General features: G+C 63.6%; 55 protein-coding genes and 1 tRNA gene (2 of these 56 cut by a window edge). 28 read left to right on the top strand and 28 right to left on the bottom strand.

Features of this window, described 5'->3' with window-relative positions:
- Both NKH02_RS09625 and NKH02_RS09620 read left to right on the top strand, forming a co-directional pair.
- On the top strand, positions 1–60 hold the end of the coding sequence (locus NKH02_RS09625) for an efflux RND transporter periplasmic adaptor subunit (RefSeq protein ID WP_352878270.1). 1,047 nt of this gene lie to the left of the window's left edge; the window shows 60 of its 1,107 coding nt (coding positions 1,048–1,107); its start codon lies beyond the left edge, outside the window; it ends in the stop codon at positions 58–60.
- A complete protein-coding gene (locus NKH02_RS09620; protein WP_352878198.1) occupies positions 57–3,260 on the top strand; it encodes an efflux RND transporter permease subunit in 3,204 nt (1,067 codons plus the stop codon). Before NKH02_RS09625 ends, NKH02_RS09620 begins: the two co-directional genes overlap by 4 nt.
- A gap of 351 nt (positions 3,261–3,611) precedes the next feature.
- Here the strand turns inward: NKH02_RS09620 and NKH02_RS09615 are convergent.
- Together NKH02_RS09615 and NKH02_RS09610 are read right to left on the bottom strand one after the other, a co-directional pair.
- Positions 3,612–3,688: transfer RNA gene (locus NKH02_RS09615), tRNA-Arg, on the bottom strand.
- 284 nt (positions 3,689–3,972) lie between these two features.
- Complete coding sequence (locus NKH02_RS09610; RefSeq protein WP_352878195.1) at positions 3,973–5,466, bottom strand: ATP-binding protein; 1,494 nt, start codon at positions 5,464–5,466, stop codon at positions 3,973–3,975.
- 279 nt (positions 5,467–5,745) lie between these two features.
- Here NKH02_RS09610 and rpmH point away from each other — a divergent pair, with 279 nt between their 5' ends.
- The 5 genes from rpmH to yihA all read left to right on the top strand — a co-directional run bounded on the left by rpmH (position 5,746) and on the right by yihA (position 9,677).
- Positions 5,746–5,880 (top strand): 50S ribosomal protein L34, encoded by a 135-nt coding sequence (rpmH, locus tag NKH02_RS09605; protein WP_008833937.1) that lies wholly within the window; start codon positions 5,746–5,748, stop codon positions 5,878–5,880.
- A 16-nt stretch (positions 5,881–5,896) separates the two neighbouring features.
- Positions 5,897–6,250 (top strand): ribonuclease P protein component, encoded by a 354-nt coding sequence (rnpA, locus tag NKH02_RS09600; RefSeq protein ID WP_352870129.1) that lies wholly within the window; start codon positions 5,897–5,899, stop codon positions 6,248–6,250.
- Positions 6,251–6,264: 14 nt separating this feature from the next.
- Complete coding sequence (yidC, locus tag NKH02_RS09595; protein ID WP_352870128.1) at positions 6,265–8,079, top strand: membrane protein insertase YidC; 1,815 nt, start codon at positions 6,265–6,267, stop codon at positions 8,077–8,079.
- A gap of 303 nt (positions 8,080–8,382) precedes the next feature.
- On the top strand, positions 8,383–9,021 hold the full coding sequence (locus NKH02_RS09590) for a CatB-related O-acetyltransferase (protein ID WP_352878193.1): 639 nt from the start codon (positions 8,383–8,385) through the stop codon (positions 9,019–9,021).
- On the top strand, positions 9,018–9,677 hold the full coding sequence (yihA, locus tag NKH02_RS09585; protein ID WP_352870126.1) for a ribosome biogenesis GTP-binding protein YihA/YsxC: 660 nt from the start codon (positions 9,018–9,020) through the stop codon (positions 9,675–9,677). Before NKH02_RS09590 ends, yihA begins: the two co-directional genes overlap by 4 nt.
- Before the next feature lie 26 nt (positions 9,678–9,703).
- Here yihA and NKH02_RS09580 read toward each other — a convergent pair whose 3' ends face one another.
- Positions 9,704–10,438: a TetR/AcrR family transcriptional regulator gene (locus tag NKH02_RS09580; RefSeq protein ID WP_352870125.1), complete on the bottom strand. Its 735-nt coding sequence runs from the start codon at positions 10,436–10,438 to the stop codon at positions 9,704–9,706.
- A gap of 127 nt (positions 10,439–10,565) precedes the next feature.
- On the opposite strand from NKH02_RS09580, the gene NKH02_RS09575 reads away from it, so the two are divergent.
- Together NKH02_RS09575 and NKH02_RS09570 are read left to right on the top strand one after the other, a co-directional pair.
- Positions 10,566–11,774 carry an HlyD family secretion protein gene (locus NKH02_RS09575; protein WP_352878190.1) on the top strand — a complete coding sequence of 403 codons (1,209 nt, stop codon included), beginning with the start codon at positions 10,566–10,568 and terminating at the stop codon, positions 11,772–11,774.
- A 22-nt stretch (positions 11,775–11,796) separates the two neighbouring features.
- Positions 11,797–13,389 (top strand): DHA2 family efflux MFS transporter permease subunit, encoded by a 1,593-nt coding sequence (locus NKH02_RS09570; protein ID WP_352870123.1) that lies wholly within the window; start codon positions 11,797–11,799, stop codon positions 13,387–13,389.
- 114 nt (positions 13,390–13,503) lie between these two features.
- Here NKH02_RS09570 and msrB read toward each other — a convergent pair whose 3' ends face one another.
- From msrB to NKH02_RS09550, 4 genes are all read right to left on the bottom strand, one after another.
- Positions 13,504–14,007: a peptide-methionine (R)-S-oxide reductase MsrB gene (msrB, locus tag NKH02_RS09565; RefSeq protein ID WP_352870122.1), complete on the bottom strand. Its 504-nt coding sequence runs from the start codon at positions 14,005–14,007 to the stop codon at positions 13,504–13,506.
- Positions 14,008–14,215: 208 nt separating this feature from the next.
- Positions 14,216–14,773, bottom strand: a complete 558-nt coding sequence (locus NKH02_RS09560) for a fasciclin domain-containing protein (protein ID WP_352870121.1) — start codon at positions 14,771–14,773, stop codon at positions 14,216–14,218.
- 224 nt (positions 14,774–14,997) lie between these two features.
- Positions 14,998–15,714 carry an anti-sigma factor gene (locus tag NKH02_RS09555; RefSeq protein WP_352878187.1) on the bottom strand — a complete coding sequence of 239 codons (717 nt, stop codon included), beginning with the start codon at positions 15,712–15,714 and terminating at the stop codon, positions 14,998–15,000.
- The gene (locus NKH02_RS09550) at positions 15,711–16,250 is read right to left on the bottom strand and encodes a sigma-70 family RNA polymerase sigma factor (RefSeq protein WP_352878267.1); all 540 of its coding nucleotides are present in this window, start codon (positions 16,248–16,250) and stop codon (positions 15,711–15,713) included. Before NKH02_RS09550 ends, NKH02_RS09555 begins: the two co-directional genes overlap by 4 nt.
- Before the next feature lie 148 nt (positions 16,251–16,398).
- Here NKH02_RS09550 and NKH02_RS09545 point away from each other — a divergent pair, with 148 nt between their 5' ends.
- Together NKH02_RS09545 and argB are read left to right on the top strand one after the other, a co-directional pair.
- Positions 16,399–17,895: an amidase gene (locus tag NKH02_RS09545; protein WP_352878185.1), complete on the top strand. Its 1,497-nt coding sequence runs from the start codon at positions 16,399–16,401 to the stop codon at positions 17,893–17,895.
- A gap of 106 nt (positions 17,896–18,001) precedes the next feature.
- The gene (gene argB / locus NKH02_RS09540) at positions 18,002–18,895 is read left to right on the top strand and encodes an acetylglutamate kinase (protein ID WP_352878183.1); all 894 of its coding nucleotides are present in this window, start codon (positions 18,002–18,004) and stop codon (positions 18,893–18,895) included.
- A gap of 18 nt (positions 18,896–18,913) precedes the next feature.
- Here the strand turns inward: argB and bchE are convergent, their stop codons facing one another.
- Both bchE and NKH02_RS09530 read right to left on the bottom strand, forming a co-directional pair.
- Positions 18,914–20,476: a magnesium-protoporphyrin IX monomethyl ester anaerobic oxidative cyclase gene (gene bchE / locus NKH02_RS09535; protein WP_352878181.1), complete on the bottom strand. Its 1,563-nt coding sequence runs from the start codon at positions 20,474–20,476 to the stop codon at positions 18,914–18,916.
- Between the two features lie 116 nt (positions 20,477–20,592).
- The gene (locus NKH02_RS09530; RefSeq protein WP_352878179.1) at positions 20,593–21,069 is read right to left on the bottom strand and encodes an Lrp/AsnC family transcriptional regulator; all 477 of its coding nucleotides are present in this window, start codon (positions 21,067–21,069) and stop codon (positions 20,593–20,595) included.
- Between the two features lie 138 nt (positions 21,070–21,207).
- On the opposite strand from NKH02_RS09530, the gene phhA reads away from it, so the two are divergent.
- Entirely contained in the window at positions 21,208–22,044 is an 837-nt protein-coding gene (phhA, locus tag NKH02_RS09525) for a phenylalanine 4-monooxygenase (protein ID WP_352870117.1), read from the top strand.
- Between the two features lie 145 nt (positions 22,045–22,189).
- On the opposite strand, the gene NKH02_RS09520 is transcribed toward phhA, so the two are convergent.
- The 3 genes from NKH02_RS09520 to NKH02_RS09510 all read right to left on the bottom strand — a co-directional run bounded on the left by NKH02_RS09520 (position 22,190) and on the right by NKH02_RS09510 (position 24,790).
- Positions 22,190–23,629, bottom strand: coding sequence for a GMC oxidoreductase (locus tag NKH02_RS09520; protein ID WP_352870116.1), 1,440 nt, complete (start codon positions 23,627–23,629; stop codon positions 22,190–22,192).
- Positions 23,626–23,829 carry a hypothetical protein gene (locus NKH02_RS09515; RefSeq protein ID WP_352870115.1) on the bottom strand — a complete coding sequence of 68 codons (204 nt, stop codon included), beginning with the start codon at positions 23,827–23,829 and terminating at the stop codon, positions 23,626–23,628. The genes NKH02_RS09520 and NKH02_RS09515 overlap by 4 nt, the downstream gene beginning before the upstream one ends.
- 199 nt (positions 23,830–24,028) lie before the next feature.
- The gene (locus tag NKH02_RS09510) at positions 24,029–24,790 is read right to left on the bottom strand and encodes a GGDEF domain-containing protein (RefSeq protein ID WP_352870114.1); all 762 of its coding nucleotides are present in this window, start codon (positions 24,788–24,790) and stop codon (positions 24,029–24,031) included.
- Between the two features lie 160 nt (positions 24,791–24,950).
- Here NKH02_RS09510 and NKH02_RS09505 point away from each other — a divergent pair, with 160 nt between their 5' ends.
- Complete coding sequence (locus NKH02_RS09505; protein ID WP_352870113.1) at positions 24,951–25,664, top strand: pyrimidine 5'-nucleotidase; 714 nt, start codon at positions 24,951–24,953, stop codon at positions 25,662–25,664.
- 95 nt (positions 25,665–25,759) lie between these two features.
- Here the strand turns inward: NKH02_RS09505 and NKH02_RS09500 are convergent, their stop codons facing one another.
- Positions 25,760–26,605 (bottom strand): LOG family protein, encoded by an 846-nt coding sequence (locus NKH02_RS09500; RefSeq protein WP_352870112.1) that lies wholly within the window; start codon positions 26,603–26,605, stop codon positions 25,760–25,762.
- A 226-nt stretch (positions 26,606–26,831) separates the two neighbouring features.
- Between NKH02_RS09500 and dapD the strand changes: the two genes are divergently transcribed.
- The 4 genes from dapD (at position 26,832) to NKH02_RS09480 (ending at position 29,278) form a co-directional block, all read left to right on the top strand.
- Positions 26,832–27,686, top strand: a complete 855-nt coding sequence (dapD, locus tag NKH02_RS09495; protein WP_352870111.1) for a 2,3,4,5-tetrahydropyridine-2,6-dicarboxylate N-succinyltransferase — start codon at positions 26,832–26,834, stop codon at positions 27,684–27,686.
- 72 nt (positions 27,687–27,758) lie between these two features.
- The gene (locus tag NKH02_RS09490; protein ID WP_352870110.1) at positions 27,759–28,121 is read left to right on the top strand and encodes a DUF805 domain-containing protein; all 363 of its coding nucleotides are present in this window, start codon (positions 27,759–27,761) and stop codon (positions 28,119–28,121) included.
- Positions 28,114–28,488, top strand: a complete 375-nt coding sequence (locus NKH02_RS09485; protein WP_352870109.1) for a DUF805 domain-containing protein — start codon at positions 28,114–28,116, stop codon at positions 28,486–28,488. Before NKH02_RS09490 ends, NKH02_RS09485 begins: the two co-directional genes overlap by 8 nt.
- Positions 28,489–28,501: 13 nt before the next feature.
- Positions 28,502–29,278, top strand: a complete 777-nt coding sequence (locus tag NKH02_RS09480; protein WP_352870108.1) for a hypothetical protein — start codon at positions 28,502–28,504, stop codon at positions 29,276–29,278.
- Here NKH02_RS09480 and NKH02_RS09475 read toward each other — a convergent pair.
- Positions 29,178–30,221: a 2-dehydropantoate 2-reductase gene (locus NKH02_RS09475; RefSeq protein ID WP_352878177.1), complete on the bottom strand. Its 1,044-nt coding sequence runs from the start codon at positions 30,219–30,221 to the stop codon at positions 29,178–29,180. The two genes, NKH02_RS09480 and NKH02_RS09475, sit on opposite strands and share 101 nt — an antisense overlap.
- Before the next feature lie 127 nt (positions 30,222–30,348).
- Between NKH02_RS09475 and dapE the strand changes: the two genes are divergently transcribed.
- Together dapE and NKH02_RS09465 are read left to right on the top strand one after the other, a co-directional pair.
- Positions 30,349–31,542 carry a succinyl-diaminopimelate desuccinylase gene (gene dapE, locus NKH02_RS09470; RefSeq protein WP_352870106.1) on the top strand — a complete coding sequence of 398 codons (1,194 nt, stop codon included), beginning with the start codon at positions 30,349–30,351 and terminating at the stop codon, positions 31,540–31,542.
- Between the two features lie 5 nt (positions 31,543–31,547).
- Positions 31,548–32,180 (top strand): transporter, encoded by a 633-nt coding sequence (locus NKH02_RS09465; RefSeq protein WP_352870105.1) that lies wholly within the window; start codon positions 31,548–31,550, stop codon positions 32,178–32,180.
- Here NKH02_RS09465 and truA read toward each other — a convergent pair.
- The 4 genes from truA to def all read right to left on the bottom strand — a co-directional run bounded on the left by truA (position 32,150) and on the right by def (position 35,269).
- Positions 32,150–32,947: a tRNA pseudouridine(38-40) synthase TruA gene (gene truA, locus NKH02_RS09460; protein ID WP_352878176.1), complete on the bottom strand. Its 798-nt coding sequence runs from the start codon at positions 32,945–32,947 to the stop codon at positions 32,150–32,152. The genes NKH02_RS09465 and truA overlap by 31 nt on opposite strands.
- A gap of 11 nt (positions 32,948–32,958) precedes the next feature.
- Complete coding sequence (locus tag NKH02_RS09455; RefSeq protein ID WP_352878174.1) at positions 32,959–33,468, bottom strand: GNAT family N-acetyltransferase; 510 nt, start codon at positions 33,466–33,468, stop codon at positions 32,959–32,961.
- A complete protein-coding gene (fmt, locus tag NKH02_RS09450; RefSeq protein WP_352870102.1) occupies positions 33,465–34,418 on the bottom strand; it encodes a methionyl-tRNA formyltransferase in 954 nt (317 codons plus the stop codon). Before fmt ends, NKH02_RS09455 begins: the two co-directional genes overlap by 4 nt.
- 320 nt (positions 34,419–34,738) lie before the next feature.
- Positions 34,739–35,269, bottom strand: coding sequence for a peptide deformylase (gene def, locus NKH02_RS09445; RefSeq protein ID WP_352870101.1), 531 nt, complete (start codon positions 35,267–35,269; stop codon positions 34,739–34,741).
- Positions 35,270–35,372: 103 nt separating this feature from the next.
- Here def and NKH02_RS09440 point away from each other — a divergent pair, with 103 nt between their 5' ends.
- Positions 35,373–36,644, top strand: coding sequence for a DNA recombination protein RmuC (locus tag NKH02_RS09440; protein WP_352878172.1), 1,272 nt, complete (start codon positions 35,373–35,375; stop codon positions 36,642–36,644).
- 21 nt (positions 36,645–36,665) lie between these two features.
- On the opposite strand, the gene NKH02_RS09435 is transcribed toward NKH02_RS09440, so the two are convergent.
- The 3 genes from NKH02_RS09435 to NKH02_RS09425 form a co-directional block, all read right to left on the bottom strand.
- Complete coding sequence (locus NKH02_RS09435; protein WP_352878169.1) at positions 36,666–37,070, bottom strand: GFA family protein; 405 nt, start codon at positions 37,068–37,070, stop codon at positions 36,666–36,668.
- Positions 37,071–37,132: 62 nt separating this feature from the next.
- Complete coding sequence (locus NKH02_RS09430) at positions 37,133–38,098, bottom strand: cation diffusion facilitator family transporter (protein WP_352870098.1); 966 nt, start codon at positions 38,096–38,098, stop codon at positions 37,133–37,135.
- Between the two features lie 147 nt (positions 38,099–38,245).
- A complete protein-coding gene (locus NKH02_RS09425; RefSeq protein WP_352878166.1) occupies positions 38,246–39,055 on the bottom strand; it encodes a transglutaminase-like domain-containing protein in 810 nt (269 codons plus the stop codon).
- A 336-nt stretch (positions 39,056–39,391) separates the two neighbouring features.
- Between NKH02_RS09425 and NKH02_RS09420 the strand changes: the two genes are divergently transcribed.
- Together NKH02_RS09420 and sugE are read left to right on the top strand one after the other, a co-directional pair.
- A complete protein-coding gene (locus tag NKH02_RS09420) occupies positions 39,392–39,517 on the top strand; it encodes a hypothetical protein (protein ID WP_013528464.1) in 126 nt (41 codons plus the stop codon).
- A 207-nt stretch (positions 39,518–39,724) separates the two neighbouring features.
- Positions 39,725–40,039 carry a quaternary ammonium compound efflux SMR transporter SugE gene (gene sugE, locus NKH02_RS09415; RefSeq protein WP_352878163.1) on the top strand — a complete coding sequence of 105 codons (315 nt, stop codon included), beginning with the start codon at positions 39,725–39,727 and terminating at the stop codon, positions 40,037–40,039.
- Between the two features lie 83 nt (positions 40,040–40,122).
- Here sugE and NKH02_RS09410 read toward each other — a convergent pair whose 3' ends face one another.
- A complete protein-coding gene (locus NKH02_RS09410; RefSeq protein WP_109667244.1) occupies positions 40,123–40,551 on the bottom strand; it encodes a DUF6481 family protein in 429 nt (142 codons plus the stop codon).
- 220 nt (positions 40,552–40,771) lie between these two features.
- On the opposite strand from NKH02_RS09410, the gene NKH02_RS09405 reads away from it, so the two are divergent.
- From NKH02_RS09405 to NKH02_RS09395, 3 genes are all read left to right on the top strand, one after another.
- Positions 40,772–41,833, top strand: coding sequence for an LLM class flavin-dependent oxidoreductase (locus NKH02_RS09405; RefSeq protein ID WP_352878160.1), 1,062 nt, complete (start codon positions 40,772–40,774; stop codon positions 41,831–41,833).
- Positions 41,834–41,954: 121 nt separating this feature from the next.
- Complete coding sequence (locus tag NKH02_RS09400; RefSeq protein ID WP_352878157.1) at positions 41,955–43,124, top strand: AI-2E family transporter; 1,170 nt, start codon at positions 41,955–41,957, stop codon at positions 43,122–43,124.
- A 67-nt stretch (positions 43,125–43,191) separates the two neighbouring features.
- The gene (locus NKH02_RS09395) at positions 43,192–44,193 is read left to right on the top strand and encodes an LLM class flavin-dependent oxidoreductase (protein ID WP_352878154.1); all 1,002 of its coding nucleotides are present in this window, start codon (positions 43,192–43,194) and stop codon (positions 44,191–44,193) included.
- Between the two features lie 94 nt (positions 44,194–44,287).
- Here the strand turns inward: NKH02_RS09395 and NKH02_RS09390 are convergent, their stop codons facing one another.
- Positions 44,288–45,307: a LacI family DNA-binding transcriptional regulator gene (locus NKH02_RS09390; protein ID WP_352878152.1), complete on the bottom strand. Its 1,020-nt coding sequence runs from the start codon at positions 45,305–45,307 to the stop codon at positions 44,288–44,290.
- Positions 45,308–45,528: 221 nt separating this feature from the next.
- Here NKH02_RS09390 and NKH02_RS09385 point away from each other — a divergent pair, with 221 nt between their 5' ends.
- The 3 genes from NKH02_RS09385 to NKH02_RS09375 are packed head-to-tail and all read left to right on the top strand — an operon-like array spanning position 45,529 to position 49,390.
- Complete coding sequence (locus NKH02_RS09385) at positions 45,529–47,112, top strand: sugar ABC transporter ATP-binding protein (RefSeq protein WP_352878149.1); 1,584 nt, start codon at positions 45,529–45,531, stop codon at positions 47,110–47,112.
- On the top strand, positions 47,109–48,425 hold the full coding sequence (locus tag NKH02_RS09380) for an ABC transporter permease (RefSeq protein WP_352878147.1): 1,317 nt from the start codon (positions 47,109–47,111) through the stop codon (positions 48,423–48,425). The genes NKH02_RS09385 and NKH02_RS09380 overlap by 4 nt, the downstream gene beginning before the upstream one ends.
- The gene (locus NKH02_RS09375; RefSeq protein ID WP_352878144.1) at positions 48,422–49,390 is read left to right on the top strand and encodes a substrate-binding domain-containing protein; all 969 of its coding nucleotides are present in this window, start codon (positions 48,422–48,424) and stop codon (positions 49,388–49,390) included. Before NKH02_RS09380 ends, NKH02_RS09375 begins: the two co-directional genes overlap by 4 nt.
- A gap of 276 nt (positions 49,391–49,666) precedes the next feature.
- Here NKH02_RS09375 and NKH02_RS09370 read toward each other — a convergent pair whose 3' ends face one another.
- The 5 genes in view from NKH02_RS09370 to NKH02_RS09350 are tightly spaced (each overlapping or abutting the next) and all read right to left on the bottom strand, a layout consistent with a single transcriptional unit that may run on beyond the window.
- Complete coding sequence (locus NKH02_RS09370; RefSeq protein ID WP_352878141.1) at positions 49,667–50,128, bottom strand: MarR family winged helix-turn-helix transcriptional regulator; 462 nt, start codon at positions 50,126–50,128, stop codon at positions 49,667–49,669.
- Positions 50,125–50,709 carry an amino acid synthesis family protein gene (locus tag NKH02_RS09365; RefSeq protein ID WP_352878138.1) on the bottom strand — a complete coding sequence of 195 codons (585 nt, stop codon included), beginning with the start codon at positions 50,707–50,709 and terminating at the stop codon, positions 50,125–50,127. The genes NKH02_RS09370 and NKH02_RS09365 overlap by 4 nt, the downstream gene beginning before the upstream one ends.
- Positions 50,702–51,583 carry a UPF0280 family protein gene (locus NKH02_RS09360; protein WP_352870086.1) on the bottom strand — a complete coding sequence of 294 codons (882 nt, stop codon included), beginning with the start codon at positions 51,581–51,583 and terminating at the stop codon, positions 50,702–50,704. Before NKH02_RS09360 ends, NKH02_RS09365 begins: the two co-directional genes overlap by 8 nt.
- Positions 51,583–53,124 (bottom strand): 6-hydroxynicotinate reductase, encoded by a 1,542-nt coding sequence (locus tag NKH02_RS09355; RefSeq protein ID WP_352878135.1) that lies wholly within the window; start codon positions 53,122–53,124, stop codon positions 51,583–51,585. Before NKH02_RS09355 ends, NKH02_RS09360 begins: the two co-directional genes overlap by 1 nt.
- A protein-coding gene (locus NKH02_RS09350; protein WP_502913798.1) for a molybdopterin-dependent oxidoreductase crosses the window boundary here: on the bottom strand, positions 53,121–54,884 show its 3' portion. It continues 1,032 nt past the right edge of the window; only the last 1,764 of its 2,796 coding nucleotides appear in the window; its start codon lies beyond the right edge, outside the window; the stop codon is at positions 53,121–53,123. Before NKH02_RS09350 ends, NKH02_RS09355 begins: the two co-directional genes overlap by 4 nt.

Raw genomic sequence — 54,884 nt, 5'->3', positions numbered from 1 at the left:
GTGAAGGCCGAGATGGTGACGTTGCCGCCCAAGGTCGAGACCGCCGGGTTGCAGCAATGAGGTTCGCACATTTCTTCGTCGACCGTCCGATCTTCGCATCGGTCGTTTCGATCGTCCTGCTGATCCTCGGCGGGATTGCTTATACCCAGCTGCCGGTCGCGCAATATCCCGAGATCGCGCCGCCGACCATCGTCGTTCGCGCGCAGTATCCGGGCGCCGACGCCGAGACGGTCGCAGCGACGGTGGCAACGCCGATCGAGCAGGAGATCAACGGCGTCGAGGGCATGCTCTACATGTCGTCCTATTCGTCGGGCGACGGGGCGATGGCGCTGACCATCACCTTCAAGCTGGGCACCGATCTCGACCAGGCGCAGGTGCTGGTGCAGAACCGCGTGTCGGTCGCCGAGCCGCGCCTGCCCGAAGAAGTCCGCCGCCTCGGCATCACCACCACCAAGAGCTCGCCCGACCTGATGATGGTCGTGCACATGCTGTCGCCCGACAATACCTACGACCAGCTCTACGTCTCGAACTACGCCCGCTCGCGGGTGCGCGACATACTGCTCAGACTAGATGGCGTCGGCGACCTCATCATCTTCGGCGAACGCGAATATTCGCTGCGCATCTGGCTCGATCCGGAAAAACTGTCCGCCCTGGGGATGACCTCGGGCGATGTGGTGCAGGCGCTGCGCGACCAGAACGTCCAGGTGTCGGGCGGCTCGATCGGTGCGCCACCGACCAACACCGGCACGGCGTTCCAATACACGGTCACCACGCAAGGCCGCTTCAACGACGCACGCGACTTCCGATACGTGATCGTCAAATCGACCGACGACGGCCGCCTGATCTCGCTGCAGGACGTGGCGCGCATCGAGCTCGGCGCCAAGGATTACGTCACCAACTCCTATCTCAACGGCAAACCGGCGGTGGCGCTCGCCATCTTCCAGCGGCCGGGCACCAATGCGCTCGCCGCAGCCGCGGAGATCCAGGACAAGATGAAGGAGCTTTCCCAAGACTTCCCGAAGGGATTGAGCTACGACATCGTCTACAATCCGACCGAGTTCGTCGCCGAGTCGATCCAGGAGGTCTACAAGACGATCCTCGAGGCGATGTTGCTGGTCATCATCGTCATCATCGTCTTCCTGCAATCGTGGCGCATGGCGATCGTGCCGATCGTGGCAATCCCGGTGTCGCTGATCGGCACGCTGGCGGTGCTTTACGCCGCCGGCTTCTCGCTCAACATGCTGACTCTGTTCGGCCTCGTTCTGGCGATCGGCATCGTCGTCGACGATGCGATCGTCGTGGTCGAGAACGTCGAGCGCAATATCGCCAGTGGGCTGGCGCCCAATCCGGCGTCGCACCTGACCATGGACGAAGTCGGAACGGCCGTCATCGCGATCTCGCTGGTGCTGATAGCCGTGTTCGTACCGACAGCCTTCATCCCCGGCATTTCCGGGCAGTTCTATCTGCAGTTTGCGATCACCATCGCGGTGTCGACGGCGATCTCGGCATTCAATTCGCTGACGCTTTCGCCGGCGCTGGCCGCACTGCTGTTCAAGCCGCATCACGCCGCTGCGGCGCCGCCGCGCTTTTTCCTGGCGCGGTTCGGACGGGCGCTCGCCGACGGCTTCAATCGCGGCTTCGACAGGGTCGCCCACTGGTATTCGAGCATCGTCCGCGTGCTGGTCGGCTCGTGGATAACGATCGCCGCCATGCTGGCCGTTTTCGCGGCCCTCATCTACGCCACGGTCTACATGGTGCAGGCTGTGCCGCGCGGTTTCATTCCGTCGCTCGACCAGGGCTATGCGATCGTCGTCGTCCAGTTGCCGGATGGCGCCTCGCTGTCGAGGACCGACGCGGTCATCCAGCAGGCATCGCAGATCATCCAGAAAACGCCAGGCGTCGACTACGCAGTCGCCTTCGCCGGTTTCTCCGGCGCGACCTTCACCAACGCCAGCAACGCGGGTGTGATCTTCGCCAGGTTCAAGCCGTTTGACGAGCGACTGAAAGCCGGCCAGTCGGCGACCCAGGTCATCGGCAATCTGTTCGGCAGCCTGCAAAGCATCAAGGAAGCCTTCATTATCGCACTGCCGCCGCCGCCGATCCGCGGCGTCGGCAATGCCGGCGGCTTCAAGCTGCAGATCCAGGAGCGCAACAGCGCCGACATGCGGCAGATCCTGGCGCTTGCCTACGAAATCGCCGGCAAGGCCAACAAGACGCCGGGGCTGACGGGCGTGTTCACCACCTTCTCAGCGTCGAGCCCGCAATTCTTCCTGGCGATCGATCGCGACAAGGCGCGCATCCTGAATGTGCCGATCCCCAACATCTTCGAGACGCTGTCGATCAATTTGGGCACCGCCTACGTCAACGACTTCAACGCTTTCGGGCGCGTCTACCAGGTGCGGGCGCAGGCCGACCAGGCATTCCGCCTCGATCGCGCCGACATCTTGAAACTGAAGGTGCGCTCGGCGACCGGCGCGCTGGTTCCGCTCGGCACATTGATCGAGATCCGCGACGTCACCGGCCCGGCGCTGGTCCAGCGCTACAACATGTACGTCTCGGTGCCGCTGCAGGGCAACGCCGCGCCCGGCGTTTCCACGGGTGACGCCCTGGCATTGATGGAAGGGATCACGGCAAAGACGCTGCCGGCCGGTACCTCCTATGAATGGACCGAGCTCGCCTATCAGGAGCGCAACACCGGCAATGCCGCTGTCTATATCTTTGGACTGTCGGTGCTGTTCGTGTTCCTGGCGCTGGCGGCGCAGTATGAAAGCTGGGTGCTGCCGTTCGCCATTGTGCTGGTGGTGCCGCTCGGCGTGCTCGCGGCGCTGCTCGGCGTGTCGTTGCGAGGACTGGACAACAACATCCTCGTGCAGATCGGCCTCATCGTGCTGATCGGGCTTGCCGCCAAGAACGCGATCCTGATCGTCGAATTCGCGCGGCAGGCGCAGGAACGCGGGCTGTCGGCCGCCGAGGCTGCCGTCGAAGCCTGCCGGCTCAGGCTGCGGCCGATCCTGATGACCGCCTTCTCGTTCATCCTCGGCGTCGTGCCGCTGATGATCGCAACGGGCCCGGGCGCAGAAATGCGCCAGTCGCTCGGCACCGCGGTGTTCTCCGGCATGCTCGGCGTCACCTTCGTCGGCCTGTTCCTGACGCCGGTGTTCTACGTCACGCTCAGGTCGCTGTTTTCACGGCGCATGCCCCGTGCCGAGGCCGAGCCTTCGGGGCCGGCAGAGGCGCCAACGGAGACGGCCGCCGAGTAGGGTTACGAATTCGCCGCGTCGGGCGCGGCTTATCACTCCAGAAAATCGGCGCGGCGCGGCAACGGCCACGATCTGCGGGACCTCGGCGTCGAGGTGCGGCGGAGACCCTGCTCGGTCTGATCCAGCCCAACAGCCGCATCCAGTTCAGCGAGACGATGCCGGGCGGCGAGGCCAATGCGATCTTTTATCTGGTCGACCAGGCGGGGCTTGAGGGCGCAACCGCGACCTCCGGAGTCCTCGCTTGCGATGTCTGCTTTCAGGACGCGGAGAAGCTGATCTCTACGGCCGAGATGGGGCGCAAAGCTGCCGCCATCTCTGCGGTGCCCACTTTTGTTCTGCAATGGCGGAAATTGGCGCGCCCGAAGAGATTCGAACTCCTGACCCCCAGATTCGTAGTCTGGTGCTCTATCCAGCTGAGCTACGGGCGCGCAACAGGCCATGCTTTCCATGACCCCGCGATCCGATCGTGAACGACCGGTCGCGACGAGACGTGTTCCCTAGCGACTGAATTTCGGAAAAGCAAGCCGATCCGGCAAAAGTTTTGCACAACTGCTTTCGCGAGTGCAGATTGAGGTGTGTTGAGATTCAGCTCAGGCCGAGTCGAAAACGGTGGGGTCCGAGAACCGGAGCGGAGCGTACTTTTGGTACGTGAGCACCGGAAGCGCAGGAAACCGCCGTTTGCAGGCCGGCCTCAGCTGAATATCAATATATCTCATGCCGGGCGGCGCAGGCCGTTGCTGCGCGCCTGGTCGAGCCGGACCGGCTGGTCGGGAATGGTGACCGCGAATGTGGTGCGCCCGCCAATGCTCTCGACCAGCTCCACCGTGCCGCCATGCGCCCGGATCAGTTCGTGCGCGATCGCCAGCCCAAGGCCGGTGCCGCCGCTGCGGGCCGAGCCGCGGAACGCCGCGAACAGGTTCTCCCGCGCCTTGGGCGGTAGGCCCGGTCCGGTGTCGCTGACGGCGATGCGGCTGACACTGCCCAGGCGCACGGCCGACACCGCCAGGCGGCGCACCAGGGCGCTCTCACTGTCTGCCGCCATCGCCTGCACTGAATTCCGGCACAGATTGGTGAGCACGCGGAACAGCTGATCGGAATCGGCATCCACCTCGAAGGTCGGCTCGACGGAATTGACGAACTCGATGCCCTGCCCGATGTCGAGCAGGCCGTGCACGTCCTCGACCAGCTGGCGCAGCCTCAAGCGCCGGCGCGCCGGTGGCGGCTCCTGCGTGCGGCCATAGGCGAGCACGCCTTCTGAATAGGAGACCGCTCGGTCGAGCGCGCGCAGCAGCTTCGGCGCAAAGGCCTGCACGGTCGGGTCCTTGACCTGGCGCAGGCGGTCCGACATCAGCTGCGCCGAAGCCAGGATGTTGCGCATGTCATGGTTGATCTTGGAGACGGCAAGGCCGAGGTCGGCAAGGTGCTTTTGCTCGGAGAGCATTTTTTGCAGCCGCTCCTGCATCTGCGACAGTTCGCGCTCGGCAACGCCGATCTCGTCGGCGCGGGCAGCCGGGTGGATGATGCGACCGGGATCGTCGGGGGCTTCCGAGAAGGACAGCATCGAGCGCGTCATCGTCCTGATCGGCCCGATCATGATCAGGTCGATCGCGGCATAGACCAGCATTGCGGTGAACAGTGAGATCAGCAGCGAGACGAAGGCGACATTGCGCGAATATCGCAGCATCGCATTGCGCAGGCTGTTGTCCGGCATGATCAGCTCGAACTCCTTGTCCGAGTCGCCGACAGGCCCGAAAACGCGCAGCATCCGATCGCCGCCGAAAAACAGCGTGTCGAGCGCGCCGGTCATGCCTTTGATCATGCCGATGCCGGCGATATCGATGTGTTCGTCGACCTTCGGCGGCATTTCGGCAACCACCAGCAGCCGCGAAACGCCGCCGTCGCGCACCGCGATCGCCTTGGCGCCGATCGCCATCAGCACGTCGTTCTGGGCGGCGCGTGACAAAGAGGTGGATTCGCCCTGCACCAGCACGATCGACACAGCCGCCGCCGTGCTCAGCCGCTCCTTCAGCCAGTTCAGCCGGTAGCTGGCGATCCAGGGCAGGAAGATCAGCACTTCCGCCAGCAGCACGAAGATGATGGTGAGCAGCAGCAGCTTGGTCGACAGGCCGCGCGACAGCGGCACCGTGCGCACGATGGTTGGCGCCGCCGTGCCGATCCCTTCCTGCGCTTGTGTGGTTTCGCTCATGCGGTCCATGTCTTCACAATCACTTGATCAACGCAGATTAGGCGATTACGGCTTTTTTGCCAATTTCATCCTTGCCGGAAACATAAACCGACTTGGACGACGCCGGGGTTTCGGTCCGACGACGCCGGATTGACTTCCAAAAGCCTTCTTTCTATAAGCCCGCACACGCTCGGGCCATTCGTCCCGGCGCGGTTTCGATCGCGCCAAAAACGGCCCGGCAAAGCTCCTGTTACACAGTGACAGAATCAAGAAGGGCCGCACCCCGCGGTATTAAAACAAATGAAGCGTACCTACCAACCGTCCAAACTCGTCCGCAAACGTCGGCACGGCTTTCGTGCCCGCATGGCCACCAAGGGTGGTCGCGGCGTCGTCGCAGCTCGCCGCAATCGCGGCCGCAAGCGGCTCAGCGCCTGAACGGAAGACGAGATCGTTGCCCGCAACCGGCAAGCCAGTGGGACCAAATCCCAAGCGGCTTCTGAAGCGCGCGGAATTCCTGGCCGTCCGTCGTGGCGAAAAGCGACGTGGGCGGCTTTTTCTCGTTGAGGTTCTCGACCGCGGTGACGGCCAGTCGCCGCGCGTCGGCTACACCGTCACCAAGAAGGTCGGCAATGCGGTTGTCCGCAACCGCGTCCGCCGGCGGCTGCGAGAAGCCGTGCGTACGCACGCGGTATGTGACATGGCGCCTGGCAATGACTATGTCATCGTCGGGCGCGAAGACGTGCTTACCATTCCGTTCGGCCAGTTGAAGGCCGAACTCTCCCGCCGACTGCGCGGAACACGATAGGCCAAAGGCTTTCGATGGAAAACAACCGGAACTTCTTCATCACCATCGCGCTGTCGGTGCTGATCCTGGCCGTATGGCAATATTTTTATGTGTTGCCGCGCGGCGAAGCCCAGCGCGAGGCGGCCCGCGTCGAACAGCAGCGCGTCGAGGAGCAGAAGAAGGCGGCCCAGGGCACCAATCCCGGCACTGACACCGGAACCCCCGCTGCTCCTGGCGCCATTCCGAACGCACCCGGCACAGATGCCGTGACGCCGGCCGGCCGCGAACAGGCGCTGGCCACGACGACCCGCGCCAAGATCGATACGCCGAGCCTCGAGGGTTCGATCAACCTGACCGGCGCCCGTCTCGACGATCTCAAGCTCAAGCACTACACCGAGACGGTCGACAAGAGCTCGCCCGAGATCAGCCTGCTCAACCCGGCGGCACTCCCCAATGGCTATTACGCCGAGATCGGCTTCGTCGGCAACGACAAGACCGGCGCGGTGCCTGGTCCCGAGACTGTATGGGCCGTCGACGGCAATGCGACGCTGACGCCGACGACGCCGGTCACGCTGACCTATTCGAACGACAAGGGCCTGACCTTCAAGCGCACCTTTTCCGTCGATACCAACTACATGTTCACGGTTTCCGACACGGTGCAGAATTCGGGCACGGCCGCGGTCTCGCTGTCCAACTATGGCCGCGTCACCCGTTTCGACAAGCCGCTCGTCGCCAGCACCTATGTGCTGCACGAGGGCTTGATAGGCTTCACCGGCACCGAAGGCCTGCAGGAACACAAATACGCGTCCATCGAGAAGGACAAGCAGGCCACGCCGGGCAAGTCGACCGACGGCTGGCTCGGCATCACCGACAAATACTGGGCGGTGACGCTGGTGCCGACGGAGAAGCAGCCGTTCCAGCCGCGCTACGCCTATTTCGAGGACGGCCGCCACCGGTACCAGTCCGACTTCCTGACCGACCCGATCAACGTCGATGCCGGTCAGTCGGCGACCGTGGAGAGCGAAATCTTCGCCGGCGCCAAGGAAGTCGGCAAGATCAATGCCTATGCGGAAGACCGCCACATCAAGCGGTTCGACCTGTTGATCGATTGGGGCTGGTTCCACTTCATCACCAAGCCGATGTTCTGGCTGATCGACACCCTCTACAAATTCTTCGGCAATTTCGGCCTGGCGATCCTCGCCACCACCGTCATCGTCAAGGCCATCTTCTTCCCGCTCGCCAACAAGTCCTATGCGTCGATGGCGAACATGAAGAAGGTGCAGCCCAAGATGCTCGAGATCCGCGAGAAATACGCGGACGACAAGATGAAGCAGCAGCAAGCGATGATGGAGCTGTACAAGACCGAGAAGATCAACCCGCTGGCCGGCTGCTGGCCGGTGGCGCTGCAGATCCCGGTCTTCTTCTCGCTCTACAAGGTGCTCTACATCACCATCGAGATGCGGCACGCGCCGTTCTTCGGCTGGATCCAGGATCTGGCGGCACCCGATCCGACCTCGATCTTCAACCTGTTCGGCCTCGTTCCGCTCACGCTGCCGCACATGCTGATGATCGGCGTCTGGCCGCTGATCATGGGCGTCACCATGTTCCTGCAGATGCGCATGAACCCGACGCCGCCGGACCCGACGCAGGCGGCGATCTTCACCTGGATGCCGGTCATCTTCACCTTCATGATGGCGGGTTTCCCGGCCGGCCTCGTCATCTACTGGGCCTGGAACAACACGCTGTCGATCCTCCAGCAAGGCGTGATCATGAAACGCCAGGGCGCCAAGATCGAGCTATGGGACAATCTGGTCGCGCTGTTCCGGAAGAAACCGTCACCGGCGGAATAGCAGGCGCACTTTTTGCGGACTCAAGAAGCCTCGGGTTCACGGCCCCGGGGCTTTTTCGTTGGGGGGACATCCCATTCCGGCCGATTTCCAATATCCGGGGCACGCGCCGACTGCTTGAGGAGATCGCTCCATGACGGCGCTGTCATCGACCTTGGCCTGCGTGCCGCAGCAAATGAGCAGAGCCGCCATGGAAAGCTCGCTCGTCAGCCGATTGGTGCTATAGGGCGGATCACGCTATTTTGAATAGGCGCGTGCGAACTTCGCTCGGCGCCATAGGCGGCCAATTCTTTGACGGACTTCGACATGGACGGACCCAACCCAGACATCAAGCACCCGATCCCGATGCATACCCGCGTCGGCTTCCTCAAGGCACTGGTGAACGCGCCGAACATCGAGATCGGCGATTACACCTATTATGACGACCCCGACGGGCCGGACAAATTCGCTGACAAATGCGTCCTGCATCATTACCCGTTCATTGGCGACAAGCTCATCATCGGCAGGTTCTGCGCCATCGCCGAGGGTGCGCGCTTCATCATGAATGGCGCCAACCACGCAATGTCCGGCTTTTCGACCTACCCGTTCAACATTTTCGGCCATGGCTGGGAAAAGGGTTTTGACCCGGCGACCTGGTCGAAGGAGGTCCGTGGCGACACGATCGTCGGCAACGACGTCTGGATCGGCATGGAGGCGGTGATCCTGCCCGGGGTGGACCTCGGTCATGGCGCCATCATTGCCGCGAAATCGGTGGTCACGCACGACGCCCCGCCCTATGCAATCGTCGCCGGCAACCCGGCCAAGGTGGTGAAGATGCGTTTCGACGACCGCACGATCAGGCGGCTGCTGGCGGTGGCCTGGTGGGACTGGCCGGTGGACAAGATCAGCCGCAACCTCGACGCTATTCGGGGTGCCAATATTTCTCTTCTGGAGGCAGCAGCTTGAAAGCTCTGAACAGCAGCACGATCGGCACCGAACTGTTTACACGGGGATGGATATTCATTCGCGGCGTGCCGGCAATGAAATTCCTGCCGCCGGAAGGACCGCCGGAAATCGCTTTTGCCGGTCGCTCGAATGTCGGCAAGTCGTCGCTGATCAACGCGCTGGTCAACCAGAAGGGGCTGGCCCGGACCTCCAACACGCCGGGGCGCACGCAGGAGCTCAACTATTTCGTGCCGGATGGTTTTTCGGGCGAGGGTGCCGACCTGCCGCCCTTGGCGCTGGTCGACATGCCGGGCTACGGTTACGCAACCGCGCCGAAGGAGAAGGTCGACGAGTGGACCAAGCTGGTCTTCGACTATCTCAAGGGCCGCGTCACGCTGAAGCGGGTCTATGTGCTGATCGACGCCCGCCACGGCATCAAGGCCAAGGACGACGAAGTGCTGTCGCTGCTCGACAAGGCGGCGGTGTCCTATCAGATCGTGCTGACCAAGACCGACAAGATCAAGGCTGCCGGCGTGCCGCGGCTGATCGAGGAGACGCTGGCAAAAATCAAGAAGCGGCCGGCGGCGTTTCCGTTCGTTCTGGCGACATCTTCGGAAAAGGCCGAGGGCCTCGAGGAATTGCAGGCCGCCATCGTGCTTGCCGCCAATGGCGGCTAAGCTATGTCGACACCCTTGAGCCTGGGCTAAGGCTTGGCCTCGATGGCAATCGTCTGATGGCCTTCTTCCGCCACGAGCCTTTCGGTGCCGTAAGCTTTCAGGAACATGCCGACGCCTGACCTGACGATGTGGTCGATTTCATCCTGGGTCGGGGCTTTGGTGCGGTAGGCGAAGATGCACTGGCGGAACAGACCGGCCAGGCACAATTCAGTGAACTGATAGGCGGCGAGATCGACATCGTCGATCCGCAGCAGGTCGCGCTCGATGGCGGCATTGAGAAAGGCCGCGACCTTGTCGTGACCGCGCTTGGGACCGCGTTCGTAAAAACGCGCGCCCATGTCGGGTATCCGGTCTGATGCGCCGATCACCGTGCGCTGTGCCTGGATGACCTTGGCCGAGGTGATCTTGAGGGCCAGCACCTTGCCGAACTTCACCAGCGTCTCGCGCAGGTCGTCGGATTTGTCCAGCACGTCGTACATGTTCTTGAAGATGGTGCCGCGCTCTTCCTCGATCAGCGCTTCGAACAGCTCTTCCTTGTTGGCGAAGTAGACATAAATCGTGCCCTTGGAGACTCCGGCCTCGCGGGTGATGTCGTTCATCGACGCCGCTTCGAAGCCCTTGTCGATGAAGACGCGCCGGGCGCCATCGATGATCTGACTACGCTTGACCGGGTCCTGCCCCGCCGCCGGGCGACCACGGCGCAGGCTGTCCAGCAGATCGCCACACTGGTCGGTTTCGACGTTGGGCGGAGTCTCGGCCATTAAGGTCACACCTCGAAAATAATTCGAACCGTCCGGTTCGATTGCACTTGATATGGTCTTCTTTACGCGCTATGTCAACGTCCTGATCGAACCGAACGGTTCAGTCCTATTACATTAGAGAGATGTCATGTCCTCGAACGCGTCAACATCAGCCGAAGTCCGTCCCTTCCCCAACGCCAAGGTCGCGCCGGCGACGGAGGCACCTGAAATACCTGTCCAGCCCGCGGTATCGCCGCCACCGGTAGAGGTTCCGGCCAAGAAGAAGCGCTCGGTGCGTTCCTTCCTGCTGCCCATCATCGGCGTCGCCTTGCTGGGCGCCGGCGCCTGGTACGGTTACGACTACTGGACCACGGGTCGCTTCATGATCTCGACGGACGACGCCTATGTCCAGGCCGACATGGCGTTCATCTCGCCCAAGATTTCCGGCTATGTCGATCAGGTCAAGGTCAGCGAGAACCAGCTGGTCAAGGCCGGCGAACCGCTGCTCGTCGTCGACGACGGCGACTACAAGATCGCCGTCGCCCAGGCCGAGGCGCAGATCGCCACATTGAGCAAGACGCTCGACCGTATCGACGCCCAGACCGACGCGGCGCGCGCCTCGCTGCAGCAGGCGCAGGCGCAGAAGGTCGCCGACCAGGCCTCCGCCGACAATGCGGCCAAGGTCGCGGCGCGCGCCTCGCAGCTGCTCAAGACGCATGTCGGCACGCAGGCGCAGCTGGACGACGCCCAGACGGCGGTTCAGCAGGCCGACGCAGCCCTTGTCGGCGCCGACGCGCAGATCGCCGCGGCGCAGGCCAATATTGGCGTGCTGCAGGCACAGCGCGCCGAATCGGCAAGCACGCTCGCATCCTTGCAGCTCAGCCACGACAAGGCCTTGCGGGATCTCTCCTTCACCGTGCTCAAGGCGCCTTATGACGGCGTCGTCGGCAACCGTTCCGTGGAGCAGGGCGATCTCGTCAGCCCCGGCCAGAAGCTTGCCGTCATCGTGCCGATGGACAAGCTCTACATCGTCGCCAACTTCAAGGAGACGCAGCTCGCCCGGCTGGTGCCGGGTGAGAAGGTCAAGATCTCGGTCGATGCGACCGACGGCGAGGATTTCGAGGGAACCGTCTCGTCGCTGGCGCCGGCTTCCGGTGCCGTGTTCTCGCTGCTGCCGCCCGAAAACGCCACCGGCAACTTCACCAAGGTCGTGCAGCGCGTTCCGGTCCGCATCGACGTACCCGCCGACGCACTGAAGAGTGGCAAGCTGCGCGCCGGCCTCAGCGTCGTCGTCGCCGTCGACAGCCGCACCGCCCCATCCGTGTCGGCGTCGGCGTCGGCGGCCGCGTCGAACTGAGCGGCTGCCGGGGAGCAATGCCATGGCAACCGCAACCCTGACAGCAGGAGCACCGCCGGCAAGGCCGGCTGTGCCCGACACCATCTCGACACGGCGCGTCATCGCCTTCCTGGCGATGGTGTTCGGCATGTTCATGGCCATCCTGGACATCCAGATCGTCTCCGCCTCGCTGGCCGAGATCCAGGCCGGCCTGAGCGCCAGTTCCGACGAAATCCCGTGGGTGCAGACCGCCTATCTGATCGCCGAGGTTGTGATGATCCCGCTGTCGGGCTTCCTCAGCCGGATGCTGTCGACGCGCGTGCTGTTCACGATTTCGGCGGCGGGTTTTACCGCTGCCAGCGCCCTTGCCGCGACCGCCACCAACATCGACCAGATGATCGTCTACCGCGCCGTCCAGGGCTTCATCGGCGGCGGCATGATCCCGAGCGTCTTCGCTGCCGCCTTCACCATCTTCCCGCCGTCGCGCCGCGCCGTCGTGTCGCCGATGATCGGCCTGGTGGCGACGCTGGCACCGACCATCGGCCCGACCGTCGGCGGCTATATCAGCCATGCCATGTCCTGGCATTGGCTCTTCCTGGTCAATGTCGTGCCCGGCATCCTGGTGACCACGGCGGCCTGGACGCTGATCGACTTCGACAAGCCCAATCTCAAGCTGTTCAGCAAGTTCGACTGGTGGGGCCTCGCCGGCATGGCGGCCTTCCTCGGCTGCATGGAATATGTGCTCGAGGAAGGCCCGAACAACGACTGGCTGCAGGACCAGGGCGTCTTCATCTGCGCCATCGTCATGACCATTGGCGGGGTGCTGTTCTTCTGGCGCGTGTTCACCGCCGAGGAGCCGATCGTCGATCTGAAGGCCTTCACCAATATCAACTTCGCCTTCGGCTCGCTGTTTTCCTTCGTCATCGGCATCGGCCTCTACGGCCTGACCTATTTGTACCCGGTGTTCCTCGGGCGCATCCGCGGCTACGATTCGATGATGATCGGCGAGGCGCTGTTCGTCAGCGGACTGGCCATGTTCTTCACTGCGCCGATCTCGGGCATCCTGTCGAACAAGATCGACCCGCGGCTGATGATGATGATCGGCTTCTTCGGCTTCGCCACCGGCACCTGGTGGATGACCCACCTGACCGCCGACTGGGATTTCTACGAGCTGCTCATCCCGCAGATCCTGCGTGGTTGTTCGATGATGCTGTGCATGGTGCCGATAAACAACATCGCGCTCGGCACGCTGCCGCCGGAGCGGTTGAAGAATGCGTCCGGCCTGTTCAACCTCACCCGCAACCTTGGTGGCGCCGTCGGCCTCGCCCTGATCAACACGGTGCTGATCGACCGCAATGCCTTCCACTACGCAAGGCTCTCCGAGCATGTGCAATGGGGCAGTGACGCCGCGCAGTCCAAGTTGCGGAACATGACGCTCAATTTCGAGCAGACCCCCGGCCTGAACGCGACAAATGCCGCGATCTCCAAGCTGTCGGGCATGGTCCATCAGCAGGCGGCGCTGCTGTCCTTCATGGACGTGTTCTTCATGCTGACAATGCTGTTTGCGACGCTCGGGCTGTTCACCATGCTGATCCGCAAGCCGGTCGCGGCTGGCGGCGGTGGAGGCGGCCACTGATACCAAACGTGGACATCGTTTCGGGAAGCTCCTCCAGTCCACGCCCGAAATGTCTGACCGCGCAAAAAACTCCGGGCCGCAAGCCCGGAGTTTTTTGTATTCCAGCGGATGGTCTCAGGCCGTGGCCGGCTTGAAGGTCAGCGCCACGCCGTTGATGCAGTGGCGCAGGCCGGTCGGCGCCGGGCCGTCGTCGAAGACGTGGCCGAGATGGCCGCCGCAGCGGCGGCAATGCACTTCGGTGCGGGTCATTCCAAGCGACCTGTCCACGGTCTTGCCGATGCCATTGGCGATCTCCTGCCAGAAGCTCGGCCAGCCGGTGCCGGAATCGAACTTCGTTTCCGATGGATAGACCGGCAGGTCGCAGCCGGCGCAGGCAAAGATGCCCTTGCGGTGTTCGTTGAGCAACGGGCTGGTGCCGGGATATTCCGTGCCTCCCTTGCGCAGCACGTCGAATGCGGCCGGCGACAGGATGGCTTTCCACTCGGCTTCGGTCTTGGTGACCTCGAACTTTTCGGCGGCCTGCGCGGCCTGCGGATTGCTCATGCGCAGCACCGTTGCCGCGGCCCCGACGACGCCGATGGCGGCGACACCGCTCAAAAGAAAGTCGCGACGGTTCATGACCAATTCCTCCTGTTGTCTCTTTGCCAAACTATACCGCCGTGCGGAAATCAAAAGCCGGTGACGGTGGCCCTCGAACGAACACCCCGCGCCGTTCCACATCTGGATGTGGACGGCGCGGAGCGCGCGGGTCGATTGCGGATCCCGGGAGCGGGATCATGCAATCGACGGAGGCCTTGCAGCCAGTTCGTCGGCTGCAAGTCCGTTGTTACATCTTGGGCAAAAGAACCTTGTCGATGACGTGGATGACGCCGTTGGACTGTTCGACATCGGCGATCGTCACATTGGCGACATTGCCGTTCTCGTCGGTGACGGTGACCTTGCCGCCGTCGACCTTGAGCGACAGCTCGCAGCCGCCAACAGTCTTGACCTTGTGGGTGCCGCCATCAGCCTTGGCCATCGAGGCGACGTCGGCTCCCATCGCCTTGGCGCCGATGACATGGCAGGTCAGGATTTTGGTGAGCTTGTCCTTGTTCTCGGGCTTGAGCAGCGTCTCGACCGTGCCGGCCGGAAGTGCCGCGAAGGCTTCGTTGGTCGGCGCGAACACCGTGAACGGACCGGCGCCCTGCAGCGTCTCGACCAGGCCGGCGGCCTTCACGGCGGCGACGAGCGTCGTGTGGTCCTTCGAGTTCACGGCGTTTTCGACGATGTTCTTGTTGGCATACATTGCGGCGCCGCCGACCGTCGGATTTTTGGCATAGGCGACGGTTGCAAGGGTGGAGACGGCGATCGTACCAGCGACCAAAAGGGTGGCGAATCTGCGCATGATGTAATACTCCTCGGGTTTTTCTCTTCCCATCTTTGGGACGAGAGGAGATACGGAACAGGAATGCGCAAGTTTCAGGAATATTGTGATTTTTTAAATTATCCAGGCTACCAAAGAGATGTTCCAGCGGAGCCGCCTGCCGGTCATCATGCTGTCTAGGGGCAAGTGCAGCGAAGGATAGACTTCAGATAATCTGTGTCGATCTTGCTGGTGCGACGAGCCGGTCAGATGCTCTTCAGATCGCCCGCGGCGACCACCGGTCCGGTCGGCTGACCGGTCGGCGAACCGCCAGACGGCTCGACGCTGACGGCAAGCACCGCGCCCTGGGCGAGCTTCTGCTGGCTTGCCGCCGGGACGATGATGCGCGCCGTAGCACCTGCCGGAATGACGCCCATCGACACCGGCGGGTTCTTGCCTTCGATCATCCACAGTTCGAAGTCCTTGCCGGCGGCGCGCTCACCGGAGACGTGCGACAGGCCGACCTCGCGATGCGCGGCGTCGTAGACGGCGAGATATCTGACATCGCTGCCTTCGGCGGCCAGTGAGGCGACGAGGCGCGGTTGCTCGAGCGGCGGGTTCAGGATGGGCACGGCAATGTAGATCGCGAGCGCTGCGACCGCCGCCGCGGCGAGGCCGCGCCAGAAGGCCAGGCTGGACCACAATCCGCTGCGCGGCTCGACGGATGTCGCAGCGCTGGACGCAAACAGCCTGCGGTCGATCGCCAGCTTGATCGAAGCCGGCGGCTCGATGTCCTGATAGGCGGCAGCAAGCGGCGAAAAATTGACCTCCCAGCCGTCGACAAGACGGGCGAAGTCGGCCTCGGCTTCAACGCGGCGTGAGGCGATCTGGCGTTCGTCGGCAGCCAGCACGCCGAGAACGTATTCGGCGGCGAGCAGGTCGTCGCCTCCACGTTCCGGTCCTGTGTCTTCTGCCAGCGTCATCTTTCCAGACATTCTCTGAGTTTCAACAGGCTGCGGCGCAGCCATGTACGCATCGTGTTCAGCGGCACGCCGTGACGCTGCGCCAGTTCGGCATAGCTTTCGCCCTTGAGATAAGCACCCCGGACGGCCGCCGCCCGGTCCTTCTCCAATTCATCGAGACAATGGTGGATGCGTTCGGATTCGTCTCCCGCCACCGCCATCGCTTCAGGCCCCGGCGCCGGATCGGCCACGTCGAGTGCGGCATCGATGTCGGCGGCAGGCTTGCGCCGCGCTCTGATGCGATCGATCGCATGATTGCGCGCGATCGCCACCAGCCAGGAGATCGGGCTCAGGTCGGAGACGGCAAAACGATCCGCCTTCGTCCATATCTTGACGAAGACTTCCTGTAGAGCTTCTTCCGCATCTCCCCGGTCGTTCAATACACGAAGGCAGACGCCGAAAAGTTTCGCGCTGGTCTGCCGGTAGAGCAGATCGAACGCGGCCCGATCCTTCATCGAAGTCCGGACGATCAGCTTGGTGATGTCCTGCGGCGTCATCGCAGGCAAACTAGGCAATTGCGATGTATTTGCAACGGCGGAAATAACCTTGTGCACGCCTAAGCTTTGCGTGTCGCCAGCCCGATCCGCCCGTCGATTGCCAATAAAGTCGCCACTGGCTAGCTTGCTGTAGTGACGGGGAGCGCGCATGTCGGTTGAACAGATACTATGGTCGCAAGACGCAACCGGCCTCGCCGATCTGGTTCGCAAGGGCGAGGTCTCGCCCATCGAGCTGACCGAGGCCGCGATCGCCCGCGCCGAGGCCACCCGTCCCGACATCAACGCCACGGCCGAGCCGCTCTATGATGCCGCTCGCGCCCGCGCAAGGACCGTCGACCGCTCGCTGCCGCTGGCCGGCGTCCCGTTCGCCATCAAGGACCTCGGCATCGCCATCAAGGGCGTATCGACGCATGGCGGCAGCCGCATTCCGGCATGGCTGGCCGACGTCGATTCGGCGCTCACCGACCGCTATCTCGCCGCCGGGCTCATTCCGATCGTCACCTCGACGTCGCCGGAGCACGGGCTGCGGCTGATGACCGAGTCCAAGGCCTTTGGCATCACCTGCAATCCGTGGAACACCGGCCATACCAGCGGTGGCTCGTCGGGTGGTGCGGCGGCACTGGTCGCCGCGGGTGTCGTGCCGGTGGCGCACGCCTCGGATGGCGGCGGCTCGATCAGGGTCCCCGCCGCCTGCACCGGGCTTGTCGGCCTGAAGACGTCGCGCGGCCGCATACCGCTGACGCCCCTGGTGAGCGAAAGCTGGTACGGCATGGTGGTCGACCATGCGCTCACCCGTTCGGTGCGCGATAGCGCGTTGCTGCTCGACCTCACCCACGGTCCCGACCTTTTGTCGCCCTATGCCGCGCCGCCGCCGAAAGGCACGTTCACGGCGGCCGCGGCGCGCGATCCCGGCAAGCTCAGGCTGGCCGTGTACCGCAAATCGCCGCTTGGCCTGCCGATTTCGGATGAGACGCTCAAGGCGCTCGACACGGCGGTCGCGCTCGCCCGCGAGGGCGGTCATACGGTCGAGGAGATCGACCTGCCCTTCATAGGGCGCGATTTCCTCGCCGGCTTCTGCCGGACGGTTGCCTCGGCCGTCGCCGGCACGATGCGTGCGGAAGCGCTGCGCGTCGGCCGTTCCGTTACGGGTGACATCGAGCGGGCGACGCGCGTGCTCGGCAGGTTGGGCGAGATGGTATCGGCCGGCGAGACCTATGCCGACCTGCAGCGGCTGCATGCCGCTTCACGGCAGCTGATCTCGGAGACCGCGCTATATGATGCCGTGCTGATGCCGATCATTGCCCACCCGCCGCTCGCCTGCGGCGCCATGGATCCGAAAGGCGCCGACGAGCTCATCGAGAACCTGCTCGACAAGCTTCACCTGACGCGCTTGCTGAAGCTGAAGCCCTTCTTCGGCCAGCTGATGGACAAGAGCCTCTGGTTCACCCATTGGCCGGCGATCCAGAATGTCAGCGGCCAGCCGTCGATCGCACTGCCGGTCCATGTCACCGATGCCGGCCTGCCGCTCGGCATCCAGGCGGCGGGCCGCCCGGGCGACGAGGAGACGCTGCTGTCGCTCGCCGCGCAGATGGAGAAGATCTCGGGTTGGCTGGGCCGCAGGGCGCCGCTGAAGGTGCCGTCATGATGACGAGGTCGTGAGGCGCTCGAATATGACAGCAAAGCCATTTGCGGGCGGCGCCAATTCCCGCTAAGACGCCGCCGTCTTTACCGCTCTCCAGGGAACCAAGCCGATGACGGAAATAACCGCCACCGCCGAAATGCAGGCTGCCCTGCTGTCGCGGGCGCTGCCCTACATGCAGCGCTACGAGAACAAGACGGTCGTGGTGAAATATGGCGGCCATGCCATGGGCAATATCGAACTCGGCAAGGCGTTCGCCCGCGACATCGCGCTTCTGAAGCAATCCGGCGTCAACCCGATCGTCGTCCATGGCGGCGGTCCGCAGATCGGCGCCATGCTGGCCAAGATGGGCATCGAATCCAAGTTCGAGGGCGGCCTGCGCGTCACCGACCAGAAGACGGTCGAGATCGTCGAGATGGTGCTGGCCGGTTCGATCAACAAGGAGATCGTCGCCCTGATCAACGCCGAGGGCGAATGGGCGATCGGCCTGTGCGGCAAGGACGGCAACATGGTTTTTGCCGAAAAAGCCCGCAAGACGATGATCGACCCGGATTCCAACATTGAGCGCGTGCTCGATCTCGGCTTTGTCGGCGAGCCGGTCGAGGTCGACCGCACCTTGCTCGATCTTCTGGCGCGCTCCGAAATGATCCCGGTGCTGGCGCCGGTGGCACCCGGCCGCGACGGCCACACCTACAACATCAATGCCGATACCTTCGCCGGCGCCATTGCCGGCGCCTGCCAGGCGACGCGCCTGCTGTTCCTCACCGACGTGCCGGGCGTGCTCGACAAGAACAAGAAGCTGATCGACGAGCTGACCGTGGCCGAGGCCAAGGCGCTGATCAAGGACGGCACGGTCTCGGGCGGCATGATCCCCAAGGTCGAAACCTGCATCGAAGCGATCGAGCGCGGCGTCGAAGGCGTCGTCATCCTCAACGGCAAGACGCCGCATTCGGTGCTGCTCGAGCTGTTCACCGAACACGGCGCCGGCACGCTGATCGTGCCCTGAACGGCACGGACTGGAGACTCATTCGGCAGGAAGTTGCATGCCGGTACCGCGCTGCGGCGCGGGTTCAGCCGGCTTGCGCGCCGGGCGTCGAACGGTCATGGACTCCTCTTCGGTGTCCTGCGGCGCGCCCCAGAATTCAGCAAGCGTCGGGCCGTCTTTCACCCTGATGTCGCGGACCAGAAAACCCCACACCTCACGGAACCAGACGCGGCGGCCCATCTGCGTGTACCAGCGCATCGAGTGGCGCTGCTCGGGATCCTTGTGGAACAGGATGCGCGCCAGCGCCTTCGGCCGCGACTGCACCGCCAACTCGATCAGCTTGACGCTGAAGAACAGCATCCAAGGCTTCAGCCGCGTCATCAGCAGCACCTGATGCTTGTAGTCCCACAGCCGGGCGTCCCTTTGGATCACCTTGCGGTCCCGCGCGATCCTGAAGAACGGCGTCCAGCGATGCGGCGTCACATAAAGCGCCTGGATCTGGTCCGGGTCGTAGGCGATCAACTGGCGAAAGCCACGCCACAGGTCGCGAAACCCCTCCTCCTCGAAGCCGGCCACCCAGGTCGCCATCGACAGAATGCCGTTGAGGCGCAGCAGCCTTATCGCCTCGCGGTCGGATGAGGTGCTGCCGCCCTTGCGGATCAATTGAAGCGTCTGTTCGTCGGTGTTTTCCATGCCGAGCAGCCAGCGGATAACGCCGGCCTTGCGGTAGAGATGCAGGATGTCGGCATCGCGCACGATGTCGTCGGCGCGGGTCGAGCCGACGATCAGCACCGGTACGTTCTCGGCGATCAGGGCGTCGAGAAAGGCGCGCCAGGCCTTCTTCGAAACCGTCGGATTTTCGTCGGCGAGGTTGATCAGCTCGACGCCGTGCTGGCGGTGCAGCCAGGCGATCTCTTGCGCGAATTCGACGGGGTCGCGATGCCGCCAGCGGGTCCAGAAGCCGCGCTGGCCGCAATAGTTGCACAGATGCGGACAGCCGCGCGAGAACTGCATGACCACGGCACGCTTGCCGCCCCAATAGCTGTAGCGCCCGTGATCGATCAGCTCCCAGCCGACACGGTAGGCATCGAGCTCGGCAATGGTCATGGCCGGCTGCGTCGCGAAGGGACGGCGCAGATCGTCGCGATAGGCGATGCCGGCCACGCTCGCCGGCGGCTGGTGCATTTCCAGCGCCTCGACCAGCGCCACGACGGTCGCCTCGCCCTCGCCGCGCACGATGAAGTCGAAGACGTCCGTTTCAGCCAGGATGTCACGCCAGTGATAGGTCGGAAAGACGCCGCCATAGATAATGATGGTCGCCGGCTCGCGCTCCTTGATCATCTTGGCGATCAGCAGGGCGGTCGGGTGCGCCGAGGTCGAGCCGGAATGGCCGATCAGGACGAAGTCGGGATGGTCTTGCAGTGCATTGCGCACGACGCCATCAAGCGGCATCGGCCCGAATTCAGCGTCGACGAGCCGCACCTGATGGCCGGCATCGATCAGCGGGCCGCCGAGCGCCAGCAGGCCGAGCGGCGGCAAGTGGTCGTCGGGCACGCGGCTGCCGATGGCGGTGTGCGGCGGATTGATCAGGACGATTTTCATGGCGGACCTCCTGGGCAGTTGGTCCGCGCAAACTGGCTGGCGATGTGGACACGCGCTTGGCCCGTTTCAGCAGTTTGCGTGCAGCTTTCCCGCAGGAATACGGAAGGCAGGCACCATCACCGCTTGAGGTGTGCGAGCGGCACGTGGCCGGGTCCCTTGATGTTTTGCAGCACGAGCTGGGTGTGGACGTCGCGCACGCCGTCGAGCCGCATCAGCCGGTGCATGACGAAGGCGTTGAGCTCGTCGACCGACGGCACCATGACTTGCAGCAGGAAATCGTGGTCGCCGGTCATCGTCCAGCACGAGGACACCTCATCCATGCGCTGGACGGCGGCGATGAAGCTTTCGGGCGAGCCGTCGCTGTGGCTGACAAGGCGCACCTGGATGAACACCTCGACCATCAGCCCGACCGCGCGGCGGCTGATCACCGCGGCAAAGCCCTTGATGATGCCTGCATCCTGCAGCGCCTCGAAACGCCGCGCGCACGGCGTCGTCGACAGGCCGATCTCTTGCGCCAGCTCGGACACCGGCTTGCGTCCGTCGCGCTGCAGGACGTCGAGCATCTTGATCTCGAAATCATCGAATTGAGGCATTTTCACTCCGCATTCGTTTTTTCTGAGGGAATATTATCCAGAATATCACGCTTAAGCCACCATCAAAACCGATTTGCCTCGGCAAATCCGGTTAGTCTTTCAGACCATTCGCCATTCATGATTGCGAGGAGAAAAACCATGACGACGATGAGCGTTGCCGAATACGCCCGCGATTGCGCTGCCCAAGGCCTTCGCGGCGACTATTCGGTCTGCCGTGCCGATTTCACCGTGGCGCAGGGTTACGATTACAGCGCCGAGGAGCAGGCGGTGTGGCGCACGCTGTGCGACCGCCAGACCAAACTGACGCGCAAGCTCGCGCACCACTCCTATCTCGACGGCGTCGAGAAGCTCGGCCTGCTCGACCGCATCCCCGATTTCGAGGAGGTCAGCGCCAAGCTGCGCAAGCTGACCGGCTGGGAGATCGTTGCCGTGCCGGGTCTCATTCCCGCGGCCCCTTTCTTCGACCATCTCGCCAATCGCCGCTTCCCGGTCACCAACTGGCTGCGGACCAGGCAGGAACTCGACTACATCGTCGAGCCGGATATGTTCCACGACTTCTTCGGCCACGTGCCGGTGCTGTCGCAGCCGGTGTTTGCCGACTTCATGCAGATGTATGGCCGCAAGGCCGGCGACATCATTGCGCTGGGCGGCGACGAGATGATCACCCGGCTCTACTGGTACACGGCCGAATACGGCCTGATGCAGGAGGCCGGCCAGCCGCTGAAAGCCTTTGGCGCCGGCCTGATGTCGTCGTTCACCGAATTGCAATTCGCGGTCGACGGCAAGGACGCCCACCACGTGCCCTTCGACCTGGAAACGGTGATGCGCACCGGCTACGAGATCGACAAGTTCCAGCGCGCCTATTTCGTGCTGCCGTCGTTCGACGCCTTGCGCGATGCCTTCCAGACCGCCGACTTCGAGGCGATCGTCGCCCGCCGCAAGGGCCAGCCGGCACTCGATCCGGCGACGGTCTGACGCCTCAGCCGGCCTCGGCCTTCAGCCGCGCCAGCTGGGCGCGCTGCAGGTCGAGGGCGGCGTTGACGAAGCGCGATATCATCCGCCGCGACCATCACGGGCGCCGGCATTGTCCCTCAAATCCCAAAAAATTGCCGTGGAACCGTCAGACGGTGACCACCTTGCTCAGATGGTCGCCCAGCCGGCAGGCCAGTGCGGTGATCGTCGTCGTCGGATTGCATTGGCCCGATGTGCAGAACACCGAGGAGCCGCCGACATAGAGATTGTCCATGCCGTGTACCTTGCAATTGGCGTCGACGACACTCTTGATGACGTCCGTGCCCATACGTGTGCCGCCCATGTGGTGATGGCCCGCCGTCTCGTCATTGGTCGGGTAGTCCTGACCGTTGGCGATCCAGTCGGCAATGCGCACTCGGCCGAGATTCTTCTCGATCAGCGTCGTGCCGAACAGTCTGAGCCCTTCGAGCAGGGTGCGGCGTTCCACCTCCGATTTCTTCCAGTGCAACTCGATGCGCGGCACGCCGGTATGGTCGACATCGGTCTTCGACAGCTCGACCCGGTTGGAGACCAGCGGCGCCTGTTCCCAGGCGACATAGAGCTGCGCCGCGCAGCGCAGATTCTGGCTAAGCTTTGAAGACATCCATTCGGCCATGTTGGGTGCCGTGCAGGCGAGATCGGCGATCAGGTTCTTGACGCCGGGATACGGCGTTTCGATCAGCCTGATGCCGAAATTCATGATCCGCAGGCGCTCCATGGCGGCAAGCGTCGGCGAGAAGAAGGCCTCGTTGGCGGCATCGACCTCGAACGCACCATAATCGGCCAGGATGGCGTTGCCGCCCTCGAAGGTCGGGTGCTCCATCCAGTAACGGCCAAGCGTGGTCGCATTCGGCACGACGCCGCCGTTCGAGCGCTGGTTCGACCACAAAAGCAGCCGCGAATTCTCCAGTCCGCCCGTGCAGACAATGAAATAATCGGCGCTGAAGAAGCCGGCATCCTGCCCGTTCGACCACAGCCTGGCGCCGGTCACGCGTCGGCCGTTGCCGGCAAGTTCAGTGGCACAGGTGTTGAGCACCACGGCGATGTTGCTGGCTTTGTCGAGTTCGTCGCCGAATTTCTCGGCGAAGCGCACAGCCGGGCTCTTGATCAGCTGCACCCAGCGAATGTCGTCGGAGATCGGCATGTCCGGCCGGAGGGCCGGAAGGTCGAGAATAGCGCGCACTTCCGGCAGATAGGGCTCGATGTCGGCGCGGCGGATCGGCCAGCCCGTATCGGGCACCCAGGCCTTCGGCTCGAAATCCTGTTTGTCGAGCACGCGGCACCAGCCGGCCCAGTGGTTGGAACTGCCACCCATGAACCGCAGCCGGGTGATGTCGAGATCGAAATAGAAATCGCCGACCGTGGTGCCACGGTAGAAATCCTGCGACTCGTCGCTGAACTCACGCGAGCCGGCCTCCATCACCACCACCGGAATGCCGGCGGCGCCGAGCTTGCGAGCAATGGTTGTGCCGGCCGGGCCGGAGCCGAGGATGCAGACCTTGGGGGTGAAGTTCGCGGCGCGATACGCTGCGTAGCTGTCGAAGATCATGCCAGGTCGCTCCGCTTCAGGATCCAGCCATTGACCTCGACGATCTCGTTCGGGTCGGCCCGGGATGGATCGGCGCGGGATGGATCGGCATGCGAAGCATCGGCGTCAGGCAGCTTGCGGAACAGTGACAATGCGGGCAGTGCGATCATCAGCGCCTGCATGAGCGTGCGGCGTGATATTCTTTTGATGAAGAAACTCATGACCGGTCTCTTGGATGGGGGCCTCGGCTACGCATGGACGTTCCGGAACGACAGTTTCCCTGAGCGACACATGCATCGCTGCGGAAGCCAGTATCGTGCCAAGCTTCACTACAAAGCAGCGAAAACCCCGCGTAGACGGTGCAACCGAGTACAAACAGGGTTAGAATTTCCTTAACGGTCCAGCGTATCGGCCGCCTGATCAGGCCGCTTCGGAAATGTCCGTGTCGAGGATCGTCAAGTTGCGGCCCTGGTGCTTGGCCTGGTAGAGGCGCCGGTCGGCGGCGCGCATCAGATCCGATACGCTGACATCCTCGCCACAGACGGTGCCGCCGATGCTGACGGTGAGCGGAATGGTCCGCTCGTCGACGGGCCGGAAGCGGATCAGCTCGACTTCACGGCGAATGCGCTCGGCGATGCGCTTGGCCTCCTGCTCGGTGGCGCCGATCAGGAAGGTACCGAACTCCTCGCCGCCGATGCGGCCGAGCACATCGCCGCTGCGCACGCCGCGCTGGATCGCGCTGGCGATCAAAAGCAGCGCGTCATCGCCGGTCAGGTGGCCAAAATTATCGTTGATTTTCTTGAAGTGGTCGGCGTCGATGATCAGCAGCGCGCCGCGATCGGACTTGCGGCGCGAACTGTCGAGCGCGGCAAAGAAGCTTTCCCGGTTGAGCATGCCGGTCATGTCGTCGCGGCTCGCCTTTTCGGCGAGGCGGCGATGCGCGGCGGCGAGCTGGGCATGCGCGCGAGCTAGCTCGCGATGCGCGTTTTTCAGCCTGTCGCTTTGCCAGAAAGTGCTTGCGCTGGCGGCCCATGTCAGCACCAGCGGACAGAGCGTGGAGGTCAGCCAGATCGTGCGGTTGACCGGAAATCCCATCGCCGGAACGATGATCAGCGTCAAAAGGAGAGAGGCCGCCACAGAGGCGAAAGCAACGGCGGCGGATCTCAGAATTATGCTGTTCATCGCTTGCTCCCACAAGACCGTCTCTGTGCCAGCAAGCCCTGAAGGCCACCTTTCCCGGATGCATAAAATTTGAATCGTGAGGCAATTTACGCAACCTCAGCGAGCAGAAGTTGTGGATAAAGTCTCTTTCAGGCTGCCCGTTTCATGCCATAAGGAGCGCATGACCACGCTCCCCGACCCCGCCCGCTTCGCCCATGTCACCGATTGGGTGTTCGACCTCGACAACACGCTTTATCCGCATCATTCGAACCTGTTCTCGCAGATCGACGTCAAGATGACCGCCTATGTCGGCGAACTCCTGGCGCTGCCGCGCGACGACGCGCGCAAATTGCAGAAGGAACTCTACCGCGAATATGGCACGACGCTGAACGGGCTGATGACGCGCCACGGCATCGACCCCGACGATTTCCTCGAGAAGGTCCATGACATCGATTACTCATGGCTGGTGCCCGATCCCGTCCTCGGCACCGCCATCCGCCAGCTTCCGGGCCGCAAGTTCATCTTCACCAATGGCGACCGCAGGCATGCCGAACGCACCGCGCGCCAGCTCGGCATTCTCGACCATTTCGACGCCATCTTCGATATCGTCGCCGCGGGGCTCAATCCCAAGCCGGCACGCCAGACCTACGAGAAGTTCGCCGAACTTCATTCCGTCATCGGCCACAATGCGGTGATGTTCGAAGACCTTGCCCGCAATCTTGCGGTGCCGAAGTCGCTGGGCATGACCACGGTGCTTGTCGTGCCACGCAATTTCGAGCCGACCTTTTCGGAAATCTGGGAGCGCGACCCGGCCAACGAGGATGATGTCGATTTCGTCACCGACGATCTCGCGACGTTTCTCACGGCGATTGTGGAGGAGGGGGTAGGGAATTGAAGAATTGAAGAACTGACGAATTGGGGAATCGATCCGGAACGCAGAGACCGCAATCCCCCTCATTCCTCAATTCCCCAGTTCTCCGATTCCCAGCCCTATTCCCCTAACTTATAGAAGCGGCTGATGATCCCCCAGGCCTCGTCGGCGGTGTCGACGAAATCGATGATATCCTGGTCGCCGGGGCTGATCGTGCCTTGCTCGGCGAGGAAGTCGAGATCGATCGCCCGTTTCCAGAAGGATTTTCCGAACAGGATCACCGGCACGCGCTCCATGCGTCCGGTCTGGATCAGGGTCAGCGTCTCGAAGAACTCGTCCATCGTGCCGAAGCCGCCGGGGAATACCGCGACAGCCTTGGCGCGCATGACGAAATGCATCTTGCGGATGGCGAAATAGTGGAAGTTGAAGCAGAGCTCCGGCGTCACATAGATGTTCGGCGCCTGCTCGTGCGGCAGGACGATGTTGAGGCCGATCGACGGCGCGCCGACATCGTCGGCGCCGCGGTTTCCCGCTTCCATCACGCCGGGTCCGCCGCCGGTCACCACGACATATTCGCGGTAGTGTGATGTGGCCGAATGCTGCGAGCAGAGGCGGGCGAATTTGCGCGCCTCCTCGTAGTATTTGCTGTTTTCCTCGAGGTTCTTTCTCTGCGTTTCGTTCTTGGCCGCCCAGGCCTCGCCGCCGGGCTCGGGCAGGCGTGCGCCCCCAAACAGGATCACCGTCGAACGGATACCGCGCTCGGCCAGGATCATCTCAGGCTTCAAGAGTTCCAGCTGCAACCTGACCGCGCGCAATTCGCGCCGCGTCATGAAGTCTGGATCGTTCCAGGCGAGCCGGTATGTTTCGGCACGCGTCTGCGGCGTATCCGGCACGCTCTTCGACCGCTCCAGATCCTCGTCCGAATGCGGCAGCGGGGTCCACCCCGCCTTTTCCATAGGAGTCATAATTGCCTTACCCGTCCAAATTTTTCAGTTGCGCCGTCCCATGGCGCAGCCGCGATTGACCCTCATTGAGCCTTAACATAAGCAGGTTCCGCAAAAGTGTCCGACGGTTTGCGACAAGAACCTGCTACAGCAAAGACCCAGGCAGGCAAAGCCTGCCAGCGGTCCGCGCGCCTTTCAAAACAGGTTAAGGCGCAGCCCCTTAACAGCTTGGTAATGGAGCGAATTCATGTCGAAGCCCGATCTTGCGAGCCTCGAAAAGACCATTGAGACGGCCTTCGAGGAACGCGACACGATTTCGACGACGACGCGCGGCGAAGCGCGCGATGCCATCCAGTCGGCGCTCGACCTGCTCGACCGTGGCACCGTCCGCGTCGCCGAGCGGCAGGCCGACGGCAAATGGCATGTCAACCAGTGGCTGAAGAAGGCCGTGCTGTTGTCGTTCCGGCTCAACCCGATGGAAATCATCAAGGGCGGCCCGGGCGAGGCCGTGTGGTGGGACAAGGTGCCGTCGAAGTTCGATGGCTGGGGCGCCGTCGACTTCGAGAAGGCGGGCTTCCGTGCCGTGCCGTCGTCGATCGTGCGCCGTTCGGCCTATGTCGCGCCGGGCGCCGTGCTGATGCCGTCCTTCGTCAATGTCGGCGCCTATGTCGATACCGGCACCATGGTCGACACCTGGGCCTCGGTCGGCTCCTGCGCCCAAATCGGCAAGAACGTGCATCTGTCCGGCGGCGTCGGCATTGGCGGCGTGCTGGAGCCGATGCAGGCCGGCCCGACCATCATCGAGGACAATTGCTTCATCGGCGCGCGCTCTGAAGTGGTCGAGGGCTGCATCGTGCGCGAAGGCTCGGTGCTCGGCATGGGCGTCTTCATCGGCCAGTCGACCAAGATCGTCGACCGCGCCACCGGCGAGATTTTCTATGGCGAAGTGCCTCCGAATTCCGTCGTCGTCGCCGGCTCGCTGCCTGGCAAGCCGTTTCCGAACGGAGAGCCGGGTCCAAGCCTCTACTGCGCCGTCATCGTCAAGCGGGTCGACGCCAGGACCCGTTCCAAGACCTCGATCAACGAATTGCTGCGCGATTGATCTTTGCGCAAAGCGGGCGCACCTTCCGCCGGCGCGACAATCCGTCGCGCTGGTTCAACATGGAGGGGTGACATGGACTGGAAATATCTGCTGACGAGTTTCGACGGCCGCATCAACCGGGGCAAGTTCTGGGCCGCGATTGGAGTTTTCATCGTCATTGGCATCGTTGCCTTTATTCTCGATGCGATGCTTGGCACACGCATCACCACGGCCAGCGGCGCCCAGATCGGCATCGTCGGCATTCTCGTCGCTCTGGCCTCGATCTATTTCGCACTCGCAGTCTACGCCAAGCGCTGGCATGATCGCGGCAAGTCGGGCTGGTGGAGCTTGATCATGCTGGTGCCTTTCATCGGCCCGATCTGGTTTCTGGTGGAATGCGGCATTCTCGAAGGCGCCAGGGGCGCCAATCAATATGGACCGGATCCGCTTGCCTGACAGATCACTCACCTGGCTTTTCTTCAAAATATCGGGCCGCGTCAGCCGCGCGGCCTATTTTCTTGGCGGGTTGCTCGTCGCCATCATCCAGGCCTTCCCGCTCTATCGCTTCACGCTGGTGCCGGAGGGCTCGCCCGAGAGCAACATGTGGTCGTTCATCTTCTTTGTCGCCTTCATCGCCTCGCTGTGGTCGAACATCGCGCTGGCGGTTAAACGGCTGCACGACCTGGACAAGCCGGGAATTGCCGCGCTGATCCTGTTCGTGCCGGTGGTCTCGATCGTCGCCTTCCTTGTGTTGTGCCTGTTTCCAGGGCAGCCTGGGCCCAACCGCTATGGCCGGCGCACCAACGAGCCGGCGCAACACTGAGGACCGATCGGACATGCGCTACCGCACGCTTGATCCGAAACTGATCGTCGGGACCGCCGAGCGGCTGGAAGAGCGGATCGCCGACCGTTTCCCCGATGCGGGATTGCGTGGCGTCGCCGCCGAACTGGTCTCGCTGTCACGCGATCTGGCCAAGGCGGCCAAGGTGCTCGAAGCACCGATCTGGTGGCTGCGCGGGCTCATTGGCGCCGCCTTCGTCGCGGGTGTGCTGGTGTTCCTGTTCGTCGGTACCATATTGCCGATCGACCGCATTTCGGGAACCCACGATGCCCTGCAGTCGGTGCAAGGCATAGAGGCTTCGATCAACACCGTCATACTCGCTGTGTTGGGCTTACTTGCCCTGATCCGCACCGAGGAGCGTATCAAGCGCAAAAGAGTCTTTCGCCAGCTGCACGGCCTGCGTTCGCTGATCCATGTCATCGACATGCACCAGCTGACCAAGGATCCGGCGGCCCTTTCGGCCGATTTCAGGCCGACGGTGCATTCGCCGGCGCGCATCACCAATGCCGCCGACCTGGCGCGCTATCTCGACTATTGCTCCGAAATGCTGTCGATCACCGGCAAGATCGCCGCGCTGTTCGCGCAGTCGGTCAATGACGACATCGTCATCGACGGCGTCAACGACATCGAGAACCTGGCGTCCAACCTGTCGCGTAAAATCTGGCAGAAGATCACGTTGATCGACGGCCGGCCGGCGGTACAACAATCTGTTCCGGCGCCAGGCCCGGCGAGCCAAGCCGCTCCGATTCCGCCGCGCGCACCAGCGCGGTGATCCGCTTGACCATCGGCGCCGGCGTGCCGGCTTTATCCGCCAGCCGCAGGATCGCGCCCTGCAAGTCGTCGATCTCCGTCGGCCGGCCGCGCTGCAAATCGTCCCACATCGACGAGCGCGCCCGCGGGTCGATCGCCAGCATGCGCCGGGCCAGCAGTTTGAACAGCCAGTCCGGCAGCCTGAGCACCTTCGGCAGCAGGGATGGCCGCAAGCCGGCAATCCGCGCCGGCTCGATGCCGGATGCTTTCATCGCCTGCAGCGCCTCGTCGATCTGACGGGCCAGGATCAGCCGCCAGCCCCGATCGGCCAATTCGGTTGCCAGCGGCAAGTCCGACAGCGCCACCAGCGCGTTGTTCAAATTCATCAGCAGCTTGCCCCACAGCACGGCCTTCATGTCGCCATGGGCTTCGACCGCAAACCCTTCGACACCGAGCAGGCCGACCAGGCCGGCGTCGCCGTCTTCGACCATCACCTTGCCGTCGCTGGCGCGGTGAACGCGCAGCGGCAGTTCGCCATCCGGGGACTGCACGACATTGAACGGCACCATGCCGGCCAGCACCGTTCGCCCGGCTAGCCCGGCGCGCAGCCTTTCGGCATTGTCGACGCCATTCTGCAGGCTCACCACCACCGCATCCGGGTGGGCATGGGCCTTGATGAGGGTTGCCATATCCTGCGTCGCGCCGCTCTTGACCGTGACCAGGATCACGTCGGCCTGCGGCAGGGCAGCGGCCGGATCGGCGGTGACGGCAAGCGCCTCCGGCTTGATAGAGCGATCGCGGCCCTGGAGGTCGCTGACCCGCAACCCGCCCTGCCGCAACGCCGCATCGACACGCGGCCGGGCCAGCAGAATCACCCGGCGCCCGGAGAGCGCCAGGCAGCCGCCGGCATAGCAGCCGATGCTGCCGGCGCCGGCAATGACGATTCTTTTGTCCTGGTCTGCCATCCTGTCGCCCGCACCGGGTCGCAGCTATACGACATGAAAACCATAATATCGGCGGTATCGCCAGCCATGAGGCTGGCCCCTATGTCTGGCCGTGACAGGCCCTCCGCTTTCGACTATCGCTTTTGCCATGACGCTGCCGACCGATCCCGCCGAAAACCTCGCCGCCCTTATCCGTTGTGCTTCGGTAACGCCCAACGAGGGCGGCGCGCTGACCGCGCTGGAGGCGATGCTGAAGCCGCTCGGCTTCCTGGTCGATCGGCCGGTGTTTTCCGAAGACGGCACGCCCGATATCGAGAACCTCTATGCGCGACGGTCCGGCAACGGCCCGCATCTGATGTTCGCCGGCCACACCGACGTGGTGCCGGTCGGTGACGAAGCCGCCTGGACGCATCCGCCCTTCGCCGCCGAGATCGCCAATGGCGAGATGTATGGCCGTGGCGCGGTCGACATGAAGGGCGGCATTGCCTGTTTCATCGCCGCCGTGGCACGCCATGTCGAGACCAATGGCGGCCCGAAAGGATCGGTCTCGCTGCTGATCACCGGCGACGAGGAAGGCCCCGCCATCAACGGCACGGTCAAGCTGCTCGAATGGGCGGCTTCCAGGGGCGAGAAATGGGATGCCTCCCTTGTCGGCGAGCCGACCAACCCCGATACGCTCGGCGACATGATCAAGATCGGCCGGCGCGGCTCGATGTCCGGGGCCATATCAGTCAATGGCCGCCAGGGCCATGTCGCCTACCCGCAGCTTGCCGACAATCCGGTGCGCGGCTTGATGAGCCTGGTCGACGCCTTGCTGCATCCTGTGTTCGACAAGGGCACCAGGGATTTCCAGCCGACCAATCTGGAGATTACCTCCATCGATGTCGGCAATCCGGCCACCAATGTCATCGCGGCCAGGGCGACCGCGACCTTCAACATCCGCTTCAACGACACCTGGACGGCCGAGACCCTGCAGGCCGAGATCCACAACCGGCTCGACCAGGCGGCCAGGCGCAAGAAGTACCGGCAGGCCAAGAAGACTCCGGTCGACTATGAGCTCGTCTGGCGCGACAGGCCGAGCCATGTCTTCCTGACCCGCGACGACAAACTGATCGAAACGCTCTGCGGCTCGATCAAGTCGACGGTCGGCAAGGAGCCGACGTTGTCGACTTCCGGCGGCACGTCCGACGCGCGTTTCATCAAGGACTATTGCCCGGTGGTCGAGTTCGGGTTGGTCGGCAAGACCATGCACATGGTCGACGAGCGCGTCGCCATTGCCGATCTCGAAACGCTGACGCAAATCTATCAGCGCTTCATCGAAGACTGGTTCGGACAGGACTGAGCAACATGCTTTCGGCGGACGAAACCCAAGCTTCGCTGACGGGCGCCTGGCGGCTGATGCTCGGCAAGCCCGACGGATTGCGCCTGCTCGACCTGTCGGCCGATGGTTTCTGGAATTCGTTTTTCGCCATTGTCGTTGCGGCACCGGCGCTGATCGTCGGCTGGGTCGGCATCGCCAATGAGATCGGCGATCCCGACGCTTTCGTGGGGCGCTTCAGCATGCTGGTGCGTCTGGCGACGGTCGACATCGGCTCCTGGGTGCTGCCGCTGATCGTTCTGGCCCTGGTTGCGCCGCGCGCCGGGATTGGCGGCCGCTTCGTCCACTATGTCGTCGCCAGCAACTGGGCTTCGGCCATCACCGCCTGGCTGATGCTGCCCTCGGCGCTGATCAGACTCTTCCTCTCGTCCGCGAGCCAGGTTTCGAGCCTTGTGTCGCTGCTTTTGTTTGCCCTGTCGATGGTTCTGACCTGGCGCATGACCAACGCCACAATCGGCAGGGGCGCAGCGACCGGCACCGCCGTTTTCGTCGGCATGTTCATCGCCTCGCTGTTGGTGCTGTTCGGGCTGCAGACGCTGCTCGGCATCACCGTGCCGGACGATGTCGGGGCTCAGAGCCTTTCCGGGTTCGTCTCCGGGTAGTCGACCTCAGGATAATCGACGCCCCGATAATCGACGCCGATGAGAAACAGCCCGTCGGGTGGTGCCACCTGGCCGCAGGCGGCGCGGTCACGCGCCTCGAGCGCCGCTTTCATGTCGGCCGCGGTCCAGCCGCCGTCGCCGACGCGCTTGAGGGAACCGACCATCGAGCGCACCTGATTGTGCAGGAAGGAGCGCGCCGAGGCCCTTACCTCGATCACGTCATCTTGCCGGCTCACATCGAGCCGCTCCAGCGTCCTGATCGGGCTGTTCGCCTGGCACTGGGTCGAGCGGAAGGTGGTGAAGTCATGTCGCCCGAGCAGGACCTTTGCCGCTTCGTGCATGGCGACGGCGTCGAGCCGCTTCGGCACCCACCACACCTTGCCCTTGTCGAGCGCGGCCGGCGCGCGGCGGTTGAGGATGCGGTAGAGATAGTGGCGGCCGGTGGCCGAGAAGCGCGCGTCGAAACCGTCGGCGACGACCGTCGCCTTGAGCACGACGACGCGCGCGCCGGCCGCCTGCAGATGGGCGTTGACGGCGTCGCGCACCTTGTCGTTGGGCCACGCCTTGACGAGGTCTACATGCGCGACCTGGGCGGTCGCATGCACGCCGGCATCGGTGCGGCCAGCGGCGCGCAGCCTGACCGTTTCGCCGCAGAATTTTTCGATTGCCTGCTCGATCGCCTGCTGCACCGAAGGCTGATCCGCCTGGTGCTGCCAGCCGGCAAACAGGCTGCCGTCATATTCGATGTCGAGGCGAAAACGCGGCAATTTGCACTCGCCTAGGCGGCGAGTGCCGAGCCGAAGGCCGAGGCGTAGACCAGCCTGCCGGCTTCCGGGGCATCGCCCCAGGCCAGTGCCTGCAGTGCCTCGCCCTGATACTCGCTCTCGAACTTTTCGGCGCGGGCATGGCTGTAGCCGAAACGGCTGTAATAGGCCGGATCGCCCAGCACCACGGCCAGCGTCTCGCCGCCATCCCGGAGACGGATATGTGCCTCGCGGATCAGCGCGCCGCCGATGCCGCTGCCATGGAACGAGGGCTCCACCGCCAGCGGTGCCAGCGCCACGGCCGCGAAGTTCTTGCCGCCGCTCTGGACGAACAGCCGGGAAAACAGGATATGGCCGACCACCTGGCCGTCTTCTTCCGCCACCAGTTCGGCAACGGCGTCGCCGCCGGTCACCAGCGCGTCGACCAGCCCGGCCTCCGCCTGCTGGCCGAAAGCGTGCTCCTCGACGAGGCGAATGGCCTCGCGATCTCGCGGAGTCGCCGCGCGTATCGACATCATGCTCATGAGAATTTCATTCCTTTTTCGATCTTGGCCCCGCGCAGGAATTCCGACGCGGCGGCGGGCCTTCCGCCCGCCCGTTGAACTTCGACCAGCCTGATCGCGCCTGTCCCGCAGGCGACAGTCAGTCGGTCATCGAGAATTCCTCCCGACTCGCCCAAATCTTCCGAAAGCGACAGGCCTTGCGGTAGCGTCGAGCGAAGCAGTTTCAGCCGTTCCGGGCGGCCGCCAATTCCTATCTCCGACCAGGCGCCGGGAAAGGGCGACAGGCCACGAATATGATTGTGGACCTCGCTCGCCGAGCGAGTCCAGTCCACGCGCGTCTCGGATTTATCGATTTTCTTGGCGTAGGTCACCCCATCCACAGCTTGTGGGGTAAATGTCAGGGTGTTCCTTTCCAGTCGCGCTAGCGCTTCCACCATCAGGGCTGCGCCGACACTCATCAACCGATCATGCAGATCGCCGGCAGTCATATCGGGTTCGATGGTACATTTTTCAACCATTCCGACCGGGCCAGTGTCCAGGCCCCCTTCCATGCGCATCACCATCATGCCGCTTTCCAAGTCACCGGCCATGATGGCGCGCTGGATCGGCGCGGCGCCGCGCCAGCGCGGCAGAAGCGAGGCATGGCCGTTGATGCAGCCAAGCCGGGTTGCGTCCAGAATCGCCTTCGGCAGCAGCAAGCCATAGGCGACGACCACGGCGACATCGGCGTGCAAGGCACGGAAGGCGGCCTGCTCGGCCTCGCTCTTGAGCGATGTGGGCGTGCGCGTCTCGATGCCCAGCCGCTCCGCCTCGCGCTGCACCGGCGACGGCGTCAGTTCCAGTCCGCGCCGTCCGGCGGCGCGCGGCGGTTGCGTATAGACGGCGGCGACATCGTGACCGGCCTCGGCAATGGCGTGCAGCGTCGGCACCGAAAACTCGGGCGTGCCCATGAAGATGACGCGAAGGGGCATTTTTCTTTCGATATCCTGTCTTCTGCTCGCGCCGTGAGCCGGCTCAGGCACCCGCTTCAAACGGGTTTATGATCTTCAGGTCAAGGCCGTCAAAGTCGCGGGCGACCAAGTTCGCTTTTCCTTTCCGCTTCGATTTTGTCCATGATCTCGGCGTATTCATCGCCAATTGCGCTTTCAGCGACGAAAGCCGAGCGAATTGTGTGCCGCCAGTTCGATTTCGCGTTTCAAAGGCTCGGGAATGTCTCTGATCAGGAAGTCGGCCATCGGCATCTCCATTTGGTGCTGTGCCGCCAACATCAGGCCTGGAGTGGACTCCAGCCCTATCCCACCAGCTTGCCCGGCGCCTTGTCCCTGGCGAGCTTCTTGAATTTCTTCACCACCATGTCGCGCTTCAGCTTCGAGATGTGGTCGATGAACAAGACACCATTGAGGTGGTCGATCTCGTGCTGCAGGCAGGTCGCCATCAGGCCCTCTGCCTCCAACTCCTGCAATTTGCCGTCGCGATCGAGATATTTGACTCGCACGGCGGACGGGCGTTCGACCTCGGCATAATAATCGGGGATCGACAGGCAGCCTTCCTCGTAGACGGACCGCGCATCGGCGCTCTCCAGGATTTCCGGGTTGATGAAGACGTGCGGCGCCGGCTCTTCGTCTTCCTTGGCGAGATCGATCACCAGCATGCGCAGCGGCTCGCCGATCTGGATTGCGGCCAGCCCGATGCCGGGGGCGTCATACATGGTCGCCAACATATCGTCGGCCAATTTGCGCAAAGGTGCGTCGACGCGCTCCACCGGCTTGGAAACCTGGCGCAGGATGGGGTCGGGAAGGATGATGAGCGGCTTGATCGGCATGGCGTTCCACCTAAGACCTCCAGCGAAAAGCGTCAACCGCCGGGCTTGAGGCTCGTTCACGTTTTGATCTGTGTCAGCCGTGCGAATCATCTATGCTGTCCACATGAATGATCTGACCACCATCCTTTCAGAACCTGTCGCCCGGCTTGGCGCCACCACGATCACGCTCGGCCATGCGCTGGCCTTCGGCGCCTTTCTGTTCCTCAGCCTGTTCGTGGCGCTCGTCATCGCGCTATGGCGATCGGCCAAGGCGCGCGCCGTCGCCGCGGCCGAAGCCGCCGACCATGCCCGCGATGCCGAAACAAGGATGGCCGGCATTCTGCAATCGCAGGCCGAGATGCAGGGCCGCATGGGCGCCATCGCCGAAGTGTTCGGGGCACGGCAGGCGGAATTGACGCAGTCGATCGGCCAGCGTCTCGATGCCATGACCGGCCGCCTCGGCCAGACCATGACCGAGCAGACCAAATCGACGCATGAAAGCCTGGCCAAATTGCAGGAGCGGCTGGCGATCATCGATGTCGCGCAGGGCAATATCCAGTCGCTCGCCGGCCAGGTCGTGCAGTTGCAGGCGATCCTCTCCAACAAGCAGACGCGCGGCGCCTTCGGCCAGTCGCGCATGGAGGCGATCGTCGCCGACGGCCTGCCGCACGGCGCCTATGAATTCCAGGCGACGCTGTCGAACGGCAGCCGGCCCGATTGCCTGGTGAAGATGCCGAACGGCGCGCCGTCGCTTGCCATCGACGCGAAGTTTCCGCTGGAAGCCTGGAATGCCATCCGCGCCGCCGACGGCCCCGACTTGCAGAAGGTCGCCTCGCAGGCCTTCCGCCGCGACATCGAGATCCATGTCCGCGATATATCGGAAAAATACCTCATCCAGGGCGAGACGCAGGACACCGCCTTCATGTTCGTGCCGTCGGAATCGGTGTTCGCCGAGATCCACGAGAATTTCGAGGCGATCGTCCACAAGGCGCATCGCGCCCGTGTCGTCATCGTCTCGCCGTCGCTGCTGATGCTGTCGATCCAGGTCATTCAGGCGATCCTCAAGGACGCCCGCATGCGCGAACAGGCGCATCTGATCCAGGGCGAGGTCATCCGGCTGATGGAGGACGTTGCGCGTGTCGACGAGCGTGTGCGCAAGCTGCAGGTCCATTTCGGCCAGTCCGCCAAGGACATCGACGACATCCTGGTTTCGACGTCGAAGGTCACCAAGCGCGGCCAAAAGATCGAGGCGCTGGAATTCGGCGCGCAACCCGATGGTGATGCCGCCGCGGACGCGGCGTCACGGGCTCCCGCTGCGAAGGTCGACGCGGGCACCCGCGTCGCCGATTCGAAAACCGGACAGCTCAGGCTGAGGGTCGTCGAAGGCGACGACTGAGCGACGGCGCCGGATCCGCCCCTACTGCTCTTCCTTGGTCGTCATACCCGGGAATTCCGGCAGCCAGGGCAGCGCCGAGCGATGCCAGCTTTGCCTTCTCGGGACCAACTGTTCACGTTGCCGCGCCGTGCCGACCCGGATGCCATAAACCTTCGGCCCGTCGCCAACCGATGTGGCGTAGAGATGCGAGCCGCACTCGCCGCAAAAGCCCTGCGCGCGCTTGGCGCCGCTCGATCCTGTCTTGATATAGACCTTTGGCGCACCCTTGGTGATCCGGTACTGGCCTTCCGGCGCGCCCACGGTCACGCGAAAAGCCGTTCCGGTCAGTTGCTGGCAATCGATGCAGTGGCAGATTCCGGTGTTCTCCGGGTCGACCTCCGCCTCGTAGGTGATGGCGCCACAATGGCAGCCGCCGTCGATTTTCATCGTCGTTCCTCCAAAGTCTCTTTGATCTTAGCAAGGCAAGACCGTGAGGCAATGGCGCGGCGCTAGTCCAGCGCCGGATCGGACGCGGTCTCGATCAGCTTGCTCCGCTTTTCCCATGTGCCGGTGGTCTGCGGCTTGACGAATAGCCGCGTGATCTCCGGCATCTCCTTTTTCAGCCGCGCCTCCAGGCGCTCGACGCAAGCTTCGATCTCCGGCGCCGTCAGATGATCCTCGAACTCGATACTCAGGCCGGCAACGATCTCCGCCGGCCCCATATGGACGGTCAGGACGCCGTTCGCCTGCCGCACCGCCGGATCCTGCTGGGCGATCGCCAGCACCTGTCTCTGCACTTCGGGCGACGCCGGCTCGCCGATCAGCAGGCCCTTGCTTTCGCGGGCCAGGAAAATCGCCGTCGCGCCAAGGATCAGCCCAATACCGATCGAGGCGGCGCCGTCGAGTTCCGGCTTCTTCAGCAGTTCGGCCGCCAGGATGCCGGCAAAGGCGACGATCAGGCCGAGCAGGGCGGCACTGTCCTCGAACAGCACGGTATAGACGCTCGGATCCTTGCTCGATTGCACTGCCCGCAGCCAGCCCTGCTCGCCCTTCTGCTTGCGGAACTCCTTTAGCGCCACCAGCCATGAGCTGCCTTCGAACAGGAAAGAGAGGCCCAGGACGATATAGTTCACCTTGACGTTGGCGACCGGTTCCGGCGCCATGATGTGGATCACGCCCTCGTAGAACGAGACCCCGGCGCCCACGGCAAAGACGAGAAGTGCGACGATGAAGCTCCAGAAATAGAGTTCGCGCCCGTGACCGAGCGGATGCGTGCGGTCAGCCGGACGGGCGGCGCGATGCATGCCGTAGAGCAGCAAGCCGCCATTGCCGGTATCGACCATCGAATGCACGCCTTCCGACAGCATCGCCGAGCTGCCGGTGAAGAAGGCGGCGGCAAACTTGGTCAACGCGATAGCGAGATTGCCGGCCAGCGCCGCGTAGATCACCCTTTTTGAGCCGCCATGCCCAGCCATGGTGTGTGTCCCCGTTAGATGAGCACCCAGCCTAACGGCCAGACGGCAGAAGCTCCACAGGCATCACAACGCACGAACCGCGGGCTCGTTCAAGGCTGGCGTCCGTCAAAGACATTGCTGGTTAGAGATTGGCTGGCGGAAGGCGGGCTAGTCGACGATCTCTTCGGTCCACACCTTGAAGGCGGCGAGCGTGCCCGGCCCGAAAATATGGGTCAGCGGCACGTCGGCGGCGTCACGGCCGGAGGCGATCAGGATGCGGCCGATGCGCGGCGCATTGTTGCGCGGGTCGAAGACATGCCAGCGGCCGCCGAGATAAACCTCCATCCAGGCGCAAAAATCCATGCTCGCCCATGGCTTCGGCATGCCGATGTCGCTGATGTAGCCGGTGCAATAGCGCGTCGGGATGTTGAGTGCCCGGCAGAAGGTGACGGCAAGATGCGCGTAGTCGCGGCACACGCCGCTCTGTTCGCGATAGGCCTCCGCGGCGGTGCGTGTCGGCCGCGCGTTGCCGTAGTTGAAGACGATATGATTGTGGACGAAGTCGCAGACCGCCTGGACGCGTGGAATGCCAAGCGGCGTATGCCCAAACAGCCGCCATGCTTCGCTCGCCAGAAGGTCGCTCTCGCAAAACCGGCTGGGCAGCAGAAACAGCAGTGTGTCCGCCGGCAGGTCGCGCACCTCGTGCTGCCAGGCCATCAGGTCGCCCATCTCGAAGGTGCCGGGATCGCGGATCACGGCATCGGTGCCGAAGGTGAAACGCCCGGGCGGCGCAACGAACCGGTTGCACCAGTTGCCGAAACTGTCGCGGTAGCTCTCTATCGGCACCGGCGGGTTGGAGATCAGGAAATCCGGCCGCTCGAGATCGGAGGCACGCGAATAGTGGACATTCAGCATTGCGATGAGCGGCGTTTCCTGAGGAAAGTCGAAGCTCATCTCGCAGCCGATGTGGATTCGCATTGTCGTCCTGAGGGCCTGCCTGACGATCACCCGGCGACGGCACGGGTTGATGCTGCAGTGCGAAAATGACCATGGCACGGACCGCCAGGGTTTACGAGCAAATTAGAGCAATTCCAGGAAAAGTGTGAAGCGGTTTTCCCGGGAAAACGCATAGCGTTTTCCCTTGGGAATTGCGTCAAAACAAAGAGTTAGAACTATTCACCGTTTCCAGGAAACGGTGAATAGTTCTAGAAACCGGTTGAAAGCGATCCGCTGACGGTGACGGCAGTCGCTAACCCCTTGCAGTCGGGCGGTTCTCTTGTTTCACTTCGCTTCCCGCAATCGGAGGAACGAATCATGGCTAAAGGTGCGATGAAGGCAGGCAAGGAAGCCCGCAAGCCGAAGAAGGACGCCAAGAAGCCCGCCCCGGCTCCGGCCCTCAAGGCGCCGCCGGTGAAAGCGATGAAGCTCAAGGACAAGTAGGTCCGGCCAATTCGCTTCGGAATGGGATTGCGACCGGCAACGGTGTGCCGGTCGTTGTCGATCGAGCGCCCGAAATTCTTATATTGGCATGGCGAGGACGACCTCGCGCCTTCCCCGAAATCCGGTCGGGACGACCCGTCATTGTTTGATTGGTCATCGGACTCCGAAAAATACTTTTCGGTCCGATGCCATGATGGAGCGTTGTCGATGTCTTGGATTTTTCTCTTTCTTGCCGGCCTGTTCGAGATCGGCTGGGCAATCGGCCTCAAATACACTGATGGCTTCTCGAAGCTGGTGCCGACCGTGCTGACCGTTGCCTCGATGATCGTCAGCCTCACGCTGCTCGGCCTGGCGCTGAAGGCACTGCCCGTCGGCACCGCCTATGCGGTGTGGACCGGCATCGGCACCGTCGGCACGGCACTGCTCGGCATCTGGCTGCTCGGCGAGCCGGCCACCGCGATCAGGCTAGCCTGCATCGCGCTCATTGTCGGCGGCATCATGGGATTGAAGTTCGCCGCCTGACCATAGCGGCGGACAAGCACGTTCAGGGCCGCTGCGAGGCGACCCTGACCTTGAATTTCTTGAATTTGATGCTTGCCGCGAGGCTAGCGGGCGGAGAAGCCCGGAGGCGTCCTGCCGGTGCGCTGCTTGCGCGCCGCGTAGCGTGCGTCGCGCTTGGCCTTGCGTTCGGCTTCGTCGGCCAGAAAACGCGCGATGCGCTCGTTCTCTTCGGATTCCCGAATCTTGGCCTCGGCCTGCGCAGCTTCCTCGGCGGCGATACGTGCCGCCTCGGCAGCTGCCTCGCGCTCGGCCTTCTCGACCGCTTCGCGTGCCAGCTTTTCCTGCTTCAGCCGTGCCTTTTCAGCCTCGCGGATTTCGCGGGCCTCGAGGATCGCCTTGCGTTCGGCCTGCCGCGCCAGCACCGCGGGATCATCCGCCGCCGGCTTTGCCTTGAAGCGCTCGAGGAGCGCCTTCTTTGCCTCGTTTGCGGCGTTACGCCGCTCGAAAACGTCTTTTTCCCTGTAGATAGCCAAGTCCACTTCCCTGAAGTCAATTCGCGACGCTTACATACGCGCGAAAACCGAGAGTTCAAGCGCCAAAACGGCATGGCAGCCATGAAATTGTTGGCTGTTGCAGCCGGGAGACGCCTTTTCGGCCGAAACCGACATGCACTGTTCACCGTCCGCCCCTCTGGCGGCGAGGCCGGTCGGTCGCTACGTCTAGCGCCAAAACCCAACATCAGGATGACATTTAATGGAACTCGGTCTCTACACCTTCGCCGACGTCAGCCCGCACCCGGGCCCTGGCGCCATCGGTCCGCATGAGCGGCTGCGCAACCTGATCGAGGAGGTCGAACTGGCCGATCAGGTCGGTCTCGACGTCTTTGGCCTTGGCGAGCATCACCGGCCCGATTATGCCGCCTCCGCGCCGGTCGTGGCCCTGGCCGCGGCCGCCGAGCGCTCGAAGCGCATCAAGCTGACCAGCGCCGTCACCGTCCTGTCTTCCGATGATCCGGTGCGCGTCTTCCAACAGTTCGCCACGCTCGACCTTCTGTCGGGCGGCCGCGCCGAGATCATGGCCGGGCGCGGCTCGTTCATCGAATCCTTCCCGTTGTTCGGCTACAACCTCGAGGATTATGACGAGCTATTCGCCGAAAAGCTCGACCTCCTGCTTGCCATCCGCGATAGCGTGAAGGTGACCTGGTCCGGTAATCTGCGCGCACCGATCAACGATCGCGGCGTTTATCCGAGGCCTTTCCAGGACAGGCTGCCAGTCTGGATCGCCATTGGTGGCACGCCACAGTCTGCCGCCCGCGCGGGCGCGCTCGGGCTGCCGCTGGCGCTCGCCATCATTGGCGGTGAGCCGGCGCGTTTCGCGCCGCTGTTCGATCTCTACCGCGAGGCCGCCAAGCGCGCCGGCAGCGATCCGGCGGGCCTTGCCACCAGCATCAACGTGCACGGCTTCATCGCCGAAACGACCGAGCAGGCGGCCGACGATTTTTACGGCCCGCAGGCGGAGGTGATGAACCGCATCGGCCGCGAGCGCGGCTGGGGCCCGACATCGCGGGCGCATTTCGACCAGTCTCGCGGCCCGGACGGCGCCCTGTTCGTCGGCAGCCCCGAGCAGGTGGCCGAGAAGATCGTCGCCCAGCACAAGATCTTCGGCAATGACCGCTTCCTGCTGCAGATGGCGATCGGCACCATGCCGCATGCCAAGATCATGAAGGCGATCGAACTCTACGGCACCAGGGTGGCACCGATCGTGCGCAAGGAAACGGCCAAGGCCGCACCGGCGCTGGCAGCGCCCGTCGCCTAAAGCCAATCGCAAGGCCCAACCACGGGCCTTGCCTGCAATGCCGGCTAACGGAACCTTGAGCCTGCGGAGGCGTTTTCGTCAGCGGAATGTACCAATTGCGGTGCGCCGCTGAGGGATCGTGATGAAAGCCGAACCCGCTGCGTTGGGCGCAGGCGTTGCCGATGAGCCGGATTCGCGCGTTGCGGCTCGCGCCGACACCCGTCTGATGCGCTCGCTGCTCGTCGGCATCTTCCTGTTCATGGCCATCTACGCGCTCTACTTCGCCCGCGCCTTCTTCATGCCGGTCATCCTGGCTTTCCTTCTGACGCTGACGCTGACGCCGATCGTCCGGCTGCTGCGCAAGCGCGGCATCCCTGAAGTGATTTCGGCAACCGTGCTGGTGCTGCTGTCGCTCTTCGTTTTCGCCAGTGCCGGCTATTTGCTCAGCGGTCCGGTCATCGATCTCATCAACAACACCTCGTCGATCGGCCAGCGGCTCACCGAACGGCTGGCGCAATTGCGGCGTCCGCTCGAGAAGATCATGCAGATTTCGCATCAGGTCGAACAGCTGACCGAGACCTCGCAGGAGCCGGGCATCCAGAAGGTGGCGGTGGCGCAGTCCGGCATTCTGTCGGCGGCGGCCAGTAACATCCTGTCGGCGGGAACAAGCCTCACCATAATTTTCGTGCTGTCGCTATTCCTGCTCGCCTCCGGCACGATGTTCTACGAGAAGATCATCCAGTCCTTCGCTCGTCTCAGCGAAAAAAAGCGGGCCCTGCGCGTCGTCTATGACGTGGAACGGGAAATCTCGCACTATCTGCTCACTGTCACCATCATCAATGCCGGTCTCGGCACCGTCATCGGTCTTGGCCTGTGGGCACTCGGCGTGCCCAACCCGCAAGTCTGGGGCATCGCTGCCGCGATGCTCAACTTCCTGCCCTATGTCGGCGCCCTGTTGACCATCATACTTGTTACGATCATGTCGCTGATCAGCTTCGACACCATCTCCTACGCGCTACTTGCGCCGGCCTTCGTGCTGTTGTGCGATATCGTCGAAGGCCAATTCGTGACGCCGACAGTGGTCGGCCGCCGCCTCGAGATCAATGCCGTGGCGATCCTCATCGCCATCGCCTTCTGGTCGTGGCTGTGGGGCTTCGTCGGTGCCCTGATGGCGGTGCCGCTGCTGGTCGTCATCAAGGTGTTTTGCGATCATTTCGACGGGCTGAGCCACGTCGGCAATTTTCTCGCCGCACAGCACACGGCTGTCATCGAGGACGAGGACGTCGCCGACATCGAAGCTGCAAAAGGCTGATCAATATTTTTGAATTTGCAGGTCGCGATGCGCGTCCTACATGCGGTCGTGACACAGGATACCGTTCATGACCGACCTTTCCGTTCTCGACCTGTCGCCGATCATCGAAGGCGGCGATGCCTCGCAGTCGCTGGCCAATTCGCTTGATCTTGCCCGTCATGCCGAGCGGCTGGGCTACAAGCGCTTCTGGCTGGCCGAGCATCACAACATGCCGGGCATTGCCAGTGCGGCAACGGCGGTCGTCATCGCCCATGTCGCCGGCGGCACCAAGACCATTCGTGTCGGCGCCGGCGGCATCATGCTGCCCAACCATGCACCGCTGGTGATTGCCGAGCAGTTCGGCACGCTGGCCGCGCTGCATCCGGGCCGTATCGATCTCGGCATCGGCCGGGCGCCCGGCACCGACATGGGCACGGCCCGCGCCTTACGCCGCAATCTCGAGGCCGGGGTCGACAATTTCCCTCAGGATGTCATCGAGCTGATGGGCTATTTCCAGCCGGCCGAGGAAGGCCAGCGCATCCGCGCCGTGCCTGGCGAGGGCCAGAACGTACCGGTCTGGATCCTCGGTTCCAGCCTCTATGGTGCGCAGCTCGCCGCCATGCTCGGCCTGCCCTATGCCTTCGCCTCGCATTTCGCGCCGGCGGAACTCGATCACGCGCTGGACATCTACCGCTCGCGCTTCCAGCCGTCGGAGCAACTCGACAAGCCGCATGTCATGCTTGGCCTCAACGTCTTTGCCGCGCCCACCGACGCCGAGGCACGTTTGCTTTTCACGTCGCTGCAGCAGGCCTTCGTCAACCTGCGCACCGGTCGGGCCGGCCGACTGCCGCCACCCGTCGAGAACTATGACCGCGATCTCGAGCCGATGGCTAGGACCATGCTCGGCCAGGCCTTGTCCTGCGCCGTCGTCGGCTCTCCGGAAACGGTCCGGCAAGGCATCGACGCCTTCGTGCGCCGCACCGGTGCCGACGAGCTGATGGTCACCGCGCAGATCTTCGATCATGCGGCGCGAATGCGGTCGTTCGAGATCCTGGCCGAGGCGCACAAATCGCTGTCGCAAGCGGCCTGACAGTCCTGGTACGAGATACCCTTGGAACGTGGGGTTCGCCTTGGTTAAAGGCGGTACAACTTCGCAACATCGAGCGCCCGCCAACGGGCGAAAACTACGCGCTCACGCTCTGCGCCATCGCTCCCAGCGGGCGGCATGAATTGCGGATCATCAGCCGGCCCTTGAGCACCAGCTTGCGCGGCGGCGCGTCCCTGTTGCCGGCGAGACGGTCGAGTAGCAGATTGGCGGCCTGCTCGCCGATCGCCTGCACCGGCTGGGCGACCGTGGTCAATTGCGGCTGGAACACATCGGACCACGGAAAATCGTCGAAACAGGCGACCGAAATGTCCTCCGGGCAGGACAGGCCGATGTCGCGGATCGCCTTCATGGTGCCGATCACCATCGGGTTGTTGGCCGAGAAGATCGCGCTTGGCCGATCGTGCGAGGAAAGCATCTGCATGGTGGCATTGTAGCCGTCGATCTCGTGGAAATTGCCGAAGCGGATCAACTCCTCGGCGATCGGCAGGCCGGCGGCGTGAATCGCCTCGCGATATCCCGTCATGCGGTCATGCATCGGCGAAATGTCCGACGTGCCGGTGATGTAACCAATGCGCCGATGGCCGAGATTGATCAGATAGGTGATGGCGTCGAACACCGCGCGCTGGTTGTCGAGTACCACGGCATCGGTATCGACACCTTCGCAGAGACGGTCGAGCAGCACGACCGGCACATTGGCGTCGTCGACGATCCGCTTGAGGATCGCGCCGTCGCCGACGCGCGCCACAATCAGCCCGTCGACCATGCGGTCGAGCAGCAGCCTGATCTGGTCGTCCTGGGTGTTCAGGTCCTCGTCCGTGCAGCAAAGCATGACGGCGTAGCCGGCCCGGTCGAAGGCCTGCTGGATGACCGAGACGACATCGGTGAAGAACGGGTTGGTGATGTGCGGCACGGTCAAGCCGATAGTGCGGGTGGTGCCCATCTTCAGGCTGCGGGCGATCGCGTTGCGCTTGTAGCCGATATCGCGGATCGCCTGTTCGATGCGCTGGCTGAGCTCCGGGCTGACCGTTGCCGTGCCGTTGATCAGCGCCGACACCGTGGCGACCGATACACGCGCCGCTTCGGCGACGTGGAGCATGGTCGGCGCCGTGGATTTTCGCTTCCTAGTCCGCTTGGATGCTGCCATTTCGAAACGTTTCGCCGCCCCTCTATGTGCTATACCTACGGAATCTTGCAGTTTTTCGCAAGAATTGAAATAGGTCGGTTCAACATTATCAGATAGCGGCTTGACATGATCGAAACGTTTAGATTAGCGTTTGGATGAGATTTGACGAGGACGGAAGGGAGGCCGCCATTGTCATGGAGCACGCGAGTTCCCTTTCCCCGGAGCACAATGCGGCGGATCGGTCAGAGACCGTTCTGAGCGCCGAGCGCATCTCCAAGAGCTTCGGCGGCATCGCCGCCCTGGTCGATGTCGGCTTCGAGTTGCGGCGCGGCGAGGTTCATGCCTTGATGGGCGAGAATGGCGCCGGCAAGTCGACGCTGATGAAGATCCTCTCCGGCGTCTACACCGGCTATGAAGGCACGGTCAGCGTCGATGGCCGTCCCGTCAGCTTCGCCGGCGTGCGCGACGCCGAGGATGCCGGCATCGCCATCATTCACCAGGAACTCAATCTCGTTCCCGAACTCAGCGTCGCCGACAACATCTTCCTCGGCCGCGAGAAGCTGATCGCCGGGCTGATCGTCGACCGCAAGGCGAGCGGCCGCGCGGCGGGTGCTTTGTTGCAGCGGCTCGGCATCGAACTCGATCCGCAAGCCCGCGTCGGCGCCTTGCGCGTCGGCGAGCAGCAACTGGTCGAGATCGCCAAGGCACTGTCGATGTCGGCACGCATCCTGATCATGGATGAGCCGACCTCGGCGCTGTCTCCGGCCGAATGCCAGCGGTTGTTCCGCATCGTCCGCCAGCTTGCCGACGGCGGTGTCGCCATCGTCTACATCTCGCACCGCATCGACGAGGTCATGCATCTGGCCAGCCGCGTCACCGTGTTTCGTGACGGGCGCCACGTCCTGACCGAGCCAATGGCCAGGCTCGACGAGGATGCGATCATTTCGGCGATGGTCGGACGAAACCTGCTCGCGTCCTCCCAGGAAGAGCGCAACCCCAGTGGCAAGATCGTGCTTTCGGTCGAAAACCTGTCGCTGTCGAAGCCCGATGCCCATGGCTGGCGCACGGTGATCGACGGCGTCGGCTTCGATCTTGCCGCCGGAGAAATCCTCGGCATTGGCGGGCTGCTCGGCTCGGGCCGCACCGAGATCATGGAAGCGATCTTCGGCTCGAGCGACGGCCGCACCGGTGGCGAAATCCAGGTCGATGGCCGGCCCGTGGATATCCGTTCGCCTCGCGACGCAAGGCGGCTGGGCATCGCGCTGGTGACAGAAGACCGCAAGACGCAAGGCCTGCATCTGCAAGCATCGATATCGGACAATGTCGCGCTGCCGCTGGTCGGTTCGCTGGCGCGCTTCGGCATCCGCTCGCTGGCCGGCGAGCAGGGGCTGGCGCGGCAGGCGGTCAAGGCGCTCGGCATCCGCTGCCAGGACATCAACCAGGCCGCCGGCACGCTGTCGGGCGGCAACCAGCAGAAGGTCGTCATCGGCAAGTGGCTGGCGACGAAGCCAAGGGTGCTGTTGCTGGACGAGCCGACGCGCGGCATCGATGTCGGCGCCAAGCGCGAGATCTACGACCTCATCTTCAAGCTGGCGCGCGACGGCCTCGCCATCGCCGTCATCAGTTCCGAACTGCCGGAGCTTTTGCATCTCTCCGACCGCATCCTGGTAATGGCCGATGGCCGCCAGACAGGCATTCTTTCCCGCGCCGCGGCAAGCGAGGAGGCCATCATGCGCCTTGCCGCGCCGCGCCGGAGCATATCGAGACCAGCCGCATGACTGCCCTGAAACTCCTGTCCCAAACCAAGCTCTATTGGGGCCTGATCGCCATCTTCCTGATCGGCGTGCTGGCCTCGCCGATGAGTTCGAAGGGCAACAACATCTTCCTGTCCTACGGCAACCTGCTCGATGTGCTGCGCCAGGTCTCGACCACCGGCCTGATCGCCACCGGCATGACGGCGGTCATCATCACCGGCGGCATCGATCTCTCCGTCGGCTCGCTGATGGCCATCTGTTCGGTGGTCTGCGCCATGCTGCTGACGGTTCCAGGCGTGACGCCGGGCGTCGTGCTGGGCGTGCCGACCGTCGCCTTGGTGGCGCTTTGCCTCGGCTTCGTCGTCACCCGCTTCATCTTCCAGAACCTCGCAAAGTCCCGTGCCGGGGCCGATGTTGCCCGAGAGGTCAGGCTTGACGGCATTCGTGGCCTGGTCACGCCCGCTGTCGTCGGCGTGGTCCTGTGCTGCCTGTCCCTGTGGTACCTGCTGCCGCAGATCGACTCGAAATTCGGCGTGCTCGGCGTGCTGCTGGTGGCGCCGTGTGTCGGGTTGCTGTTCGGCACGCTCAACGGCTTCATCATCGTTGCCGGACGCCTGCAGCCCTTCATCGTCACCCTGGCGATGATGGTGACGGCGCTCGGCATCGCCCGGCTGACCGCCGGCCAGAACAATGCGGTGCTGCCGGTCTATACAGGCTCGAACGCCACCGCCGATTTCGAAATCCTGCGCTCGCTGGTGTTCGGCATCATCCCGATGCCCGGCCTGTTCTTCCTCGGCGCCATCCTGATCTATGGCGCGGTGCTGCGCTTCACGCCGTTCGGCCGCTATGTCTATGCCATCGGTGGCAATGAGGAAGCGGCGCGCCTCTCCGGCATCGCCGCCGGCCGCGTCAAGATCGCCACCTATGCCATTTCCGGCCTGCTCGCCGGCATCGCCGCCGTGCTCTATGTCGCGCAGTACCGGCAAGGCAAGCCGGATGCCGGCGCCGGGCTGGAACTGGACGCCATCGCTGCAGTCGTCATCGGCGGCACCAGCCTGATGGGCGGGCGCGGCAGCCTCACCGGCACGTTCTGCGGCGTGCTAATCTTCGGGCTGCTCTCCAACATCCTGCAGCTCCACAACATCAATTCGAACCTTCAGCTGGTGCTGAAGGGGATGATCATCATCGGCACCGTGCTCGTCCAGGAGCGCAATGCTGGTGATCTCCTGGCCTATCTGCGCCTGCCAGGCGGGCAAACGGCGCGCAAGGAAACGGCCGCGGCAAAGCGGCCGTCACAAGAGACATCGTCTCTCAATCTCGGAGGAAACAAAAAATGAAACGACGTGACATGCTGAAACTTGCCGCCATGACCGCGGCACTGCTGACCACCACCGCGCTGCTGACCAGCGGCAATGCATATGCCCAGGACAAGAAGTGGAAGATCGGCTTCTCCCAGGTGACGACCATCGAGCCCTGGCGCGCGCAGTTCAACAAGGACATCCTGGCCGAAGCCGCCAAGCATCCCGAGGTCGAGCTGATCATCACCGACGGCGAGGACAAGACCGAAAAGCAGGTCGCCGATGTCGAGAACCTGATCCGCCAAGAGGTCGACGCGCTGCTGGTGTCGCCGAAGGAATCCGCCGGCCTGACCGGCGTCGTGCAGCAGGCAATCGACGCCAAGATTCCGGTCTTCGTGCTTGATCGCAATGTCGACACCAAGGACTATACCCAGTTCGTCGGCGGCGACAACGCGCTGATCGGCCGCGCGGCCGGCGAATATGCCGTCGAACTGCTTGGCGGCAAGGGCAAGGCATCAGGCAATGTCGTCGAGATCTGGGGCGGCATGGGCACCCAGCCGGCGCATGATCGCCATGACGGCTTCCATGAATTCACCGACAAGGAGCCTGGCATCAAATATCTGCTCGACCAGCAATCGGGCGACTGGAAGCAGGACCAGGCCTACAATTTGATGGCCAACGCGCTGAAGAGCAACGAGAAGATCGATCTCGTCTACGGCCACAACGACCCGATGGCCTATGGTGCCTATCTCGCCGCCAAGGACGTCGGCCGCGAGAAGGACATCAAGTTCATCGGCATCGACGGTCTGCCCAACGAAGGCGTGCAGATGGTGAACAAGGGCGAGCTGACGGCGACCTTCACCTATGTCACCCCCGGCGCCGAAGGCCTGCGCCAGGCGATCAAGTTCCTCAACGGCGAGAAGGTCGAAAAGACCATCACTCTGCCGACCGAGAAGATCACCAAGGAAAACGCCGCCCAGGTGCTGAAGGACAACGGCCTCTGAGCAACAGAACGTGAGGGCATAACTCAGCGCTGCCCCTCATCCGCCTGCCGGCACCTTCTCCCCGTATAAGTGACGGGGAGAAGGGAACTGTCGCAAACGCCAGCTCCTTTTTGCAACGCTGGTGATTGGTCAAATCATCTGTGACGGCGTCTCCCCGTCACTATACAGTCACTATACGGGGAGAAGTGCCCGGCAGGGCGATGAGGGCAGCGCAGACCGACAAAGTTTGCCAACCCAGTCTCGAAAATGCCAGCCCCTACATCAATGGGGCAGCGCTTACGCCAGCTTGGCCAGCAGTTTCATGAAGGTGGCGATCTCTTTGGCCGAGAGCGGCGCCAGCGTTTCCCTTGTGATCTCGCGGGCCAGGGGAATCAGGCGCTCGATCGCATCGCGACCTTCCGCGGTCAGGTTAACCAGCAGCCGTCGCTTGTCAATCTCGTGCTTGGAGAGCTCGACAAGGCCGCGCGCCTTCAGCCGGTCGATGACACCCTTCACCGTCGCCGCGTCCATGGCGATCAGCGTGCCGAGCTGGTTCTGCGAGGTCTCGCCGACATCGCGCAGCTTGGCGAGTGCGGCGAATTGCGGCGGCGTCAGGTCGCCGATATGCGCGGCGAAGATCGAGACATGGCGCTGGTGCGCCTTGCGCAGGATGAAGCCGACCTGCTCCTGCAGGTGGTAATCCTGGTCGTCGGGCTCTTCGACCTCGACCAGCTTGAGCAGATTGTCCTCGGCGCTCACCGCAGCCCATCCCAGGCCTTGATGTCCTCGGCTGCCAGCCCGCCCATGCGGTCGTGCACGCGCGGGCCGCAGGTCATGGCGAGGCAAAACAGGATCTCGTCGGCGCGTGGCCCGTCATTGATGCCGACTTCCATCGCGTCGAAATGGCTGCGCACATAGGCGGCGTTGATGTGGCCGAGCGGCACGTCGAGCCTTGAACCGAAAGCGCCGACCTTCTTCGCCGACGGCACGATCGCCTTGGCGTCGCCGAGCCGCTCGCGCATGGCGTAGCCGCCGGGCACATGCCAGAGCGCGCCATGTTCCAGCTCACCCGCCGTGCCGACAATGGCGCCCTTGCCATAGCCGTCGATTTGCTTGACGTCGCCGCCGAGCGCGGCGATCAGCCGGTCGGCGAGCAGCAGGCCGAGCGGCTTCAGATCATCCATGGCGCTTTGCAAGTCCTCGACATAGCGCCCGGCGAACGGGTTCTTCACCAGCGCCATGGCAGCTGCGCGGCGGCGCGGCACTTTTGCGACCGGCCCGCCCTCGTGAAAGATCTCCTCGGTCAGAACCGCGATCTTGCGGATCGGAAACTCAGGCATGCGCAACTTCCTTCCCTGGACTTTTGTTGGGCGCGGCAAGCGCCATGGAACCATCGATGCGGGTCTGGCCGGCAAGGAAGAGCGCCGATGCGGCGATCAATCCCCTGCGGCGGAAATCTTCGGCGACGGCAAGCCCGCTGTCCAGCGCCATGGCGATCTCCGCTGGAGAAAGCCGGCCGACTTCTTGCGTGACAAGCCTGTCGCCAAGGTCGCTGTCAGGCGCCAGATCGCGCGCCGGCACACGCCGGACGGCTGGATGGCCGGGAAGATCGACGGCGTTGGCGATCAACGTCGCGGCGGCATCGGCATCGGCTCCGGTCTTCGCGAGCACGGTGACGGCGTCGGCAATGCCCAGCGAGAACGAGCGCCCGCGCCACCCGCTGGTGGCAACGCCGCGCACGCCATCCTCGGCGCGAATGACGATGCGGTCGGCCAGACCGTGTCCGGTGCCGGCAATCGCAAGCGTCATCGATTGGCCGGCGCCGAGATGAATCGCACTGTCGCCGCCATTGTTGACATAGGCGCGATCGAGCCGACGGTCCGCCAGCAGTGCGCCAAGTATTTCGTCGGCTACTGAACCGGCAACGGCCGCCATCGGAGTGATGAAGCTTTCGGCCAACGGCACCACAGCCGCTTCCATACGCCGCGCTGTCGGACCGACGAAGGCGCGCGGCCGCAACGCGGCTGGGCGGCGCAGTTCGGGTAGCTCATCAACCAGCTCGGTCAAAATGGCCTGGAAGCGCGCCGCTGCCTGCTCATAGGCCAGGCGGCGTTCGCCTGCCTCGCCAAAGGCTTTGACGATCAGGTCGATCGGCCCGTGGTTGAGATGCAGCCGCTTGCCGTCCTGCAGCCAATGCACTTGTGGGCCGTCCATCACCCGGTCTCGTTCGACGCAGCGCGGCGCAATTGCGCCAGCGGCGGCCATGGATTGCCGGCCGCAGCACCAGTGCCGCGGCGCGGATTGAGGTATTCGCCACCCTTGGCGACGATGTCCTCGACACTGCGGATCTCGGCCTCGTAGCCGCCCAACCTGATGTAGTCGTCGCGACGCAGGGTGAATTCGATCGGCGCGACCAGCGCCGGGGTCGGCACATAGCCGAAGGCACCTTCCGGCACCCTTGTGACATCGACCATCAGCGTGATGCCGCCGCCTGGCCAGACATAGACCGGCGCGCCGCCGACCGTGACATAGGTGGTCAGGCCTTGCACGGAACGGGTCAGGTTGACCGGGTTTTCGGTGACGCCGGCGCGCAGCGAACCACCGGCGCCGCCGATGAACAGCACCGTGCACAAAGCCGGCTCGCAATTATCCTCGATCAACTCGACGGACTTTTGCAGCCGTTCGGGAAACGGCTTTTGCACCGGCTTCAGCTCGTCGTCGAGCTCGTAATAGGCAAACTGTTCGCCGGTGGTCGAAACCATCAGCAGCGACAGGCCCGGCCGCGCGCCCTTCTTGGCATTCCATTCGCCGAGAATCGACAGCGGGTCGGAAATGCTGGTGCCGCCCCAGCCGAGGCCGGGTTCGGAAACCTTGAAATAGCGGCCCGGCGTCGAGCGGCGGCCGATGATTTTTATGCCGGTGTCCTGCCAGCCCAACACCTTGCCGGCCTGATGCTCCGAGACGACGCCGGTGATGTGGTCGTCGACCACCACCACCTCGTCGACCAGGCCGCGCCATTGCGTGGCGAACATGCCGATGGTGGCCGAGCCGCACCCGACACGCATGCGGTGTTCCTGCTTGCCGTCGATAACAGGCGGTTTGCCGGCTTCGACTGTGATGGTGGCGCCGCCGTCGATGGCCAGTTCCACCGGCTTGCGGTTGCACAGATTGAGCAGCGCGTCACAGGTGGCGCGGCCCTCGGCCTTGGAGCCGCCCGTCAGATGATGAACGCCGCCCAGCGACAGCATCTGCGAGCCATATTCGCCCGTGGTGACATGGCCGATCGCTTCGCCTGCCGCGCGGACAATGGCGGTCTCCGGGCCTAGGTGGCGGTCGGTGTCGATCTTCAGTTTGACGCCACAGTAGGAGAAGATGCCCTCGGTGACGACGGTGACAAGATCGACGCCCTCGACTTCCTGGCTGACGATGAAGGGGGCAGGCTTGTAGTCGGGGTAGGTGGTGCCGGCACCGATGGCGGTGACGAAGCGGCGGCCGGTGTTGACGAGTTCGCCGTCCCATGCCTCGCCCTCGGCAACGAACGGCACGATTGCCGCGCCGGTCTCCGCCGCATGGTCGAGGATGGTCAGCGGATCCATCCGCACGATCCTGCCGCCGACATTGCCGTAGCGGTCGCAGGCGCCGGTGCGACCATCGGCGATGTAGCACATCACCGGACAGGCATCGCAGCGGATCTTTTCCGCCACCAGCTTTTCGCCGGGATCGTGGGTTTCGAAGCGCTCGGCAAGCTCGCTCATCGGCGTGCCTCCTTTTCGCGAATGGCGGCGCGGATACGCGTCGGTGTCGCCGGAACCTTGGTGATGAGAACACCGGTTGCGTGTCTGATGGCATTGAGGATCGCCGGCGCCGTCGGGATCAGCACATGCTCGCCCAGCCCCTTGGCGCCAAAGGGTCCTTCCGGATCCGAAACTTCTATCAGGATAGACTCGATCGGTGGCACATCGCCGATCGTCGGAATGAGATAGTCGTGCAGATTCTCGGTGCGGCCGGGGATATACTCCTCCATCAGCGCCATGCCGATGCCTTGCGCGATGCCACCTTCGATCTGGCCCTCGACCAGCAGCGGGTTGATCGCCCTGCCGACATCGTGCGCGGCGGTGATTTTCAGCAGCTTCACCGTGCCAAGCTTGAGATCGACCTCGAGCTCCGCGATCTGCGCGCCATAGCCATAGACCGCATAGGGCTTGCCCTGGCCCTTGGCGTCAAGCGGCAGCGTCGGCGGGTCGTAGGTCTCCTCGGCGCGGAAGACGAAGCCTTCGGCATCCACGTCGAGCGAGGCGAGGTCGATACGGCGAGTGGCTTCACCTTCGCGGATGGCGATCGCCGGGCCGTCGAGTTGCAGCGACGCCTTTTCGGACACATTGGCGAAACGCAGGATCTTTTCGCGCAAGGCGCGGCCGGCCTTTTCGGCTGCCTTACCGGTGACGAAGGTCTGGCGCGAGGCCGATGTCTTGCCGGCGTCGGGGCTGATGGCCGTATCGGCGCTCCTCAGCTGGAATTTCTCCAACGGCAGGCCAAGCGCATCGGCGCAGATCTGGGTGATGACCGTGTTCGAACCCTGGCCGATATCGACGGCGCCCTGGTGCAGGATGACCGCGCCGTTCGCCGCGATGCCGACCCGGATGGTCGATGGATTGGGCAGCGAAGTGTTGCCGCAGCCGTACCAGCAGGACGCGATGCCAACCCCGCGCTTTCTATCCCGGTTGGCACTGTTGAACGCATCCGCATAGGCCGTCGCGCGCGCCCAATGCGGCCGCAGCGATTCGAGGCATTCGGCGATGCCGACGCCTGAGTCCAGCCGCTGCCCGGTAACCGTTTCGGAGCCGTTCCGAAGGCAGTTCTTCAGGCGAAAATCTAGTCGGTCCATGCCGAGCTTGCCGGCCAGCTCGTCGTAGAGCGTCTCCTGCATAATCGTCGCCTGCGGCACGCCGAAGCCGCGGAAGGCGCCGGAAATCGGACCATGGGTATGGATGGCGCGGCCCTCGGCGCGATAGTTCGGCGTCGCATAGGGTCCGGAGGCATGCACCGGCACGCGGTTGGCGACCGTCGGCCCCCAGCTGGCATAGGCGCCGGTGTTGAAATCGCCTTCGAAGATCATGCCGGTGACAAGGCCATCGGCATCGGCGCCGATCGTCGCCTTCATCTCGGCTGGATGGCGCTTGGTGGTCGACATCATCGATTCGTTGCGGGTGTAGGCAAGGGCCGCCGGTCGGCCGGTCTTTAGCGCCACGAGGCCGATCAGCGGCTGCAGCGAGACATCGAGCTTTGAGCCGAAGCCGCCGCCGGTCGCCGTCGGCACGATGCGCACCTTGTCGACGGGGAGACCGAGCACCTTCGCCGTCTCGTCGCGGTCCATATACGGCGCCTGGGTGCAGGCGACGACCACCAGCGTGTCGCCGTCCATATAGGCGTGGCCGGCTTCCGGCTCGATATAGGCATGCTCGACATAGGAGGTGTCGATGGCACCGGAAACCGTGACGGCGGCACTGGCAAGAGC

Source organism: Mesorhizobium sp. M1396, assembly GCF_040317725.1.
In the GTDB taxonomy this organism is placed as follows: domain Bacteria; phylum Pseudomonadota; class Alphaproteobacteria; order Rhizobiales; family Rhizobiaceae; genus Mesorhizobium.
The sequence above is the reverse complement of the archived record's forward strand: the minus strand, read 5'-3'. Positions and strand labels throughout refer to the sequence as shown.

Bases quoted from the DNA above. Each gene is read 5' to 3' on its own strand.
- NKH02_RS09620 (WP_352878198.1), top strand. From the start codon at position 57: ATGAGGTTCGCACATTTCTTCGTCGACCGTCCGATCTTCGCATCGGTC.
- NKH02_RS09610 (WP_352878195.1), bottom strand. From the start codon at position 5,466: ATGAGCGAAACCACACAAGCGCAGGAAGGGATCGGCACGGCGGCGCCA.
- rpmH (WP_008833937.1), top strand. From the start codon at position 5,746: ATGAAGCGTACCTACCAACCGTCCAAACTCGTCCGCAAACGTCGGCAC.
- yidC (WP_352870128.1), top strand. From the start codon at position 6,265: ATGGAAAACAACCGGAACTTCTTCATCACCATCGCGCTGTCGGTGCTG.
- NKH02_RS09590 (WP_352878193.1), top strand. From the start codon at position 8,383: ATGGACGGACCCAACCCAGACATCAAGCACCCGATCCCGATGCATACC.
- NKH02_RS09580 (WP_352870125.1), bottom strand. From the start codon at position 10,438: ATGGCCGAGACTCCGCCCAACGTCGAAACCGACCAGTGTGGCGATCTG.
- NKH02_RS09575 (WP_352878190.1), top strand. From the start codon at position 10,566: ATGTCCTCGAACGCGTCAACATCAGCCGAAGTCCGTCCCTTCCCCAAC.
- NKH02_RS09570 (WP_352870123.1), top strand. From the start codon at position 11,797: ATGGCAACCGCAACCCTGACAGCAGGAGCACCGCCGGCAAGGCCGGCT.
- msrB (WP_352870122.1), bottom strand. From the start codon at position 14,007: ATGAACCGTCGCGACTTTCTTTTGAGCGGTGTCGCCGCCATCGGCGTC.
- NKH02_RS09560 (WP_352870121.1), bottom strand. From the start codon at position 14,773: ATGCGCAGATTCGCCACCCTTTTGGTCGCTGGTACGATCGCCGTCTCC.
- NKH02_RS09555 (WP_352878187.1), bottom strand. From the start codon at position 15,714: ATGACGCTGGCAGAAGACACAGGACCGGAACGTGGAGGCGACGACCTG.
- NKH02_RS09550 (WP_352878267.1), bottom strand. From the start codon at position 16,250: ATGACGCCGCAGGACATCACCAAGCTGATCGTCCGGACTTCGATGAAG.
- NKH02_RS09545 (WP_352878185.1), top strand. From the start codon at position 16,399: ATGTCGGTTGAACAGATACTATGGTCGCAAGACGCAACCGGCCTCGCC.
- argB (WP_352878183.1), top strand. From the start codon at position 18,002: ATGACGGAAATAACCGCCACCGCCGAAATGCAGGCTGCCCTGCTGTCG.
- bchE (WP_352878181.1), bottom strand. From the start codon at position 20,476: ATGAAAATCGTCCTGATCAATCCGCCGCACACCGCCATCGGCAGCCGC.
- NKH02_RS09530 (WP_352878179.1), bottom strand. From the start codon at position 21,069: ATGCCTCAATTCGATGATTTCGAGATCAAGATGCTCGACGTCCTGCAG.
- phhA (WP_352870117.1), top strand. From the start codon at position 21,208: ATGACGACGATGAGCGTTGCCGAATACGCCCGCGATTGCGCTGCCCAA.
- NKH02_RS09520 (WP_352870116.1), bottom strand. From the start codon at position 23,629: ATGATCTTCGACAGCTACGCAGCGTATCGCGCCGCGAACTTCACCCCC.
- NKH02_RS09515 (WP_352870115.1), bottom strand. From the start codon at position 23,829: ATGAGTTTCTTCATCAAAAGAATATCACGCCGCACGCTCATGCAGGCG.
- NKH02_RS09510 (WP_352870114.1), bottom strand. From the start codon at position 24,790: ATGAACAGCATAATTCTGAGATCCGCCGCCGTTGCTTTCGCCTCTGTG.
- NKH02_RS09505 (WP_352870113.1), top strand. From the start codon at position 24,951: ATGACCACGCTCCCCGACCCCGCCCGCTTCGCCCATGTCACCGATTGG.
- NKH02_RS09500 (WP_352870112.1), bottom strand. From the start codon at position 26,605: ATGACTCCTATGGAAAAGGCGGGGTGGACCCCGCTGCCGCATTCGGAC.
- dapD (WP_352870111.1), top strand. From the start codon at position 26,832: ATGTCGAAGCCCGATCTTGCGAGCCTCGAAAAGACCATTGAGACGGCC.
- NKH02_RS09490 (WP_352870110.1), top strand. From the start codon at position 27,759: ATGGACTGGAAATATCTGCTGACGAGTTTCGACGGCCGCATCAACCGG.
- NKH02_RS09480 (WP_352870108.1), top strand. From the start codon at position 28,502: ATGCGCTACCGCACGCTTGATCCGAAACTGATCGTCGGGACCGCCGAG.
- NKH02_RS09475 (WP_352878177.1), bottom strand. From the start codon at position 30,221: ATGGCAGACCAGGACAAAAGAATCGTCATTGCCGGCGCCGGCAGCATC.
- dapE (WP_352870106.1), top strand. From the start codon at position 30,349: ATGACGCTGCCGACCGATCCCGCCGAAAACCTCGCCGCCCTTATCCGT.
- NKH02_RS09465 (WP_352870105.1), top strand. From the start codon at position 31,548: ATGCTTTCGGCGGACGAAACCCAAGCTTCGCTGACGGGCGCCTGGCGG.
- NKH02_RS09455 (WP_352878174.1), bottom strand. From the start codon at position 33,468: ATGAGCATGATGTCGATACGCGCGGCGACTCCGCGAGATCGCGAGGCC.
- fmt (WP_352870102.1), bottom strand. From the start codon at position 34,418: ATGCCCCTTCGCGTCATCTTCATGGGCACGCCCGAGTTTTCGGTGCCG.
- def (WP_352870101.1), bottom strand. From the start codon at position 35,269: ATGCCGATCAAGCCGCTCATCATCCTTCCCGACCCCATCCTGCGCCAG.
- NKH02_RS09440 (WP_352878172.1), top strand. From the start codon at position 35,373: ATGAATGATCTGACCACCATCCTTTCAGAACCTGTCGCCCGGCTTGGC.
- NKH02_RS09435 (WP_352878169.1), bottom strand. From the start codon at position 37,070: ATGAAAATCGACGGCGGCTGCCATTGTGGCGCCATCACCTACGAGGCG.
- NKH02_RS09430 (WP_352870098.1), bottom strand. From the start codon at position 38,098: ATGGCTGGGCATGGCGGCTCAAAAAGGGTGATCTACGCGGCGCTGGCC.
- NKH02_RS09425 (WP_352878166.1), bottom strand. From the start codon at position 39,055: ATGCGAATCCACATCGGCTGCGAGATGAGCTTCGACTTTCCTCAGGAA.
- NKH02_RS09420 (WP_013528464.1), top strand. From the start codon at position 39,392: ATGGCTAAAGGTGCGATGAAGGCAGGCAAGGAAGCCCGCAAGCCGAAG.
- sugE (WP_352878163.1), top strand. From the start codon at position 39,725: ATGTCTTGGATTTTTCTCTTTCTTGCCGGCCTGTTCGAGATCGGCTGG.
- NKH02_RS09405 (WP_352878160.1), top strand. From the start codon at position 40,772: ATGGAACTCGGTCTCTACACCTTCGCCGACGTCAGCCCGCACCCGGGC.
- NKH02_RS09400 (WP_352878157.1), top strand. From the start codon at position 41,955: ATGAAAGCCGAACCCGCTGCGTTGGGCGCAGGCGTTGCCGATGAGCCG.
- NKH02_RS09395 (WP_352878154.1), top strand. From the start codon at position 43,192: ATGACCGACCTTTCCGTTCTCGACCTGTCGCCGATCATCGAAGGCGGC.
- NKH02_RS09390 (WP_352878152.1), bottom strand. From the start codon at position 45,307: ATGCTCCACGTCGCCGAAGCGGCGCGTGTATCGGTCGCCACGGTGTCG.
- NKH02_RS09385 (WP_352878149.1), top strand. From the start codon at position 45,529: ATGGAGCACGCGAGTTCCCTTTCCCCGGAGCACAATGCGGCGGATCGG.
- NKH02_RS09380 (WP_352878147.1), top strand. From the start codon at position 47,109: ATGACTGCCCTGAAACTCCTGTCCCAAACCAAGCTCTATTGGGGCCTG.
- NKH02_RS09375 (WP_352878144.1), top strand. From the start codon at position 48,422: ATGAAACGACGTGACATGCTGAAACTTGCCGCCATGACCGCGGCACTG.
- NKH02_RS09365 (WP_352878138.1), bottom strand. From the start codon at position 50,709: ATGCCTGAGTTTCCGATCCGCAAGATCGCGGTTCTGACCGAGGAGATC.
- NKH02_RS09360 (WP_352870086.1), bottom strand. From the start codon at position 51,583: ATGGACGGCCCACAAGTGCATTGGCTGCAGGACGGCAAGCGGCTGCAT.
- NKH02_RS09355 (WP_352878135.1), bottom strand. From the start codon at position 53,124: ATGAGCGAGCTTGCCGAGCGCTTCGAAACCCACGATCCCGGCGAAAAG.